Source organism: Aestuariibacter sp. GS-14 (assembly GCF_006494365.1).
Lineage (GTDB): Bacteria > Pseudomonadota > Gammaproteobacteria > Enterobacterales > Alteromonadaceae > Alteromonas > Alteromonas mangrovi.
Window position 1 is genome coordinate 634,385 of sequence record NZ_VHIP01000001.1, and the last position, 56,641, is coordinate 691,025.

Annotated in this window: 60 protein-coding genes and 1 tRNA gene (2 of these 61 cut by a window edge); 26 read left to right on the forward strand and 35 right to left on the reverse strand. The window is 48.3% G+C overall.

Translation table 11 applies throughout. The annotated features are described in order from the left end of the window. On the forward strand, window positions 1-458 hold the 3' portion of the coding sequence (locus tag FJ444_RS02720; protein WP_140956366.1) for an A24 family peptidase. The gene continues 418 nt to the left of window position 1, outside the view; only the last 458 of its 876 coding nucleotides appear in the window; its start codon lies beyond the left edge, outside the window; the stop codon is at window positions 456-458. Then, window positions 459-1,079 (forward strand): dephospho-CoA kinase, encoded by a 621-nt coding sequence (coaE, locus tag FJ444_RS02725; RefSeq protein ID WP_140956367.1) that lies wholly within the window; start codon window positions 459-461, stop codon window positions 1,077-1,079. A 3-nt stretch (window positions 1,080-1,082) separates the two neighbouring features. Here coaE and FJ444_RS02730 read toward each other — a convergent pair whose 3' ends face one another. From FJ444_RS02730 to FJ444_RS02740, 3 genes are read right to left on the reverse strand one after another with little or no spacing between them, the layout of a single operon-like run. Next, on the reverse strand, window positions 1,083-1,355 hold the full coding sequence (locus FJ444_RS02730) for a hypothetical protein (protein WP_140956368.1): 273 nt from the start codon (window positions 1,353-1,355) through the stop codon (window positions 1,083-1,085). Continuing rightward, window positions 1,348-1,848, reverse strand: coding sequence for a hypothetical protein (locus FJ444_RS02735; protein ID WP_140956369.1), 501 nt, complete (start codon window positions 1,846-1,848; stop codon window positions 1,348-1,350). The genes FJ444_RS02730 and FJ444_RS02735 overlap by 8 nt, the downstream gene beginning before the upstream one ends. A 5-nt stretch (window positions 1,849-1,853) precedes the next feature. After that, the gene (locus FJ444_RS02740) at window positions 1,854-2,159 is read right to left on the reverse strand and encodes a DUF883 domain-containing protein (protein WP_140956370.1); all 306 of its coding nucleotides are present in this window, start codon (window positions 2,157-2,159) and stop codon (window positions 1,854-1,856) included. Between the two features lie 330 nt (window positions 2,160-2,489). On the opposite strand from FJ444_RS02740, the gene zapD reads away from it, so the two are divergent. The 4 genes from zapD (at window position 2,490) to FJ444_RS02760 (ending at window position 6,101) form a co-directional block, all read left to right on the forward strand. Beyond that, complete coding sequence (gene zapD / locus FJ444_RS02745; RefSeq protein WP_140956371.1) at window positions 2,490-3,245, forward strand: cell division protein ZapD; 756 nt, start codon at window positions 2,490-2,492, stop codon at window positions 3,243-3,245. 2 nt (window positions 3,246-3,247) lie between these two features. Further along, entirely contained in the window at window positions 3,248-3,472 is a 225-nt protein-coding gene (yacG, locus tag FJ444_RS02750) for a DNA gyrase inhibitor YacG (RefSeq protein WP_140956372.1), read from the forward strand. A gap of 7 nt (window positions 3,473-3,479) precedes the next feature. Further along, the gene (locus FJ444_RS02755) at window positions 3,480-4,343 is read left to right on the forward strand and encodes an aspartoacylase (protein ID WP_140956373.1); all 864 of its coding nucleotides are present in this window, start codon (window positions 3,480-3,482) and stop codon (window positions 4,341-4,343) included. A 450-nt stretch (window positions 4,344-4,793) separates the two neighbouring features. Further along, window positions 4,794-6,101: a PAS domain-containing methyl-accepting chemotaxis protein gene (locus tag FJ444_RS02760; RefSeq protein ID WP_140956374.1), complete on the forward strand. Its 1,308-nt coding sequence runs from the start codon at window positions 4,794-4,796 to the stop codon at window positions 6,099-6,101. A gap of 88 nt (window positions 6,102-6,189) precedes the next feature. On the opposite strand, the gene FJ444_RS02765 is transcribed toward FJ444_RS02760, so the two are convergent. From FJ444_RS02765 to FJ444_RS02795, 7 genes are all read right to left on the reverse strand, one after another. Further along, entirely contained in the window at window positions 6,190-7,005 is an 816-nt protein-coding gene (locus tag FJ444_RS02765; protein WP_181405038.1) for a DUF2884 family protein, read from the reverse strand. 183 nt (window positions 7,006-7,188) lie between these two features. Then, on the reverse strand, window positions 7,189-7,668 hold the full coding sequence (locus FJ444_RS02770; RefSeq protein ID WP_140956463.1) for a hypothetical protein: 480 nt from the start codon (window positions 7,666-7,668) through the stop codon (window positions 7,189-7,191). A gap of 23 nt (window positions 7,669-7,691) precedes the next feature. Beyond that, on the reverse strand, window positions 7,692-8,687 hold the full coding sequence (locus FJ444_RS02775; protein ID WP_140956376.1) for a response regulator: 996 nt from the start codon (window positions 8,685-8,687) through the stop codon (window positions 7,692-7,694). A gap of 140 nt (window positions 8,688-8,827) precedes the next feature. Further along, window positions 8,828-9,562 carry an LrgB family protein gene (locus FJ444_RS02780; protein ID WP_140956377.1) on the reverse strand — a complete coding sequence of 245 codons (735 nt, stop codon included), beginning with the start codon at window positions 9,560-9,562 and terminating at the stop codon, window positions 8,828-8,830. After that, window positions 9,559-9,933, reverse strand: a complete 375-nt coding sequence (locus FJ444_RS02785) for a CidA/LrgA family protein (protein ID WP_140956378.1) — start codon at window positions 9,931-9,933, stop codon at window positions 9,559-9,561. Before FJ444_RS02785 ends, FJ444_RS02780 begins: the two co-directional genes overlap by 4 nt. Window positions 9,934-10,029: 96 nt before the next feature. Then, window positions 10,030-10,899, reverse strand: coding sequence for a LytTR family DNA-binding domain-containing protein (locus FJ444_RS02790; RefSeq protein WP_219993861.1), 870 nt, complete (start codon window positions 10,897-10,899; stop codon window positions 10,030-10,032). 63 nt (window positions 10,900-10,962) lie between these two features. Continuing rightward, window positions 10,963-11,301: a DUF3718 domain-containing protein gene (locus FJ444_RS02795; RefSeq protein ID WP_140956379.1), complete on the reverse strand. Its 339-nt coding sequence runs from the start codon at window positions 11,299-11,301 to the stop codon at window positions 10,963-10,965. A gap of 332 nt (window positions 11,302-11,633) precedes the next feature. Between FJ444_RS02795 and FJ444_RS02800 the strand changes: the two genes are divergently transcribed. After that, window positions 11,634-12,302, forward strand: a complete 669-nt coding sequence (locus FJ444_RS02800) for a hypothetical protein (RefSeq protein ID WP_181405039.1) — start codon at window positions 11,634-11,636, stop codon at window positions 12,300-12,302. 35 nt (window positions 12,303-12,337) lie between these two features. Here the strand turns inward: FJ444_RS02800 and FJ444_RS02805 are convergent, their stop codons facing one another. Further along, window positions 12,338-12,667, reverse strand: a complete 330-nt coding sequence (locus FJ444_RS02805) for a hypothetical protein (protein ID WP_140956380.1) — start codon at window positions 12,665-12,667, stop codon at window positions 12,338-12,340. A gap of 269 nt (window positions 12,668-12,936) precedes the next feature. Between FJ444_RS02805 and FJ444_RS02810 the strand changes: the two genes are divergently transcribed. Together FJ444_RS02810 and FJ444_RS02815 are read left to right on the forward strand one after the other, a co-directional pair. After that, a tRNA-Ile gene (locus FJ444_RS02810) sits at window positions 12,937-13,013 on the forward strand. A gap of 201 nt (window positions 13,014-13,214) precedes the next feature. Next, window positions 13,215-13,682, forward strand: coding sequence for a PEP-CTERM sorting domain-containing protein (locus tag FJ444_RS02815; RefSeq protein WP_140956381.1), 468 nt, complete (start codon window positions 13,215-13,217; stop codon window positions 13,680-13,682). Between the two features lie 228 nt (window positions 13,683-13,910). Here the strand turns inward: FJ444_RS02815 and FJ444_RS02820 are convergent, their stop codons facing one another. After that, window positions 13,911-14,636: a hypothetical protein gene (locus FJ444_RS02820; RefSeq protein ID WP_140956382.1), complete on the reverse strand. Its 726-nt coding sequence runs from the start codon at window positions 14,634-14,636 to the stop codon at window positions 13,911-13,913. 462 nt (window positions 14,637-15,098) lie between these two features. On the opposite strand from FJ444_RS02820, the gene FJ444_RS02825 reads away from it, so the two are divergent. Continuing rightward, the gene (locus FJ444_RS02825) at window positions 15,099-15,779 is read left to right on the forward strand and encodes a cupin domain-containing protein (protein WP_140956383.1); all 681 of its coding nucleotides are present in this window, start codon (window positions 15,099-15,101) and stop codon (window positions 15,777-15,779) included. Between the two features lie 77 nt (window positions 15,780-15,856). On the opposite strand, the gene FJ444_RS02830 is transcribed toward FJ444_RS02825, so the two are convergent. From FJ444_RS02830 to FJ444_RS02845, 4 genes are all read right to left on the reverse strand, one after another. After that, window positions 15,857-16,360: a CreA family protein gene (locus tag FJ444_RS02830; RefSeq protein ID WP_140956384.1), complete on the reverse strand. Its 504-nt coding sequence runs from the start codon at window positions 16,358-16,360 to the stop codon at window positions 15,857-15,859. Between the two features lie 84 nt (window positions 16,361-16,444). Further along, window positions 16,445-17,974 (reverse strand): histidine ammonia-lyase, encoded by a 1,530-nt coding sequence (hutH, locus tag FJ444_RS02835; protein WP_140956385.1) that lies wholly within the window; start codon window positions 17,972-17,974, stop codon window positions 16,445-16,447. Continuing rightward, window positions 17,974-19,662 (reverse strand): urocanate hydratase, encoded by a 1,689-nt coding sequence (gene hutU / locus FJ444_RS02840; protein WP_140956466.1) that lies wholly within the window; start codon window positions 19,660-19,662, stop codon window positions 17,974-17,976. The genes hutH and hutU overlap by 1 nt, the downstream gene beginning before the upstream one ends. After that, window positions 19,662-20,456 carry a UTRA domain-containing protein gene (locus FJ444_RS02845; protein ID WP_140956386.1) on the reverse strand — a complete coding sequence of 265 codons (795 nt, stop codon included), beginning with the start codon at window positions 20,454-20,456 and terminating at the stop codon, window positions 19,662-19,664. Before FJ444_RS02845 ends, hutU begins: the two co-directional genes overlap by 1 nt. A 108-nt stretch (window positions 20,457-20,564) precedes the next feature. Between FJ444_RS02845 and hutI the strand changes: the two genes are divergently transcribed. The 3 genes from hutI to FJ444_RS02860 all read left to right on the forward strand — a co-directional run bounded on the left by hutI (window position 20,565) and on the right by FJ444_RS02860 (window position 24,196). Then, window positions 20,565-21,779: an imidazolonepropionase gene (hutI, locus tag FJ444_RS02850; protein WP_140956387.1), complete on the forward strand. Its 1,215-nt coding sequence runs from the start codon at window positions 20,565-20,567 to the stop codon at window positions 21,777-21,779. After that, window positions 21,772-22,716: a formimidoylglutamase gene (gene hutG / locus FJ444_RS02855; protein ID WP_140956388.1), complete on the forward strand. Its 945-nt coding sequence runs from the start codon at window positions 21,772-21,774 to the stop codon at window positions 22,714-22,716. Before hutI ends, hutG begins: the two co-directional genes overlap by 8 nt. Window positions 22,717-22,852: 136 nt before the next feature. Continuing rightward, a complete protein-coding gene (locus FJ444_RS02860) occupies window positions 22,853-24,196 on the forward strand; it encodes an SUMF1/EgtB/PvdO family nonheme iron enzyme (protein ID WP_140956389.1) in 1,344 nt (447 codons plus the stop codon). A 55-nt stretch (window positions 24,197-24,251) separates the two neighbouring features. On the opposite strand, the gene FJ444_RS02865 is transcribed toward FJ444_RS02860, so the two are convergent. From FJ444_RS02865 to FJ444_RS02875, 3 genes are all read right to left on the reverse strand, one after another. Further along, the gene (locus FJ444_RS02865; protein ID WP_140956390.1) at window positions 24,252-25,535 is read right to left on the reverse strand and encodes a serine hydrolase; all 1,284 of its coding nucleotides are present in this window, start codon (window positions 25,533-25,535) and stop codon (window positions 24,252-24,254) included. Between the two features lie 172 nt (window positions 25,536-25,707). Then, window positions 25,708-26,508: an alpha/beta fold hydrolase gene (locus FJ444_RS02870; protein ID WP_140956391.1), complete on the reverse strand. Its 801-nt coding sequence runs from the start codon at window positions 26,506-26,508 to the stop codon at window positions 25,708-25,710. Window positions 26,509-26,645: 137 nt separating this feature from the next. After that, complete coding sequence (locus tag FJ444_RS02875) at window positions 26,646-27,572, reverse strand: LysR family transcriptional regulator (RefSeq protein WP_140956392.1); 927 nt, start codon at window positions 27,570-27,572, stop codon at window positions 26,646-26,648. 113 nt (window positions 27,573-27,685) lie between these two features. On the opposite strand from FJ444_RS02875, the gene FJ444_RS02880 reads away from it, so the two are divergent. The 6 genes from FJ444_RS02880 to FJ444_RS02905 all read left to right on the forward strand — a co-directional run bounded on the left by FJ444_RS02880 (window position 27,686) and on the right by FJ444_RS02905 (window position 32,234). Beyond that, window positions 27,686-28,228 carry a carboxymuconolactone decarboxylase family protein gene (locus tag FJ444_RS02880; protein WP_140956393.1) on the forward strand — a complete coding sequence of 181 codons (543 nt, stop codon included), beginning with the start codon at window positions 27,686-27,688 and terminating at the stop codon, window positions 28,226-28,228. Window positions 28,229-28,254: 26 nt separating this feature from the next. After that, window positions 28,255-28,734: a nuclear transport factor 2 family protein gene (locus FJ444_RS02885; RefSeq protein WP_140956394.1), complete on the forward strand. Its 480-nt coding sequence runs from the start codon at window positions 28,255-28,257 to the stop codon at window positions 28,732-28,734. A gap of 198 nt (window positions 28,735-28,932) precedes the next feature. After that, the gene (locus tag FJ444_RS02890; protein WP_140956395.1) at window positions 28,933-29,775 is read left to right on the forward strand and encodes an AraC family transcriptional regulator; all 843 of its coding nucleotides are present in this window, start codon (window positions 28,933-28,935) and stop codon (window positions 29,773-29,775) included. Between the two features lie 11 nt (window positions 29,776-29,786). Continuing rightward, a complete protein-coding gene (locus tag FJ444_RS02895; protein ID WP_140956396.1) occupies window positions 29,787-30,611 on the forward strand; it encodes an AraC family transcriptional regulator in 825 nt (274 codons plus the stop codon). A gap of 130 nt (window positions 30,612-30,741) precedes the next feature. After that, complete coding sequence (locus FJ444_RS02900) at window positions 30,742-31,218, forward strand: DoxX family protein (RefSeq protein WP_140956397.1); 477 nt, start codon at window positions 30,742-30,744, stop codon at window positions 31,216-31,218. Between the two features lie 11 nt (window positions 31,219-31,229). Beyond that, window positions 31,230-32,234 carry a hypothetical protein gene (locus tag FJ444_RS02905; RefSeq protein ID WP_140956398.1) on the forward strand — a complete coding sequence of 335 codons (1,005 nt, stop codon included), beginning with the start codon at window positions 31,230-31,232 and terminating at the stop codon, window positions 32,232-32,234. A 129-nt stretch (window positions 32,235-32,363) separates the two neighbouring features. Here FJ444_RS02905 and FJ444_RS02910 read toward each other — a convergent pair whose 3' ends face one another. From FJ444_RS02910 to FJ444_RS02930, 5 genes are all read right to left on the reverse strand, one after another. After that, entirely contained in the window at window positions 32,364-33,071 is a 708-nt protein-coding gene (locus tag FJ444_RS02910) for a hypothetical protein (RefSeq protein ID WP_140956399.1), read from the reverse strand. A gap of 180 nt (window positions 33,072-33,251) precedes the next feature. After that, window positions 33,252-33,503 (reverse strand): type II toxin-antitoxin system Phd/YefM family antitoxin, encoded by a 252-nt coding sequence (locus FJ444_RS02915; protein ID WP_140956400.1) that lies wholly within the window; start codon window positions 33,501-33,503, stop codon window positions 33,252-33,254. A gap of 324 nt (window positions 33,504-33,827) precedes the next feature. Next, window positions 33,828-34,130: a nitrate/nitrite transporter NrtS gene (gene nrtS / locus FJ444_RS02920; RefSeq protein ID WP_255438933.1), complete on the reverse strand. Its 303-nt coding sequence runs from the start codon at window positions 34,128-34,130 to the stop codon at window positions 33,828-33,830. Beyond that, complete coding sequence (locus FJ444_RS02925) at window positions 34,130-34,651, reverse strand: TlpA disulfide reductase family protein (RefSeq protein WP_140956401.1); 522 nt, start codon at window positions 34,649-34,651, stop codon at window positions 34,130-34,132. Before FJ444_RS02925 ends, nrtS begins: the two co-directional genes overlap by 1 nt. A gap of 134 nt (window positions 34,652-34,785) precedes the next feature. Next, complete coding sequence (locus tag FJ444_RS02930) at window positions 34,786-35,334, reverse strand: acyloxyacyl hydrolase (RefSeq protein WP_140956402.1); 549 nt, start codon at window positions 35,332-35,334, stop codon at window positions 34,786-34,788. Between the two features lie 232 nt (window positions 35,335-35,566). On the opposite strand from FJ444_RS02930, the gene FJ444_RS02935 reads away from it, so the two are divergent. Beyond that, complete coding sequence (locus FJ444_RS02935; RefSeq protein WP_140956403.1) at window positions 35,567-37,165, forward strand: HD family phosphohydrolase; 1,599 nt, start codon at window positions 35,567-35,569, stop codon at window positions 37,163-37,165. Between the two features lie 40 nt (window positions 37,166-37,205). On the opposite strand, the gene FJ444_RS02940 is transcribed toward FJ444_RS02935, so the two are convergent. Genes FJ444_RS02940 through FJ444_RS02955 form a run of 4 tightly spaced genes read right to left on the reverse strand, consistent with a single transcriptional unit; the run spans window position 37,206 to window position 45,102 of the window. Then, window positions 37,206-39,428 carry a CHASE2 domain-containing protein gene (locus FJ444_RS02940; RefSeq protein WP_140956404.1) on the reverse strand — a complete coding sequence of 741 codons (2,223 nt, stop codon included), beginning with the start codon at window positions 39,426-39,428 and terminating at the stop codon, window positions 37,206-37,208. Then, entirely contained in the window at window positions 39,428-42,586 is a 3,159-nt protein-coding gene (locus FJ444_RS02945; protein WP_140956405.1) for an Ig-like domain-containing protein, read from the reverse strand. Before FJ444_RS02945 ends, FJ444_RS02940 begins: the two co-directional genes overlap by 1 nt. Before the next feature lie 15 nt (window positions 42,587-42,601). Then, window positions 42,602-43,777 (reverse strand): FecR domain-containing protein, encoded by a 1,176-nt coding sequence (locus FJ444_RS02950; RefSeq protein ID WP_140956406.1) that lies wholly within the window; start codon window positions 43,775-43,777, stop codon window positions 42,602-42,604. Beyond that, window positions 43,750-45,102 carry a porin family protein gene (locus FJ444_RS02955; RefSeq protein ID WP_181405040.1) on the reverse strand — a complete coding sequence of 451 codons (1,353 nt, stop codon included), beginning with the start codon at window positions 45,100-45,102 and terminating at the stop codon, window positions 43,750-43,752. The genes FJ444_RS02950 and FJ444_RS02955 overlap by 28 nt, the downstream gene beginning before the upstream one ends. 281 nt (window positions 45,103-45,383) lie before the next feature. On the opposite strand from FJ444_RS02955, the gene earP reads away from it, so the two are divergent. Both earP and efp read left to right on the forward strand, forming a co-directional pair. Next, window positions 45,384-46,502 carry an elongation factor P maturation arginine rhamnosyltransferase EarP gene (earP, locus tag FJ444_RS02960; protein WP_140956408.1) on the forward strand — a complete coding sequence of 373 codons (1,119 nt, stop codon included), beginning with the start codon at window positions 45,384-45,386 and terminating at the stop codon, window positions 46,500-46,502. 45 nt (window positions 46,503-46,547) lie between these two features. Then, window positions 46,548-47,120, forward strand: a complete 573-nt coding sequence (gene efp, locus FJ444_RS02965) for an elongation factor P (protein WP_140956409.1) — start codon at window positions 46,548-46,550, stop codon at window positions 47,118-47,120. Between the two features lie 448 nt (window positions 47,121-47,568). On the opposite strand, the gene FJ444_RS02970 is transcribed toward efp, so the two are convergent. From FJ444_RS02970 to FJ444_RS02990, 5 genes are read right to left on the reverse strand one after another with little or no spacing between them, the layout of a single operon-like run. Next, on the reverse strand, window positions 47,569-48,378 hold the full coding sequence (locus FJ444_RS02970) for a putative DNA-binding domain-containing protein (RefSeq protein WP_140956410.1): 810 nt from the start codon (window positions 48,376-48,378) through the stop codon (window positions 47,569-47,571). After that, window positions 48,375-49,268, reverse strand: coding sequence for a DUF692 family multinuclear iron-containing protein (locus FJ444_RS02975; RefSeq protein WP_140956411.1), 894 nt, complete (start codon window positions 49,266-49,268; stop codon window positions 48,375-48,377). The genes FJ444_RS02970 and FJ444_RS02975 overlap by 4 nt, the downstream gene beginning before the upstream one ends. Before the next feature lie 30 nt (window positions 49,269-49,298). Next, the gene (locus FJ444_RS02980; protein WP_140956412.1) at window positions 49,299-49,583 is read right to left on the reverse strand and encodes a DUF2282 domain-containing protein; all 285 of its coding nucleotides are present in this window, start codon (window positions 49,581-49,583) and stop codon (window positions 49,299-49,301) included. Window positions 49,584-49,602: 19 nt separating this feature from the next. Continuing rightward, a complete protein-coding gene (locus FJ444_RS02985) occupies window positions 49,603-49,920 on the reverse strand; it encodes a co-chaperone YbbN (RefSeq protein ID WP_140956413.1) in 318 nt (105 codons plus the stop codon). Window positions 49,921-49,926: 6 nt separating this feature from the next. Next, window positions 49,927-50,403, reverse strand: a complete 477-nt coding sequence (locus tag FJ444_RS02990) for a YHS domain-containing (seleno)protein (RefSeq protein WP_140956414.1) — start codon at window positions 50,401-50,403, stop codon at window positions 49,927-49,929. Window positions 50,404-50,642: 239 nt separating this feature from the next. On the opposite strand from FJ444_RS02990, the gene FJ444_RS02995 reads away from it, so the two are divergent. Then, the gene (locus FJ444_RS02995; RefSeq protein ID WP_140956415.1) at window positions 50,643-51,080 is read left to right on the forward strand and encodes a DUF1772 domain-containing protein; all 438 of its coding nucleotides are present in this window, start codon (window positions 50,643-50,645) and stop codon (window positions 51,078-51,080) included. A gap of 18 nt (window positions 51,081-51,098) precedes the next feature. After that, complete coding sequence (locus tag FJ444_RS03000; RefSeq protein ID WP_255438937.1) at window positions 51,099-52,133, forward strand: AraC family transcriptional regulator; 1,035 nt, start codon at window positions 51,099-51,101, stop codon at window positions 52,131-52,133. A gap of 5 nt (window positions 52,134-52,138) precedes the next feature. Here the strand turns inward: FJ444_RS03000 and FJ444_RS03005 are convergent, their stop codons facing one another. After that, a complete protein-coding gene (locus FJ444_RS03005; protein WP_140956416.1) occupies window positions 52,139-52,438 on the reverse strand; it encodes a hypothetical protein in 300 nt (99 codons plus the stop codon). Between the two features lie 147 nt (window positions 52,439-52,585). On the opposite strand from FJ444_RS03005, the gene FJ444_RS03010 reads away from it, so the two are divergent. Together FJ444_RS03010 and FJ444_RS03015 are read left to right on the forward strand one after the other, a co-directional pair. Beyond that, the gene (locus tag FJ444_RS03010) at window positions 52,586-53,113 is read left to right on the forward strand and encodes a DUF1569 domain-containing protein (protein ID WP_181405041.1); all 528 of its coding nucleotides are present in this window, start codon (window positions 52,586-52,588) and stop codon (window positions 53,111-53,113) included. Window positions 53,114-53,520: 407 nt separating this feature from the next. Next, on the forward strand, window positions 53,521-56,187 hold the full coding sequence (locus FJ444_RS03015; protein WP_140956418.1) for a TonB-dependent receptor: 2,667 nt from the start codon (window positions 53,521-53,523) through the stop codon (window positions 56,185-56,187). Between the two features lie 71 nt (window positions 56,188-56,258). Here FJ444_RS03015 and FJ444_RS03020 read toward each other — a convergent pair whose 3' ends face one another. Then, a protein-coding gene (locus tag FJ444_RS03020) for an SDR family oxidoreductase (protein ID WP_140956419.1) crosses the window boundary here: on the reverse strand, window positions 56,259-56,641 show its 3' portion. The gene runs 364 nt beyond the window's last position; the window shows 383 of its 747 coding nt (coding positions 365-747); its start codon lies beyond the right edge, outside the window — the gene reads right to left on this strand; its stop codon occupies window positions 56,259-56,261.

The window sequence follows — 56,641 nt, forward strand, 5'->3', positions numbered from 1 at the left end:
TAACCTGGATGCTGGTTGCCATGACATTTATCGATTTGGATAAAATGCTGCTACCCGACCAAATCACGTTACCTGCGCTATGGTTCGGTTTGTTGTTAAGTCTGGATCACGTGTTTGTTTCACCGCAGGATGCCATTTTAGGGGCAGCCTTTGGCTATTTGATCCTGTGGAGTATTTACTGGGCATTTAAGCTATTAACCGGCAAAGAAGGCATGGGCTTTGGCGACTTTAAACTGCTCGCGGCGCTAGGTGCATTTACCGGCTGGCAGGGGTTGCTGATCATTGTATTGCTATCGTCTTTTGTAGGCGCACTGTTTGGCTTAGTGATTATGATTAAACAACGCCAGGGTAAAAATCTGGCGATTCCGTACGGCCCTTATCTAGCGATTGCAGGCTGGATAGCCCTGCTCTACCAGGAAGATATAAAAACCGCCTATTTTAACTGGGTATTCAGCTAAATGACGCAGGCACCACAACGTCCCTTTTTAGTTGGCCTAACCGGTGGAATAGGCTCAGGTAAAACGTTAGTCAGCGATACGTTTGCCGATTTGGGTATTGAGATTGTTGATGCCGATATCATTGCACGGGATGTGGTTGCACCGGGAAGTGCAGGATTGGCCGCGCTTGTCGCCCACTTTGGCGCAGGTATTATTGCCGATAACGGCGAATTAAACCGGGCAGCATTACGCGAACGGGTATTCAGCGATGAGCAGGAGAAACAATGGCTGAATGCCTGTCTTCATCCTCGCATTAGGCAGGCCATGCAACAAGCCGCAGCGAACGTTTCCTCACCTTATGGCATATTGGCGGTGCCGCTATTAATAGAGAATAATCTTATTGCGATGGTAGATCGCGTTGCAGTGGTAGATTGCCCAGAGGCAATGCAGTTATCGCGAGCCATGCAGCGCGATGGTAGCAGTGAAGCCATTATCAAAAATATCATGGCGTCTCAGGCTACGCGTGAGCAACGTTTAGCTGTGGCTGACGATGTAATAGACAACAGCAATTCGCCCGAGTCTACCCGACAGCAGATACAAACATTACACTTGCGCTACCTTAAGCTCGCTCAGGCACGTTAACCATTACACCATCTGATAGCGCGCCAGCGTTTGCGCAAATCGCCATAGTGCCCGTCGTTTTCTGCCACTTTTTGAACCATTAGAATCCGTTGAATACTGCGCTTTCGCCACGCCAAGTGCAAAGCTACTCAGCAATCCCCATGGCGTAGCAAGCCATTGTCTTGCAGCAGAAATAGTCTCCTGCCTGCAATAATCACTGACTTCTGAGGCCTCTACAGCCTGACGTCGCCACTTATCGCAGTTGCCTTGCTCTTTTCGCAGTACATAGTTAATCATGGCGATTATCCTTTGTTTTCTGTTGCGGCTGCGGCTTTGCAAATGCCGCTTCAATCATGCCACTGAGCGACACCTTTTCCAGTGCGCCCTTTGCCGTTTGCCAGGCAAGCCAGCAAAGGCTGGCATTCAACACCAGTAACACGCCTACAATGCCTGCTATCGGCATTGTCAGTGAATGTAGACCTGCCGCTAGCCCTGCGTTAATTAACAACCAACAACAACATGCCAGCGTGAAGGCAGCCAGTGTTGCCAGTGCGGTAACCAGAATGGATTTTCTGACAAGCCTGGCTTCAGCCTTCACCCACTGCCATTTCACAAACCATTCGTACTGTTTAGCCTGAAATGCATCGGTGGCTAGTTCAACAATGGTGTCCAGCGTTGGATCCGTTGTATCTTCAGCGCCTGATACTTCCGATTTTTCAGTCCCATCGTGTTCGTCAAAATGATTGTCTGAATCTGAATCAACTGACATGTTGTTGCTTGCTGACTGCATAGCGTTTACTTCGCCTTTTTCAGCAACGACGTAACCAACACGCCTGCAGCAAAAGCGATACCGGCCGCGGCAAGTGGATTTTCTGTGGCATAGTTACGTACACTGGATTGCTGCCACTTTTGCTTTGCTAAACGCTTGCGGGCAGCCAGCTTATCGGCCGTTGCGGAAGACGTATCGCGCACTGATGCTTCGGCAGCAGCGGCCTTTTCAGCGAGGGAATTTACCGACTCGTGCAACGACGATTGCAATTTGTCAGTCATTGGATGCATTGATGTATCGGCACCATTACTTACGCGTTTTGAGGTAGCCATAAAATACTCCTTGTAGATAAATTAAGCTTTGAAGGGTTATCGCTGTTTTGCGTAACCACAATTTGTCTGCTGCAAATGGTATTCCAGCTAAAAATTAAAAACTTAATCCATTGAAATACTTAAACTATTTTCAATTTAGATTTATACTTGCCGTTTAATGACTTAACTAATTCGAATTCGATTGCGAAAATGATGCCGGTTAGCCTGTAAAAGCTTCACAGTATCTGTGTTGGCCTTACACCTTGTATAACGGAGTAAACGTCCGGATATATTGGTAAATTAGCGGCTTGACTGGTAGTCTGTTGAGATAAACAGGTTCCGAGGATTTAAATGGCAAACTTCACAGTGTACGAATTTCCGCTGAAAGAAAAAGTTCGCAATTACCTGCGGATTGAGCAGCTCATGGGTCAGCTGAAGGCGGGGGCTGCCGGTTTAGACAACGGTATGCAACTGTATTTCTTTGAGCAACTTTTTACGCTGCTGGATTTGTTCGAGCGTATTGATATTCGCACCGACATTGTGAAAGACCTGGATATACACGAGAAAAACCTGGTGTACTGGTCACAGTTACCCAATATCGATAACGATGCCTTGCAGCAGACCCTGCGCACTATTATTTCTATTCGCGATAACCTGAAACAAAGTAAGAAAGTGAGTCCTGCGTTAAAAGACGACAAGTTTCTTGCCAGCATCCGTCAACGATTTGCCATTCCCGGTGCTACCTGCAGTTTTGATTTACCCAACCTGCATTTTTGGATGCATTTGCCATTGGCCCAGCGACAGGATGACGTAAAACAATGGATTCAGTACTTTGCCCTCACTGAAGAGGCCATTAGCATTACTTTGTCCTTTTTGAGAGAACGCACCATGTACTCAAAGGAAACCGCCACCAACGGTTTCTATCAAGGCGTTGCCGATGACAAGAATGAACTCATTCGCATCCGCTGTGCCAGCGGTACGGACTTCTATCCCACCCTCAGTGGCAACAAGTACCGCTATGCACTCAGATTCATGTATTTTAATCCGCCTGAAGGACGTTCAGGTGCCGTAGAACAAAATGTTCAATTCGATATAGCAGCGTGTTAACCGTGAAAGTAAAATGTCCAACCTGTAAGACCGATGTTGTTTGGTCAGCTGAGAGTGAATTCCGTCCGTTTTGCAGTAAAAAATGCCAGTTGATTGATTTAGGGGAATGGGCGTCGGAAGAAAAAGTCATTTCAACTCCGTCGCAGGAACCGCTTGCAGAAGAAATCGATATCGAAGAAATCGAAGCCATGCTTGCTCAGCAGCAAGATGACTTTTTTAAACACTAGAGGTGATATGTTGCAAAAAATTGCGATTGTTGGCGGAACCCACGGCAACGAAATGAGCGGCATTCAGTTGGTAAGCAACTGGTTGCGACACGGCGTTCCTTCTTCATTTAATGATCTGGACATTACCTGCTTATTTGCCAATACCAAGGCCATGGAAGCGAATGTTCGGTTTTTGGAAGAAGATCTGAACCGACAGTTCACTCCGCAAAAACTTGCAGCTACCCCATCCTGCCTGGAAGCGCGTCTGGCTCATGAATTAAATGAAAAGCTGGGGCCAAAGGGTAACTCAGACTTTGATTTGGTGATTGATATTCACAATACCACCAGCAGTATGGGCGCAACGCTGATTATTCTGGAAGCCGATGAATTCCACGTGCAACTGGCCCGCTATGTAAAACACCACATGCCCGAAGCCAATGTGCTGGTAGAGGACGAAAAGCCGACTCAGGAACATCCGTATCTGTGTACCCTGGGCAATCGCGGTCTGATGATTGAAGTTGGCGCACAACCTCAGGGTTTGCTGCGTGCAGATGTGTATGCGTTAACCGAAAAAATGGCCGTTGTGATCCTGGCGTTTATTCAGCAATACAATCAAAACAATGTGCCAGCGCTACCACCGTGTGACGCATTTCGTTTTATAGAAAACATATTGTATCCACGGGATGAGGCAGGACATCGTTTGGCAATGATCCACCCTAACCTGCAGGATCAGGATTTTAGCGAACTCAAATCAGGCATGCCGGTATTCACGCATTTCGATGGTTCCCAAGAAAACTGGCAAGGCGACACTGTGTTTCCGCATTTTATTAACGAAGCGGCCTACCATAAATTACACGTAGCATTTGCCACGGCCACCAAAACACAGTTATAACATTTTGGCAGCGGCATTGCCGCTGCCATCTTATATTCCCCTTTCCAGTCTTCTGATTTCACTCGCCTGTTTCTGCTGCATTAAAACAGTCAATAGAATATTGCTTAATATAATCAAAAATCTATATACAAAAATAGATAAATGCAAATTCAAAAATAGACCATTTATTTGATTTATATACCTAAATACCGCATTTACCAATATAAAAGTAACCTTTAGGCGAATTGCTGTTTCACAAAGGACTGCTACAATCAATTGAGTTAAATAAATGTAAATTCCGGCACTAAGACTGATTCAAAGCCGAGAATTAACAACGAATAGTGTTTAATTAATCAAACACAAAACCAATAGCGACAGCCTTGGAACAAAGCAAATTTGCAGCAGGGGCAAGAACTAGCAAATAGTGCTTTCATGGATGAACTTCCGGGGTATAACACTGAGGAATTATTCATGTTTATATCTTTAGCCAAGCATAAGGCTGAAGTTGCTAAGCTGTCAGCCATTGCTGATACTCAGCTTCAAATAATCGATTCAATCAAGCATTGTGTTGCCACCATCCTATTTACCCCCAATGGCGATATTCTGGAAACCAGTTCTCTGTTTCGCCAGGCGATGGGCTTCAGTGAAGCAGATCTTAAAGGCAAACATCACAGTATGTTTTGTGTAGGAAACTACGCGAAGACTCCTGAATATTCTGCATTGTGGCAAAAATTACGCGATGGAAGATGTCAGGCTGGTACATTTAACCGTCGCAAAGCGGATGGTGACATAATCTGGTTGGAGGCTATTTACATACCGATTAAGGATGCTCAAAACCGGGTAGTATCGGTAATGAAGATCGCTTTTGATGTAACAGATCAAGTTAAAGAAGCGAGCACACTAAAGGCGGTTAACAAAGCACTGGATACCTCGATGGCGGTGATCGAATTTGAACCCGACGGCACCATTATTACAGCCAACAAAAACTTCACTGCCACTGTAGGCTATTCTCTTGACCAAATAAGAGGTAAGAATCACGCTATATTTTGTACCCGGGATTTTAAGGAACAATTCCCCAATTTTTGGGCTTCGCTTGCCAATGGCGTACATCAGTCTGGTTTATTTGAACGCAAAGATGCCCGAGGCAACTCGGTTTGGCTGGAAGCGACTTATAATCCCATTAAGGGCCCTGATGGTAACGTATTTAAGGTCATTAAATTTGCTTCAAATGTAACTAAACAGGTTGAATCAAAGAATCTGATTGCCCAGGCAGCTGAGCTTGCGTTTGCCACCGCAGAAGAAACCGCACAAATTGCCAAACAAGGCAGCGAGTTGCTGGATAGCTCGGTGAATGTGTCTGATGCTACGCAACACGAAGTAGACACAACTAATGCGCTCATGAGCAAGCTTCACGAGCAATCTGGCAGTATAGAACAGATAGTGTCTACCATCCGTTCGATTGCCGATCAAACCAATTTGCTAGCGCTAAACGCCGCAATTGAGGCAGCACGCGCGGGCGATCAGGGCCGCGGCTTTGCAGTGGTTGCAGATGAAGTTCGTCAACTTGCCAGTCGCACCAGCGAATCTACCGTAGAAATCGAATCGGTAGTAAGCGAAAACAAGCAACTTTCATCGAAGGCAACGGAGCAAATGATGAAAGTAAAAGCCAATGTTGAACAGAACAATCAGCAAATTGCACAGGTGCAGGAAGTGATGAACGAGATCCTGAAAGGGGCCGAAAACGTGTCACAATCGGTGTCATCGATTATTCGTAAATAGACGCTACGTCCTTCGTAATGAAAAGCGCTACGCGGTCTCTTCAATCTGCATAGCGCTTTTTTACTCAGTGTTATTCGCAAAGAAACAGCTACTTAACGCCGTCCTGCTCTTTATGAGACTGCACATCAATTAAATTCAATTGCGCCATTTCGGGAATAGTTAGTTGAATTTTCGATTCAATAGCATCCAGCCTGGCAAAGTAGTCGCAATACCAACGCGCTTTTTCCGCTAGCGTACTTTGCAATGGTGGGCCGTCTACACCGGTTTTCAAAGCGTAACGGGCAAGTTGCTGATTAATGTTGTCCATTGCTTGCTGGTCAATAACCAGCTTGTCTGAATCCATCGTGCCTAACGATGTAAGGATAGCCCCCGCAGACGTGGTTAACGTGGTTGAGATTGGCAAACCTAAATCGTCGTCTTCGAACTCTTCCACTAAGTTGGCCGAACTGGGGCCAATATAATAGTTAGATCTGGCATAGCGGAATTTTTTGCGTACCCGGTCTTTTATTTTATCAATGGCAAGGTTAAGCCGTTCATAGCTGTCGTGATCGCTGCCAACCAGACTTTCATACATTTGCTGCACTGTGTCGGTTGCCAAATCTATACCGATGGTTGCCAGTAACGTAACCTGTGGCACCAGAGCATGTAGTCCCTCCGCATACTCCTGAACCAGTTCTGCCTGCGCAGGGGACAACTTCAACCACTGGCCGCCCACAAACAACTGCTGCTGATGGTTTATCTGGTACATCGTTTGGTACTTTTTCAGCACGCGCAACTGATTGTCGCTAACCACCACGCCATACTGCAGGTCGACGTCACAGGCATAATGCGCATAAGCAGGTTGGAATACACTGCTCAGCACACTGAGCATCAGGAGCCAAAAGGAAATGAAGAAAAATTTCATACCCCTATTGTGAAACCTGGCAATAAAATGAAAAGGCGCTTTAGACCAGAACACTAAAAATTCAGGTGAACTCTCAAGCCGATTTGTAGCGCAATTGATGAGGAAATTATAGCTGGCGATGAACCGCATACCAGCAAGCCTAACAACGTTTTACCTGATGGTTTGTAATGGTTGTTTAGCGAGCTACAAATTATTTCGCAGCATGTGCTGGCGTTCAAACGCTTCGCTTTGCGCCACCTGCAGTGCTTCAAGTTGCTTTTTACCCGACGCAATATCGGTCATGTCGTAAATCATCATACTGATATTGTCTACCTTGCCTGTGGACGACACTAACGGTGATAAAATGATGTTCTGGTACATAAACTCTTCGCTACCGGTAATGGGCCGATAGTTAGAAAATTTGAATAAATACGGGCGCTGCTCCCAAATCATAAACGCGCGGGTTTTTAAGCCAAACACCGGTTTGGCCTTTTGCTTAAACCAGTCTTTGTCAATGTCGGGAAATAAATCAAACAGGCACTTGTCACGTACATCCGACGGCAGACGCCCGCTGTGGCTTTCCATAAAGCCATTCCACATTTTCACGTTAAACTGCTTATCGAGCACCACTATCCCAACGTCGACCGTTTGCAGCATATCGATGATCCAGTGAAACTCCTGCATTTCGCTAACAGCCAGTTCGCTCACTAAAAATCCTCCAACAAATGCGCCAACTTGTAGTTCATCACTTCCATTGATGACTCGGTAAACAACAAAATCAATTCACACACCACGTTATATCCTTCCAGGCCATATGAAATCTCAATGGCCAGTGTGCGTCGCCATTTGAGTTTGCCGGTATGAATAATGTCGGAGATATTTCTGTGTTGCCCCAACACCACGGGTTGCCCTTGCGCAAAGGAAATATCCAGTTGTTCGGCAATCCCACTTAAACAAGTTCCAATAAGAATACTGGCCGCATCCATGAGTAACTCCAGCTGTTTCTGGTCGTCTACCTCACCGGATATATTCAGGATTCTGGCCACATCCCCCAGGCTGGAATCACTTAAAATACACAGCGCTTCACCCTGCACTCCTGGACCAACAAAGCCCTGGCAGACTGCACTTACCCGCTCATGCGTTTCAATATCACTTAGCAGCATGTGCAGTTCAGTGACTTCGATAAGGTTAACGTTGGGGATAGGTAAATGCACAAACACATTTAGCGTTCTGGCCAAGTGATCGCCAGCGCGTCCCATGGCAATATTGGTGATTTCCTGATAACAGTCGCGAATATCCGGATCCAGCGGTGCGACCTCTGCTAACTCTTCGGGCTCAGCCGCCAGTAAACGATTGCTTGTTAGTACATCATGTAGTTCAGCAGCACTCACCGGCTTACGAATAAACGCTACTGCGCCTAACGCTTTTACTCTGTCGTGAGCTTCTGGTTGAACATCGCCCGAAATTACCACAACCTTCGTTTTTAGCCCTTGTTTTTGAATAGCCTGGAGAGTTTGGTAGCCGTCCATCACTGGCATATTCAAATCGAGCAGGAGTAACTGACCTTTGCCTTCTTTCAGCGCATCAATGGCTTCCTGGCCGTCTTTTGCGAAGTGGATTGCTACATCCCAATCCTGGGGTAAACACTTGGCTACCTGTTTGCGGGCTACCAGCGAGTCGTCACAGATCAATACAGAATACATAGCCATCCAGAAGATAAAGAAGCGATAAAATCAATTACATTTAGTCTCTTTAACGAATAGCAGTAGTCTGGTAAAAATCAATGTTTGTAGCCGAATTTATACGTGTTACGGCGACACTAAGTCAGTGCTGCTTTTCGCTCCTACAACAGCAACGGTAAAACCACGGCAGTCATCACGCCATTCAGACACAGTCCCACAGTGGCCAGTGCGCCCTGCACTTCCCCCATATGAAGCGCTTTGGCAGTGCCCACCGCATGGCATACTGAACCCAGCGCCACACCTTGCGCTTCGGGCTGAGTTACGTTGAGCAGTTTATAGGTAAGCGGCGCTGCCAGTGCGCCAACTATTCCGGTAATGATCACAAACACAGCAGCCAAAGCGGGAATTCCCCCAATCATTGCACCGGTTTCCATCGCCAGCGGGCTGGTGATGGATTTTACTAACATGGTTAGCTGGATGGCCATGGGCGCATCAAAGGCATATACCATCCACCAGGCAAGGACTGGCGCAATGATTCCGCCCGCAGCAACACTTATCACCAGCGGCCAGCCAAGTTGGCGAATTCGCTGCCAGTGGTTAAACAAGGGTACGGCAAGCGCCACGGTGGCGGGCCCAAGCAACCAATGCAATAAACTGGTATCCAAACGATATTGCTCTACCGGCGTACTGGTAACCGTTAAAAGCAACGCTATTCCAACTGCGGTAATGGTTAACGGATGAATAAGCGGATGATTATTCAAGCGTCGAAATAACCACACTGCGCCAGCATATATCAGTAAGGTAATTGCCAGCCAAATAACACTGTGCAGACTCAGCGTGTTTTGAACGACTTCCAGCAATTCATTCAGGGTAAGTTGAAGTGCATCGTGATTCATTTACGCGAACCCCGATAATTGTTGCTCAGGATACGCTGCGCCACCCACGCAGTAAGGCCCATGCTGATTACCGTAGTTGCAACCAAGGCCAGTACAATGCCAATTAAATTTTGTTTCACCTCTGGCCAGAACAACATTACGCCTACCACCGCAGGCACAAATAACAGCGACATATGCCCGAGCAAAGGCTGAGAAGCATGCCCCATGCTTCCTGGCGATCGTCCTCGAAGCAGCAGGATCCCAAGTAGCAGTAACATGCCCAACAGCGCCCCCGGTAGTGGCACACCTGTTAACTTAACCAGACAGTCTCCAATCAGATAACAGCAAACAATACCAACAAATCCCAATCCGTTGGCGACAACCTTTGGCATACACAACCCTGCAGAATTTAAACGCGTTTCATCATAACCGCCTGGCGCGCACACCACCAGCCGACTTGGGTCGTAGATAAAGGATATAAGCAGTTATTATGTAGGCCAGACTTTGCCATCGAGATAACGTAGGCATTGTGGCAGTAATCTGCGACTGATTTTCAATCGGCTGCCATCCTTCAGCTCAACATAGTTTACCGCCGGACTTAGCTTGGTAAGCCCTTTAACGTGATGCAGATTGATGATCACTGAGCGATTAACCCGTAAAAACCAGGATTGGGGTAAGCGCTGCGCTAATTCTGTTAGGGTGGATCGCACAATAAGGGTTTCTTCCTGGGTGTACACGCACATGTAATCTCCCGCAGCCTCAACATAGCGAATACGTTGCCAGTCGACGCAGTGCCATCCACAACTGCTGCGCAGTGATATTTGATGATGCGGTGCGGTACTTCGCGTTTTCAACGCTGACAACTCCTGCAGTAAACGCGCCGGTGAGCACGCTCGCTGCCAGCTCAACCGCTTTATTATCCATTGCCACTTCAGGGCATTAATTCGCGCATAATACGCGTCAATCAAATCCGTTATTTGCCGCTGTCTCAGTTCCGTTGGTGCATCAGGCTGATAAAAGCGACTGATCCCTTTGGCAAAACCATCGATGGCCTGCTGGTTGTTGTAACCGCACAGCACACTGAGTTCGCAACGCGGCGCATCAAGCGATAGCAACGACAAATCGTGACTACCTACCACCAGAATTTTCAGACTGCCATGTTCGGCAACGCTCTCCTGCGTGCTGAGCCCGGGATGTTGCAAACGGGCCTGAAAACAAAACTGCGTGTGCAGATCCGTGGTAAATTCAAACTGACATTCAGGCAAAGTGAGTTCTTGCAAGCTAAGTGAAAAAGCCTGCGCCAGTTTACCCTGCGTCATAACGAACGTGATTGGCTCAGTTCGCGCTGCTGTTAACACAGTGCTTCCTTATGAAAAAAGAGGCAGCCAACTGGCAGCCTCAAGCCCAGGGAAAGGAAAAACTTAGCGCTTTGCAGTGAGGCTGCGCTCAGCCAGATTGGTTCGCTTGGCAATGATTGCGCCGGTTTGATTAGCGTTATTTAACATGGCAAAGCTATACATATCCTGGCCATTACACACCAATCCGTTGGCCAGTACGCGATAGCTAACACCGCTGCTTTTCACGGCTTTATGCAGTGCAATTCTACTGTCGTCTTTAATGGCCTCACACACCGCTACCAACTTTTGTTCCATCGCAGCAGACATAGTGGCAGCCTGAGCTGAGCTCATTGCAGCCATAACGCTTACAGACATCAATGCGGCAATAGCCAGTGGGGCAGAAATACGGTTACTTACTTTCATGATCTTATCCTCTGATTAACTCGATGCTGCGCAGGGAAACACAGCAAGACTTTCCGGTACGCCCCTATACAGTAGAGACAGAACGTAAAAAGGTTGTCTCAGAAACGTTAAATTGCTGCTATTTGAGATTTTGCGATAAACGGGATATAACTGCAGTTAAACGGTCGGATTAACCTTCAGGTTAGTCGTGCAGACCACACAATTTGTAACATTCGAAGAAAGGAGCAGATTGATTCATTACTGCGTTTTGCGCATTGCTATGCTGCGTTCGGACACGCAACAGTGGATTAATCCGCGGATTGTCGCTTCGCAATCTGTATAAAGGAATAACCGTGTTAACCCATAAACAATATGAGGAAGTAAAACACCTTATCGCACCGGGCGACATCATTGCCTTTGGTGGTACCAGTCTATTTTCTCGCTGGGCAAAATTCACTACCCGTTCAGTGGTTACCCACACCGCTCTGGTTGTAGATACGCCCGACACGCCAACTAACCAGCACCTCAACGACCTCACTATGATTGAAGCAACGTCAATCAAAGGCAAAAAAGGGGTGATGTATAACTACGTGGGAGAACGCATTCGCACCTACAAGGGCGATATCTGGTGGTTGCCCCTTCACAACGATGCCAAAGCCTCACTGGAAGACAACTGGATTACCTTTCATGAATTCCTGGCTGACCAACTAAACAAATCCTACGATATATGGCAATTGTTTGGGGCAGCAATCGACACCTTCGACGACCACAAATGGTTCAAATGGCTAACCTACAACAGGCGTAAATTTAATCGCTGGTTTTGTTCTGAACTGGTGGCAGAAGGACTGCGACATGGCGGCATCCTGAATGAACTCAATGCGTCTGAAACAACGCCCAAGGATTTGTGTCAGTTTAATATTTACGATCGCCGATACGTGCAGCTAAAAGGCAAACCCAAAGCTATTCATGGATTTAACACACTCAATCCTGACGGATGGGGAAATATCGAAGATGCTGGATGACAGGCCATTCAAGGAATGGCCGAGGTAACACCGCGTTAAAAAATGCTGTCCTGGTGAACACGGATGAACATATCTGTACCCGCTTTCGAATAGTCCACTTTGTATTCTTTACCACTTAAGGTTTGAATAAAAATCAGCGTTTTTTCGTCGCCGAACACATCGCTGGTAGTAACGTCTACCAGTTCCATGTCCATCATTTTTGCCTCACGTTTATTCTCAGGCACCTTTCCGGTGTACTCTTTAATGCCGCGGAACGTTACCACGATAGGTGGAGCGTCACTGCCATTAAGAACTAGCAAATCAAACTTGCGTACTTTGTGAATAAGCGTGTTTCGGCCACTAACCAGGTATGGTTTTTCAGTCATTATTATTCTCCAGATGAATTGCCGATTCGAAGAAAATCCTACTAAGTAGCTGAAAGATAGCAGACAAACTCCGCTTTTGCACTAATCTATGGCCGCCATTGACGGCAAATATAGCCCTCAAGTAAATAACCGCTGAGGCACAAAGACTTAAGTGATGAAAATTCGCGCAATTGAGCAATTTTGAGTATTGAGATGGGGTGACAAGCACACAAAAACTGCTTATACTTGCGCCCGCTAATCGATAGATAGCACCTCGCAACAATTCAAATGGCCCTATAGCTCAGTTGGTTAGAGCACACGACTCATAATCGTTAGGTCCCTGGTTCAAGTCCAGGTGGGGCCACCATTTTCTCCTGATATTCATACTCTGAAGTTCAAAGTTACCACCTAATTACTATATGCTAAAGAAAGTTAGCACCAAGGTAAAAAGCGTCCATTTATTTTACAACTATTATTCAAAATAAAATTAAATAATTGATTTTAATAAAAATAAATCCTGGCATGGAAAATGAATAGCATTTAGTAATTACAATGCGAGGATTTAATTATGAAGTACTTTTTTGCAATTATAATGTTGTCTTTTATGGCTTTTAATACAAATGCCACCCTGATTAGCACCACTGCTGGTGAATACGACGTAAATACCTATTTGTGTACTTTCAACGACGCAGCTTGTCTGGATGTTCTGGACGACCAGGTTTGGTGGCAAAATCAATCGCTTGCGCAGGAATTTTCAACTGTTCTCGGATCGTTTTTTGGTAGTATCAATCCCTTTCCATCAACAAATTACACAGTTTACTTTGCTTTTGATTTTGGTGTTGCTTCGAGTGTAGTTGCCGGTTGCGAACTCGCCCTTGGATGTCATTTGAATTTAACTTCATCAGAAAATCCAAGATACTGGGCGGTCGCTACAGCATCGTCTACATCAACTCCTGCAGTTCCGGCACCTGGTTCATTACTACTTATTTTACTTGGTGCGTTGGGAATTTGCCTGAATCGCGTCAAATCAAAATAGTTTGGTTCGAGCAAAGCCGACGCTACACCATATTTAGCGTCACAAAAGAACAGTCAGTGGGCCACAGATTGTGGCTCACTTAAGTAACTCAGCATATACCCTCATCAAGCCCTTAATAAGTAAGCTTTGAGCATAGCAAGTAATGTAACTTTCTTTGATAGCCACATTTTATAACGCCCGCATTCTTATAAAACACTCTTATAGCCCAGCTAAATAACCCACCTTTAATCAATTATCAGACGTCGATTTCAATATGTGCATTGTCTCTGTAATGATCACACTATGTCCGTTCGGGCATTCAATACGTTCAAAATTCCACCCAATCTTTAACGCTTCTTGCTTTATAACTAAGCTATTGTTTTCATATATTTTATTGCACTGCTTGCAAAAACACTGGCCAATTCCCTTTGCAATCAGGTCTCGTTCGATATCCCGAAAATCATCCCATTCCTCAGGAACACAACTGCAAACATCCTGCGAGGAGTCGGCCTGGGCAACCCACTTTTTAATTGCCGCAGCGTGATCATAAATGCTCACTTCATCTTTCACGTAGTGAGCAAAGTGCGCGAACACCTGCTCGCTTTCAAAAACAAACATTGCTTCCGTATTGTCGCAAAACCGGCTGTTTCTTGACGTTGTATAAATATATTTGCCACAGGGAGGCGGGCTGTTCCATAGCTCAAGAACTCTTTTTCTTCGTTTTTCGAGTTCAGCATTTGATGGCAGCGAAAGTACATCGTAAGACTTATATTCAAGAACTGATTTCAGTGACCTTTCTTGAAAAAGGACAAATAAATACATCGGCCACAAGATGATATTCAGCGGTAGCGTCGCGATAAGTAATTTTAGTGGGAATGGCTTCTCTAAACTGGCTCGAAAAAATAGATGCGCGGCAAAAAATAAAGCCGATACAACCGTTCCGATCAACAAATAGACAATCAATATTTCTATCAAATTCGCACCAGTTTAAAATTAGCTGTGCATTAATTATCAGCACGATATTGGCTGGAATGCTACTAAATGAATAGGAAGCTTCAAAAACTCATGACTACCATTACGTAAAATTGCTATTTAATCTGCAGCCCCCTTTTTCTTTCTAATCACTAATGATCTGCCCCCGGACCGCATCAGCCAATCTTGTAGATACTGTGGTTAGCTCGGTGATTTAAATTCGCCATTAGCAGTTTATTCCTGAAATCACTGACAGAATTGACAAAACACAACCATACAGAAACGCACTCCAGGCTCTTTACGAATTCAAAAGTCTATCGCTTACTGCGGATAACGCAGGCTCCCCTAATTGCTGTATCCATTTCTTTAATATCAGGCAAAACACATCAACATCAAATACATCCTCGGATAAACCAATTTCGGCAAATTCAAGTACAATCTCAGGTATTCCTTTTCGAGGTAAACATGAAAATAAACGGCGATTTTTCTCAGCGTGTTGTAATTAAACCTGAAGATTATGCCTATGTGCCTTCGCCATTACCTGGTGTTACGCGCATGATGCTGGATCGGGTGGGTGGCGAGGTGGCACGGGCAACCAGTATTGTGCGTTACGCGCCTGGAGCCGGGTATACGTCTCATGTTCATAATGGCGGCGAGGAAATCCTGGTGCTATCAGGTACGTTCAGTGACGAACATGGCGATTATCCGGCTGGCACCTATCTACGCAATCCACCGGGCAGCGCACATACGCCTTATTCTGCAAACGGCTGCACCTTGTTAGTAAAGCTCTGGCAGTTCGCCCGTACAGACACCCAACCGGTAATGTTGAATACACGCGAAGCACACTTTTTACCGGGCCTTGTAAATGGGCTGTCGGTATTGCCTTTACATGAAAACGATGGCGTGAGTACAGCACTGGTGCGCTGGGCCCCAAACACGCAGTTTAGCCCGCATACCCATCCGGGCGGCGAAGAAATTCTGGTTCTGGATGGCTGCTTTTACGATGAGCATGGCACGTATCCACAAGGCAGTTGGATCCGCAGTCCCCGCTATTCAACACATACCCCGTTTACCCGCGATGAAGGCGCGCTGATTTATGTGAAGGTTGGCTTTATCGGGGCAAATTTACTGGGCGACAGCTTATAACCGCTTTAGGCGCGCGCAGCCAGCAGTGTTGTCTGCGCGCAATATGCCATATGCCTTAACGCTCGTTTGCGTAAGTATTAATCCTGCACTGGCACAGTAACGAACGCGTCGGTATCCCATAGCGGTACGGTGGAAATGCTGTGCTTGTAGCTACCTGACGTTTCTTTAGTGCTGTAAGAAAGGTAAATCAGGGTTTGCGATTTTGCGTCGTAAATACGGCGTAGCTTCATGTTTTTGAAGAACACACTCTTGGATTTTTTGAAAATCACTTCGCCTGAGTCTGATTTATCGATGGCGGCTATCATCGCGGCATTGATTGGCCCGGTTTGACGGCAGGCTATAGAGCTATCAGAGGGATCAGACAAATCCAAATCCGCTTCAATACTGGAAATATGGCAGGTAACGCCGGTTACTACCGGATCCTGCAGGGCGTCAATTTTAATGTCTTTGGTAGTGAACACACCCAGCGACACATCGCCCACTTCACTGTCGCTACAGCCTGATAACCCGAGTGCGCAAGCCAGCGCCACTATTGGGAACACCGAAGAAACCACTGATTTGGCACACCGTTGAATACGCATTTTCGCTTCCTTTTGAACCAACACCATTAACTATTACAAGAGCGGGGCGGCATCTACATAACGCCGCCCACCCACTTTATTCTGCTATTCACTATCCAGCAGTTGTAATTGTGTAGTGTCCATCAAATGATGGCGTTTAATCAACTGTTTCGCTGCTTCAATATCAGGGGCGAAATAGCGATCCTTGTCGTAAAACGGCACCTCGTTGCGCAGCAGCTGCATTAGCGCTTGCAACCGGTTGCTGGTTTTCAACGGCCTTCTGAAATCCAGTCCCTGACACGCTGCCAACCATTCAATAGCCAGAATGCCTGCCACGTTGTCGAAGATGTCACGTAAACGGCGCGCCGCAAAAGTCGCCATAGATACGTGATCTTCCTGGTTGGCCGAGGTTGGCAACGAGTCAATCGACGCCGGGTGTGCGAGCGTTTTGTTTTCACTCGCCAGAGCTGCACACGTTACCTGAGCAATCATAAAGCCAGAGTTCACGCCACCGTTTTCCACCAGAAATGGCGGCAAGCCACTTAAATGGGTATCGATCATCAGCGACATTCTGCGCTCCGACAACGCGCCGATTTCCGACAACGCAATCGCCAGCATATCAGCTGCCATGGCAACGGTTTCGGCGTGGAAGTTACCGCCCGAGAGAATATCGCCGGTGTCAGCAAATACCAGCGGATTGTCGCTTACGCCATTGGCTTCGGTTACCAGGATCTGCTGCGCAAAGCGCAACTGCTGTAAACAAGCGCCCATTACCTGAGGCTGACAACGCAGTGAATAGGGATCCTGCACTTTGGTGCAGCCTTGATGTGAGTGTCCAATTTCGCTGGTAGCCAGCAGTTCACGGAACGCCGCGGCTACGTCGCTTTGGGTTTGGTGGCCGCGCACAGCGTGAATGCGGTCGTCAAACGGCACACGGGAACCCAGCGCGGCATCTACGGTTAACGCGCCAATGCCAATGGCGCTATACAGCGCGTTTTCTGTGTAGAACAAGCCTTGCAGTGCAAAGGCTGTTGATGCCTGCGTGCCGTTTAGCAGCGCTAACCCTTCTTTTGGCGCAAGCGCGATGGGTTCAAGCCCGGCTATGCTGAGTGCGCGCTTTGCATCAATGCGCTCACCGCGATAAAACGCTTCGCCTTCGCCCAGCAGCACCACGCTCATATGGGCCAGCGGCGCTAAGTCGCCACTGGCACCCACCGAGCCTTTTTCAGGTATGGCGGGATACACTTCAGCGTTGTATAGCTTGATCAGGGCTTCCACTACACCTAAACGAATCCCTGAGTAGCCGCGAGCCAACGAGTTAATTTTCAGTAGCATTAGTAAACGCACTGTGTCTTCGCTCATGAAATCACCGGTGCCTGCCGCGTGCGACAACACAATACTGCGCTGTAACAGCTCCAGTTCGTTTACGTCGATGCGGGTGTTGGCAAGCAAACCAAATCCGGTGTTAATGCCATACACTGTGCGGTTTTCTTTAATCACATCCAGTACCGTTTGTTCAGCCGCCTGAATGCCGGCTTTGGCGCTGTCATCCAGTGCAAGTTCAACGTGTTCGCGAAATACCGTGCGCAGTTGTTCCAGTGTCAGCGTGCCGGGAATAAGGGTTAACGACTTCATTATTTATCTCCCTGTTGGCGGGCAACATCCAGCATCGGCAAATCCAAATTGTGCTTACGTGCGCAATCTTTCGCTATGTCGTAACCCGCATCGGCATGGCGCATTACGCCGGTGGCAGGATCGTTGTGCAGAACCCGGCCAATACGTGCGTCGGCCTCTTTGCTGCCATCACATAAAATCACTACGCCGGAGTGCTGGCTAAAGCCCATGCCTACACCGCCACCGTGGTGTAAGCTCACCCAGGTGGCACCACCTGCCGTGTTGAGCAGTGCGTTAAGCAATGGCCAGTCTGACACGGCATCAGAGCCGTCCATCATGGCTTCGGTTTCGCGGTTTGGCGATGCAACCGATCCAGAATCCAGGTGATCACGGCCTATCACAACCGGCGCGCTCAGTTCGCCATTGCGTACCATTTCGTTGAATGCCAGGCCCAGCTTCTGACGCTCGCCTAACCCAACCCAGCAAATGCGTGCTGGTAAGCCCTGGAACTGAATGCGCTCACGCGCCATGTCCAGCCAATTGTGTAAATGCGGGTTGTCTGGGATAAGCTCTTTTACTTTGGCATCGGTTTTATAAATATCTTCCGGATCACCCGATAGCGCCGCCCAGCGGAACGGGCCTATGCCCTCGCAGAATAACGGGCGAATATAAGCCGGTACAAAGCCCGGAAAATCAAATGCATTGGCAACGCCTTCTTCCAGCGCCATTTGGCGAATGTTATTGCCGTAGTCCAGGGTTGCCGCGCCAGCGGTTTGAAACCCCAGCATAGCCTGAACCTGTTTTGCCATAGATTGCTTAGCGGCTTTCACTACACTGGCTTCATCGGTGAGTCGCTGCGCTTTTGCCTGCTCCAGTGTCCATCCACTGGGCACATAGCCGTTAAGCGGATCATGCGCACTGGTTTGGTCGGTTACCACGTCCGGAATTATGTTTCGGGCCAGCATTTGCGGGAACACTTCCGCAGCGTTGCCCAACAAGCCAACAGAAATAGCCTCACCAGCCTGTTTGGCCGCTTCAAGCATGGCCAGTGCCTCATCTAAACTGGTTGCCTTTTTATCCACATAACCCGTTTTTAAACGAAAATCGATACGGCTTTCATCTACTTCCACGGCCAGCATGGAAAACCCCGCCATGGTAGCGGCCAGCGGCTGCGCGCCGCCCATTCCTCCTAACCCACCGGTTAAGATCCAGCGGCCTTTGCTGTCGCCATTAAAGTGGGTTTTCGCTACGCTTACGAAGGTTTCGTAGGTCCCCTGCACAATGCCCTGCGAACCAATGTAGATCCACGACCCGGCGGTCATTTGGCCGTACATCATCAGCCCTTGCTTATCCAGCGCGTTAAAGTGCTCCCAGTTTGCCCAGTGAGGCACCAGATTCGAGTTGGCAATAAGCACCCGCGGCGCGTTTTCATGGGTAGGAAACACCCCTACTGGTTTACCCGATTGGACTAGCAGGGTTTCATTGTTATTTAGCCGCTTCAGTACCTCACAAATTTTGTCGAAGGATTCCCAGTCGCGGGCTGCACGGCCAATACCACCATATACCACCAGGCTTTGCGGATGCTCGGCCACTTCCGGATCCAGGTTGTTCATTAGCATGCGCAGCGGCGCTTCGGTTTGCCAGCTTTTAGCGTTTAACGTGGTGCCGCGTGGCGCGCGGATCTCACGGGTAGGGTCGAAACGTGTCATCATTTCTCCGGGGTAATTGTTGTTTTAGTTTGAAAATCCAGATGGCCGCCAAGTCGGTATCGACTACCAGGATGGTAGAGCACAGCATGGCTCACCACGCCCTGTTTTCTTCGCTTCTCGGCTGACTTACCGGGTGTGTGTCCTGACGCGGTAACCAGCGGAGAATGAATAGAAGAATAGGTACGGCGGCTCACCTTCAGGCAAGGCTCTGTGGGTTGAATATGTAATTCGTGGGCAATATCAGCGGCCGCCAGTACGGCTTCCACACTGTGGTCGGCCATGGTTAATGGCGCCACCTGATTAAGGTAGTAGTTAGCGGTTTGTGCGTGAAAATCGCTGCGCAGATAGTCTGGTGCCCAGGCGGGATTTACCCATCTGTCTTCATATTGAACCGGCAAGCAGTTCTCGCTATGCACAATCACACTGTGAAATACCTCATCCCCTTCATTAACCGCAAGTTGCGCGGCTATGCTGTGATCAGCGCGACGGGTTTCAAGCAACACAATGTGGTTGGAATAACGATGCCCACGTTGTTCAATTTCATCGCGAATGCTTTTAATTTCGAGCATTGAACTCATGGGGCGATGGTCAGACACAAACGTGCCCAGCCCCTGACTGCGCATCAGAATGCCCTCGTCCACCATGTCACTCAACGCACGTCTGGCAGTCATGCGACTCACGCCGTGCTCCTGTGCCAGTTGATTCTCAGACGGTACCTGATCACCTGGCTTCATGTGCCCGGCTTCTATGGCATCCAGAATAAGGGATTTAATGGCAATGTATCTTGGTTGCATACGCGCGTTCAGGTTAACTATTTGTAACAAGCATACTTGTATATACAAGTATGTACAAGTATGCTTATCTCATCTTTTATGCAGCCGGAATGCTTTTACGGAACGCTTATGTCTGTGCAGTTCGATACTCTTATTTACAATGTGCGTATTGCGTCTATGCAGCCCAATGGCCTGCCCTATGGCGAATTATCTGAATCCGTAGTGGCTTTACACAACGGCTTAATTGCTGGGCTATATCACGCTGACGCCCTTAGTGAATTATCAGCAAACACCCGTATTAACGGCCACCAGCAATGGTTATTGCCCGGCTTTATCGACTGTCATACGCATCTGGTGTTTGGCGGCGATCGCGCCAACGAATTTGAACTGCGCTTGCAAGGCGTAAGCTACAAAGACATTGCCCTGCAAGGCGGAGGCATTAAGAGCACCGTAGCAAAAACGCGCGCCGCCAGCGAAGCGGAACTGCTTAACAGTGCGTTAAAGCGCGCCAAACGTCTTACCGAGGAAGGCGTTACCACGGTTGAAGTGAAATCCGGATATGGCCTCGACAACGACACGGAATTGCGCATGTTGCGGGTGGCTAAATCCCTCGAAAGCCAGCTTCCGGTCAGAATTTCAACCACCTACTTAGGCGCACATGCCTTACCCCCGGAGTTTGCCGATAACGCCGACAACTATATCGACTTTGTGTGCCAAACGGTGTTGCCCAATGTTGCGTCACAACAGTTAGCAAACGCCGTAGACGTGTTTTGTGAGTCCATTGGTTTTACCACCGCGCAAACCGAACGCGTGTTCCAGGCTGCCCAACAATGTGGTATTCCGGTAAAAGCCCATGTTGAACAACTCACCGACAGCAAAGGGGCGGTACTGGCAGCAAAATACAACGCTTTATCGGTTGATCATATTGAGTACCTGGCCGAGTCTGACATTCCGCACCTGGCAAACAGTGGCACTGTAGCCGTATTATTACCGGGCGCATTTTATTATTTAAATGAAGTGCAAAAGCCCCCCGTAACGGCGCTTCGCCAGCACAATATTCCTATGGCAGTCGCTACCGATTTAAACCCCGGCAGTTCGCCAATCGCGTCGCTGCTCACCGCCATGAACATGGCCTGTGTGCTGTTTGGATTAACCCCGGAAGAATCGCTAAGAGGCGCTACGCTAAATGCGGCACTCGCATTGGGTCTCAGTGACAGAGGCGAAATTAAACCCGGCAAACTGGCCGATTTAACCTTGTGGGACATCAACACGCCTGCCGAACTGGTGTATACCTTAAACGGGCATCGCCCAACACACGTGTTTTTTGGAGGCCAACATGTTTAACTGGCAGGGTCGCACCGATACCGAAGACGGCGCAAAAGGGCTGCGCTGGCATCAGGTAGTCAATCAATCTGGGGATACTCCGTTGCCAATGCTGTCACTGGTGGGGCTTGCCTGTGATTTGGGTGTACAAGCCAACAAAGGACGGCCAGGAGCCTGTAATGGGCCAAATGCCATCCGCGAAGCGCTTGCCAATCTGCCCTGGCACTGGAATGCGCGGTTACAGGATGGTGGCGATATTCAGGCCGAACAGGATTTAGCAGCAGCACAGTTGCACTATGCCAACGCAGTCACCGAAGCCCTCAGGCAACAACACGTTGTGTTGGGCTTAGGCGGCGGACATGAAATTGCCTGGGGTAGTTATCAAGGATTATTGAATGCGTTACAGCACACGTCTGATGAACCACAAACCATTGGCATTATTAACTTTGACGCCCACTTCGACCTGCGCCGCCCGGCGCCGCACACCAGTTCAGGTACGCCATTTCGGCAAATATACAACCATTGCCAGCAGCATGGGCACGCTTTTCACTATGCCTGTTTAGGTGTCTCAAAAGCAGCCAACACCCAGGCGCTATTTGACTTTGCCAACGTCACCCAAACCCGTTATTTACTGGACACCCACTGTACGCTGGAGGCCGCAACCGCCCTGCTTACCCCCATGTTGCAACAAATCGACCAGCTCTACGTAACGATTTGTCTGGATGCCTTCCCGGCTTCCGCGGCACCGGGCGTAAGCGCACCCAGTGCGCTGGGTATCGACGTGCGGTTTGCTATTAACATGCTTCATTATCTGGCAAAGCAGCAACAGCCACTCAACTACAAGTGGACATTGTGTGATATCGCCGAAATGAATCCCGGCTTCGACATAGACAAACGCACCGCCAGGCTGGCAGCGCGTTTGGGATTTGAAGTAGCGGATGCAATTTTCGAGGGCTAAGAAAAACTTATTGGATAAGTGGTAATACCAACCCATGAAATGTGATTGATATTTGCACAGCAGCAGGCAACCTTATATCTTATAAACCTCAGTGCGTTATGTGTTTTCACTCCATATTGGTTAAAGGACTGCCAAGATGTTTTCTTCTCGCTTATCTAAACTGATTTGTTTTTCTATATTTTTGCTTCTTGATTCATTAAGTACCGCGTCAGCGGCGAAATCCGCGCAGCAGGATGTCGCCGAACTCAGATCACAGAATAATCAACTCAATGAGCAGTTGTTCAATACCAGAAGTACTTTAATTGCCCTACAGGCTGAGGTAATTAAGGTGCGAATTGAACTTAAAAACCTTGATAGTGAGTATGATCTGGCGAGGGAACTAGTAGAAGTAGATAGTGATTACATCGACATCGTTAACGATTTAAAAAATCAAAAAGACAAACTTGAAACACTGCTCTCTGTCAAAAGTCGTTTACTCGTAAAAAAGGAAACTGAACTCAACACAATTGCCACACAAATTGGTCAAAATGAAAAGCAGTTGGAGGTATATGCAGTTCGTTATGGCACAGATATTGGTGCTGATATAAATGCTACACCGATGCTAGCACAAGAATCATCCCATGAGTTAGCTCCCCCTCAGAGTCTTGCCCCAGAGCCCAGAATAAAGCAAAACATTCAGCAGCATAGCCGTTCTGAAGTCGTGGTTACGAAAGAAACAGACAACATACTGGCTAATAGTCGCTTTTCTGCCACAAAATACTCCTTTGGCGAACAGTTTCCTACCTTTATTGAAATAACTTCTATAGACCAGCAATTTAGACTTGGAGTGAGTGATACTGAAATCACAGTTGAACAATTTCAGTTGTTTCAGAGTGAAACCCGCTACCGAAGTGAGTCTCAGCGCTCAGGTGGATGTAATATATTTAACTATGAAACCAAAAGATCCAAACAAGCCAATTCTGAATCACCTGGATATCGCCAAACCAATACTCATCCCATTGTGTGTGTTTCGTTGTTTGATGCAATAAAGTACACACAATGGTTGTCTAAAAAGCTTAATCGTAACGTGCGATTACCAACCCGAAGTGAGTGGTTCACCTTTGCTACCCCCCACGAAATGATTGCTTTGGAAAAACAAAATGGTATGACAGACAATTGTCTTCACGCTAATATTCGTGACCAGGCTTTTGCTAACAAATTTAGCGACGATTCGACAGAAATTTGCAACGATAGATCAATCTACCCTGAACCGGTAAAAATGAAACTGCCAAGCAGTCTAGGGCTCTACAACCTTTACGGCAACGCAAGGGAATGGACGATGTCCTGTTGGGACGATGCCATCAAAAACCTATGGGTTTGTCCAGCCGTGCACATTGCCGGTGGATCTGCCTACTTTAAACTCAACCCCGCCAAAGAAACCCGGGGAGGCCCCGATGGCGTAAGTAATGACGTGAGTTTTCGGGTAGTCTACGAGCTATAGTCAGAAAAAAATAGCCGACTGTGCCCGCTTATATGCGGGCAATTAGAATAATTACTTAACGGTTTGCCCGTTTACGGCGTAAGCCGGTGAAAATACCTAATGCAATGGCAGTAACCAGTATAACAACGGCTCCTGTTAACACTCGCATGATCATAGCCGGAAAGGTGTTACCCAGCACGTAGATATCGGGTTTGCCGGTTTTCCACGTGGTCCAGTGCGTTGCCAGGTTCGACGCCAGCGCTTCTTTATTGCCCGACTGAATGGCAATAAAACCATCGCCCGAGGCCGGATCGATTCTCACGGTACTGTTTAAATACGGCGACTGTCCGCCATGCCCTACCACATTGTCGCCTTTGCCATTTGGCGCGAACAACATAATACCGGTGCCCCAGATATCCAGTCCGTCAATGTTGGCTATTGGTGTGCGCATGTCTGCCAGGCTACTGTCGCTCAGTAGTCTTGGCATGGCAGGATCAGCCACCGTTGAAGGTAATTGCGCATTGGCAAAGCGAACTAAATCACTCAACGTAGTGTACAACCCCGTGGCAGCCAGCGACGTATAATTGGGGTATACCTGTTCAACACCGTTTTCACCGAAATACTGCGCCACAGTTGGGTCGGCGCGATCCAATATAAAACTTGAGTGGGTCATGCCCAGCGGCTCGAATACCGCCTTTTGCATGTATTGTGCAAACGACTCGCCGGTAACTTCCTCTACAATCAATTGCGTTAAATTGTAGCTGCCACCGGAATACATCCACGTTGTGCCAGGCTCTATACCCACCTGCACTTTGCCGCTTTTGCCCGGGTCTGCATCCATGGCCTGGGTAAGATGAGACTCCAGCGCCTGAACCGGTTCGCCAGGCGCAAACCCACTGTGGCCCAACCCATCGGTGATACCAGCGGTATGACTCAGCAATAAACGCAAGGTTACTTTGTTGTTGTCGAATTCGCTGGGCGGTAATTGCCAGCGGGTTAAATAGGTGGATACCGGCACATCCAGATCGAGTTTACCCTGCTGCGCCAGCTGCATTACCCCAACGGCCGTTACCCATTTGCTGAGCGATGCCACACCAAATACCGATTTGTCGGATACGGGTTTGCCCGTCGACATAGCATCACTGTGTACTACCTTGCCGCTGTTCAGCACAGCAAGTACCAGATTGCCTTTTGCTTCGGTGCGCGCTTCATTGCTGATGGCTCTGGTAAAACCTATGGTGTCTCCAGGCTCCGCAAGTGGCGTCAGCCCCCAACCTTCGGTGGTTGCCACAAAATTAACAGTCACCCAGGCCACCAGAATTACCAGTGTGCCAAGTGTCCAAAAAATAAACCGCTTCATGCTCGTTTCTGTCCTTTTGTTATAGTTACGCCTGAGGCATTTACCTGTTATTAAGGCGTAATTTTATTGTGCTGTAGTAAACATGCTGCACAGAAATACCGAAAAAACAGGCAATTCGTCCAGTATTGAGTGGTAACAAAATGTGAAAAGTGTTGCAAATAAGACGCAACAATTACCTAATAAAATCAATAATTTCGTTTATAACCGCGTCGTTTTGCAGAATGCGCCGGTGGCCAAATCCTTCTGTGGAGTACAATCTGGCATCGGGATGTTTCATCACATACTGTTCAGCATCCTTGAAGGGGACTTCGCGATCGTCCTTGTCGTGAATAACCAGTGCGCGCTGGGCCGTTTTCATTAAATGGGTGGCGGCATCCATTGCCTCATGCGACACACCAACTGTACTATCGGCTAACGCATACAGCGCGTTCTGCGCGCGTTGGTTAAACCCAAGAAAATGGCCAAACCGGTTAAGTACACCAGTTAAACCCGCTGGGGCACCAATGAGTACCACTCTGGCAATTTGCAGGTGAGAAACCCCGTGCAACGCCAGTGCACTGCCGCCCATGGAGTGTCCGATTGCAGCGTGAACGCGCAACGACTGGTAGGTAAGTACTTCATTCACGGCTTTGATAAAATAGCCCGGATGGGAGCGCCCTTCCCCCTGATAACGATGCCCTTTTGGCACGGGTGCCACTACCCGGCAACCCAGATGTAATAGCCTGGGCAACAGGTGGGTAAATTGTTCAACCGCCCCTGACCAACCGTGCATCAGCAGTACCGTTTTTCCCTGCCCCCGCCAAATCATGACGCAGGTATCGTCACTTACACACACCACTTCATCGGGTGAAGGCATATCCGGTAAGCTGGCAGGAAGTTGTGGAGTAAACAGCAGCCTACCAGCATGTTTTGCCGCCAGTGCGGGCCATATTCTGCTGAGCAGGTAGAAATACAATTTAACCAAAGTGCGCATAAATTACGAAGTATGTGATTGTAAACATGGCCACATACATACGCTGCATCGGGATACTCAACAACCGCGCAGGTGCATAAACGGACGCTTGGAACAGAAATACGGACGGGTTGTTCCAGTTACACCGCAATAAGGCTCTAATTGGTTAAGGCTTGCCAGTCTTCACTGATCCGTTGAAAGGTTGCCTGTAAACGCGGAGTCATAAAATCAATAAAACTGCGCTGTTTTAACGGCAGCACATCCTGGCGTATATACAACATACTTACCGGATAGGGTTCGGGCGCGAACGGCTGTAACACGCGATTGAGTTCGCCACTTTTTAGCCAGGGCAACGCCTGATACGACAGCACACGGGCAATGCCCAATCCCTGACGGGCAGAATGCACTGCTATGTCGGTAGAATTTGCCCTAACCCGTGAATTCACCGGCACGTTTTGCTCTTCGTTGTTAACGGTAAAACGCCAGTGGTTAGGCGAATCCAGTCCTTCAAACGTAATGCAGTCGTGGCTGGCAAGTGCCTCTAAATTTTGGGGTATGCCGCGCTGGGCCAGATACCCTGGGCTGGCACACAGGATTTTTTGAACTTCACCCACCCGTTTAGCCACCAACTCGCTGTCGGGTAACCTGCCAACCCGAATAGCAACATCAACCACATCCTCGTACAAGTGCATATTTTGGTCGGTTAGGATCAGCTTTACACTTACGTCGCTGTACAATTTGAGGTATTCGGCCAGTAGCGGAAAAACGTGCATTCGGCCCATAATGATCGGGGCGGTTACGGTTAAGCAGCCTTTCGGCTCCTGATACTCGCCTTTGGCGTCGCGTTCCATTTCAGCCACCATCGACAGCACTTCGCGGCTGGATGCCAGGTATTTCTCCCCTGCATCGGTAAGCACCAGATTGCGCGTGGAGCGCAACACCAACTGTACACCCAAATGATCTTCAAGCTCCTTTACCTGCCGACTCACCGTAGTTTGGGGCTTATTCAGTTTGCGGGCTGCAGCGGAAAAACTGCCGCACTCCATTACCGTACTGAAAATCTGCATTGCACTGAGTCGATCCATTTATCTCTCCAAAAAATGGGTAGGTGCTACACACAATTACCCACTACCCGCATCAATCAGGTCGCTTTACATTAACCAACAAGACGAATATTTAACCAACCAAGGAATACATAATGTCTCGTTTAACTATCCCTGAGTCAATTAATGATGCCCCTGAAGCATCGCAACCGTTACTTAATGCCGTAAAAGCCAAGCTGGGTATGGTGCCAAACTTATTCCGTCTGGTTGCTAATAATCCGGCGGCACTAAAAGGCTACCTGGCGTTATCTGAATCATTAACAGAAGGGGTATTACCCATTCAGTTACAAGAAGCCATTGCCCTGGCAATTGCCGAAGTGAACCGCTGTACCTACTGCTTGTCTGCGCACAGCTTTATTGCTGCTAATTTAGCCAAAATGGCCGACAGCGAAATTAAATCCAACCGCAGTGGTTTATCGCAGGATCCAAAAATCCAGGCCGCATTGCAATTTGCTGTGGCGGTATCTGAGCTTAATGGCCGGGTAAACGATCAGTTGCTGGATGCGGTAAAGCAAGCAGGATACAGCGATGCAGAAATCATTGAAATTATCCTTCACGTTGCCCTGAACACCTGGACGAACAGCGTGAATAACGTAGCCGATACCGACGTGGATTTTCCACTGGTGATCCCGTTTTAAGCATCACTTACACAAGGAGCAACCTCATGCACGCTATTGATGAATACCGTCCACCCGTTCCACCGTTTACCCGCGAAACAGCAATCAAAAAAGTGCGTTTGGCTGAAGACGGCTGGAACTCAAGGGATGCCCAGCGCGTTGCACTGGCTTACAGCCTGGGTACTAAGTGGCGTAATCGTGCCGAATTCATTGAAGGTCGCGATCAGGCCCGGGAATTTTTGTCGCGCAAATGGGCAAAAGAACTGGAATACCGACTGATCAAGGAACTGTGGGCCTTTACCGACAACCGCATTGCGGTGCGCTATGCCTATGAATGGCGTGACGACTCCGGTAACTGGTTCCGTTCTTATGGCAACGAAAACTGGGAATTCAATGAGCAAGGCCTGATGGTTAATCGTTACGCATCGCTTAACGATCTGCCCATTACCGAGGAAGAGCGCCTGTTTCGCTGGCCTGAAGGACGACGTCCTGATGATCATCCCGGGCTATCTGAATTGGGCTTGTAACCTGGCGGGCTGACGTGATGTCACGTCAGCTTTCATACACCTTATTCGCACAGTCACCACGTTGATACGCAGTAGTGACAAACCAGGCTGCTTCGTTAACAAGCAGGCTTTGGCATCGTATTGCTCGAATTTAGCGGTTTTAAGCCGGGCAACAGAAGGTTCAACATCGACTGTTATCGTAAAAGAGAGACAACCGACATGGAAAATTTAAGTGCATTACTTAATCAACATACGTTTACCAGTGAAGTAAATCACTGCGGCACATTATCGGCAGCCAAACACTTCGGTACAACCGGACAGCTGCATTTACTGGAGTCTGGCAAAGTGCGTATTACACGCAAGGGTCAGCGCGAGCTACTGATGGACCGCCCCTCTATGGTGTTCTTCCCTACGGGTGTTGCTCACCGAATTGAACCGGTACAAACCAACGCAGACGCCAGATTAATCAGTGCCAGTGTCACGTTTTCGGCCAATCAGTCGTCGTTATTGGTGAATTCCCTGCCAGAAGTCATGTATTTACAACTTACCCCTGACTGCGCGGTATCGGGCACTGCCCGCTGGTTGCTCAACGAAATTCAAACCCAGCGCTTTGGTAAGCAAGCCATGCTGAACCGGCTGGGCGAAATGTTCATTTTACAAATTCTGCGCCACGCCACCGAACACGGCAATTTGCAGGAAGGGACAGTCAGTGCCATTAACCATCCGCAAATGTCCAGGGTTATCAATCAGATTCACCAGGATCCGGCCTATCACTGGACCTTAGACAACCTTGCAAGTATTGCGGCGATGTCCCGGTCTAAATTTGCAGAGCAGTTTAAACACCTGGTAGGGCAAACACCCAACGAATACATCACCGGCCTGCGACTCACACTGGCGCAAAAACTACTGAAGAACAACAAACCAGTGAATTACGTGGCTGGTGAAGTGGGCTACGAGCACGGCTCCGCCCTAGCACGCATTTTTAAGAAAAAGCTGGGCTTATCGCCGCGTCAGTGGTTGCAACAAGCAAAGCGCAACAGTACGGCACAAGCCGCTATTTAAAAGGAAATACCGTGAATAATATTGCAGACATTCTGCGCAAAACGGCCGTTAAAGCAGATGTATTTTTTAGCGGCCGACTGTGTGGCATTCAATCGTTTGAAGGCAACAACAAAGGGCATTTGCACTTACTTCGTTCCGGCAGACTTACGCTGCTGATGCGCGAGAAACAAAAAATCGTGATCGACGAACCCAGTGTGATTTTTATTCCCGGCCCGGTAGAGCACAGGATCCTGGCAAATCAGTCTGAAAACGCCCAGTTAGTGTGTGCCACCGTGAGTCTGGAATCGCATAACCGCGCGTTGTTGCTCGACGCCCTGCCGGAGTTACTGTGTTTGCCGTTGAGCATTGAAAAACACATAGGACAAACCGCCGCCTGGTTGTTTGAAGAGGCGTTCAGCGAGTCAGTTACCCGCTCGGTGATGATAGACAAGCTCAGCGAAATGTTTCTGCTTCAGGTAATGCGTTACGTGCTGGACAACAATCTTAGCCAGGGCGGCATGCTGGCGGCGCTTTCGCATCCGGCGATTGCCAAGGCCATGAGCGCCATGCATCGCAATCCTGCGCATAACTGGTCGGTAGAATCGCTCGCTGGCGAAGCGGCTATGTCGCGCTCTAAGTTTGCCGCGACGTTTCGTGAAGTGGTAGGTACAACACCCAATGAGTATCTCACCGACATTCGCATTAATCAGGCCCAGGAACTGTTACTGAATCAAAAACCTGTGAATCTGGTGGCCAATGAAGTGGGCTACGAACACGGCTCAGCCCTGGCACGCATTTTTCGCAAAAAACTGGGCGTTTCTCCGAAGGCCTGGTTGAAATTACGTGGCAACGCATAAGTTTTAATTGGTATGAAACGCAGGACGCCCGGTTTCAACAAGCATCCCGCAAAGTCGTACATTACGTTTGTGACGAGGCCCAAACCGGTTCACAAGCCAATTTAACAACGTTTGCACAAGGAATACTTTTATGAAATCCATTGTTTTACAGACAGGCCGTGTCATCAGCGGCATGTCAGCTGCTTTCAATGCGGCTCAGCCCCTGCTTACCATGGCCGGTCGCGTATACGTATCCTGGGTATTTTTTGCCTCCGGACTCACTAAAATCGCCGACTGGGAAACCACGTTGTTTCTGTTTGAATACGAATATCACGTGCCTTTTTTACCGGTTGTGTTAGCGGCCTATTTAGCCACGCTTGCAGAGTTGGTGGTACCGGTTTTACTCACCACCGGATTAGCCAGTCGCCTGAGTGCCATTGTGCTGAGTATTGTCAATGTGGTGGCGGTGATCAGCCTGGAAGAAATTGCACCTGCGGCCCTCTACGGACACGTGATCTGGGGCTTAATCCTTGCGCACATTGTGTTTTGGGGTGCAGGACAACTATCAGCCGATCACTTTATAAAATGGCTGTATAACAAGCGCTTGCCCCAGGCAAACGCTGCATAAGGGAGACAGCAATGAGCAATCTGGCACTGTCTGCCGAGCGCCCGTTACCCGATGCACCGCGAGTTCTGCTGAACAGTGGTGCATCCTGTGTGCCTCAGCATTATCTGCAATACGCCCAAACCCAGTGCAGTATTGAACAAGTCGCGCTCGATTGCGCGTTTAACGACACTACCCTGATATTCTCAGGCCAGGACACCCATGGTTTATATATCCAGATTGGATTAATTGGGTTCGACACCTATCTGCCGGTAGCTGCTCAGCCAAATCGTAAAATTGTGTACGGCCGAAAATGGCGAATCGACAGCAATGTACCAACCTCTGAACTGGTGCAAACCATCTTTTTGGCGATTAAAAAAGCCCGCGAGCACGAAGTGCGAGAGCTGCTGAAAATTCGCTTTGAACACCACATCAGTGCGCCGTTCAGCACCCATCAGGATGCACGGCTTATCGCTGAGCAAGCCGGCAGTTTATTAGACAACGATGAACCTGTGTCACTGATGCAATTTCGCCGTCAGGTAACGGCACTGATGCGAAATACCACTTACGACAGCTCGCCAGTTCATGTACTGAACATCGAACAGCGTTTGTCGCAACAAATCCTGGTAGACATCTCCATACCCGGTGGCACTACCCCCATGTTGGGTGATACAACAGGTACTTTACTCACCTTGTTGTTACCCGAGCCGTCGGTTAATGCCCTGCTATTTGCACTAATGGACGCGCTCATCGCAAAAAGCGATAGCTACGTGCGCGAAGCTTTCACTTACCTGGGCGTACACAGGTTCAGCCAGCGCTTATCAGTTGAAAAGCTGTCGGCGTTATCGGTACATACCCGTTTGGCCGACAAGCAGGCACCGGGCAGTTTTCAGCACCAGCTTAAACAGTACAATTTTGTTACCGATGCCGCGCGGGTACCCAATGTGGTTACCCCTGAAATGGCGGGTACTATTCAAGCGCGTTTGTCTGAGTTTGGCGAACTGGCGGGCCACTACCCCAGGTTTAGTGTGCACCCATGAGGCAGGTTATTCATACTGGCAGATAGCGCAGTCACGCGCTATCCATTTAGCCTTGTTAAATAATACCGGAACAGAGCACTGCGTTGCGCTCCTCTTTGAAGGGACTCAGTGTAGCCTTGCAAAACCTGCTCACTGCAACGTGCCAATTGTCATAAAAAACGCATTGAGCTGAGATGCTGCCTCTTTCAATGACTTAGCCACAGCGGCCATCTCTGCCTTTTTAATGGTTTCATTAAAATTGATATCCCCTTCTTGCTTTCGAGCGGCAAATTCGTTGGTGGATACAACCGTAAATGGCACTATGCCAGAACGCACATCCAGCAACACGGCTTCAACCGTGCAGTAAGCCTTTGTTTCATTTGGATCAATGAATTTGTACTTTTCAAAGGTACGGCAGGTAGACCGGTAGGCCAACAGTAAATCAGCCTGATAACGTGCCGCCGCTTCCCGAAGAAACGGCACTGTTCGTTGCTCAGGCACCAACAAGCTGGGCAAGAATGACGCATCATACACTCTGGGCGATTGTTTTAGCTGCCCAACAAAATCAGCCGCAATGGAATGGTTAAGCTGCGTGAAATCGTTTGAGTAATAGCGCCAATAGCTGTCGTCCGACAATCTGAGAATAGCAATTCTGTTCTGGGCGGGCAGCGCAAGGCGATAATTAAGCATTCGCTCTATGTCTTTATCTGCAAGGGCGGCCCCCGCAGACCCAAACAAGGGTTCATCACTTACTTCGTTACTCGCCGGGCTGTAGTAATCATTTGGACGCTGTGTGGTAGCAACACTGGTACAACCCGAAACGAGTATTGCGATAATAATAATGAAATACTTTGTCATACTTGCTCCTTGCTGCGCGACATTGGCTATTAACGTTAAACTACGGTGTATGAACAAATGAGGCTGCTATTCAGAGGGTTTCGCTAATAAACAACACAATTGCAATGATTGGAATAATTTTAAACGGCATTCATTCATAGCGAGCCCACATACCCAGGACTTTTACAGTGTGTTGTTCAATTACTTGATACACCAATCCAGCTCTCTAGAGCAATCGTCAATGGCTTCTGCCATACCGTCGCGAATACTTTCTCGCAACCCTGTTACAGGCAGCAAGTAAAGGGTTTCCTGAATTGATTGCCAGTCTTCATATGAAACCAATACCGCACTATTTCGTTTGCCAGTAATGGTAATTAGTTGATGTGGCTCACTCGTTTGATCGAGCAATCTGTAAAGATTTGCCTTTGCTTCGCTTGCCGTAAATGTATTCATGATTTATCTCCACTAACACAAGAAAACATAAGCGTGGACTTACGTTAATACAATATATTTTTCAGCAAACAATTAATTACAGAAACGTCATAGTAGCACCCGATTCCACAGAATAACCATTATCGGTGCTTCCACAGGCGGGTTGTGACATGCACACTGAAGTATGTTCGGCTTTCTCATTCTAACTGACTCAGCTCGAAATCGAGTATTAACGCCTCAACCTTTTTTGGCTCAGTACTTATAAGCCAAAAGCCCCGGCGTCACTTCACACTTTCGGGGCTTGGGTGTTGCTGTTGCATTGAGGGCGGAGTAAATACGACGCTGTTAATCTCGTACTTTAAGACTACCGTACAGGTATACGCAAAACGGTACACAATAACTCAGCGCCGCTTTGGTAATATCAATGGTCATCGTTCCCTCAAAGGCTTCAAACTGGTTGATCAACATTATAATGGTGCCCACTACCAATGCGGTTTTAAGGGCTTCTGCCAACAATGCCGGGGTAATTTTTCGCTCGGCTTTACTGCACTGTTTTACTTCATAGCCGCAGTTCGTGTTGGGATCTTTTGCGGGATCCGATGCCAGTTGTGACATGTTTTCTGTGATGTGGCTACTTATTCTGTTCATCAGAAATTTCTCACCAATACGGATTCAATCCCAGCCGGATAGCGGTGGCTGCGATATAAAATCTCGCCGCGTTGCGACAACACCACAAACACCGGCGTACCGGTTACCATAAACTCACTGGTAAGTTCTGCCTGCGCATCAAACATCACCGGAAAGTCCACACCATAGTCGTGTAAGTAAGCATGCATTTTTTCCTGAGTGTCGTTAATGGCCACGTTAATGCCCAGTACGTCTATGCTGTCACCAAAATCGTGATGCAGGGCGGTAACATTTGGCGTCGCCTTTTTGCAATATGGGCACCAGGTAGCCCAGAAATACAGCAGCACTGGCTTTTTTTCCCAGCGTTGTTGCAAAGAGAAGGTTTCACCATCAGCGGCATGAAAGGTTAAATCCGGTGCTAACACTTCACCCGCCAAATTGGCTTGTTGCGCGCTGCTGGCAAAAGGTAACCATGCGGCAAGTGTAGCAGTAATGGTAAGTGTCGCCGCCACAACCAGGCGGCGCAAAGTAATTCCAGTCATAATCTAAATCCAGGTTGGGTTTGGGATAGTAAAATGCTACCCCTAAGTGATGGCCAAAAAGCCACCGATTCACTCAAAATGCGACCCAATCCTCTTGTGATTTCCGTAAGCACAAAGAACCGGGGTCGTTGACACTACAATGTTGTTGAGAACGACAGGCTGATGAAATCGTAGCCGGGATTCGGGCTTTTCAGACCGCCGTTGGAATAATGAAAATAGCGCAGGGTAACAGCATGCTCGCGCTCACTACCAAACCGATAGCCAATCCCCAATCTGTCTTCAAACTGAAAATGCGTGCTGATGTCTTTGCCAGCAAACTGAGTATCATCCAACAGCGACACACCTATGCCAAATTCACCGTACACGGCGCCATTGTAATTTTCGTAAAAGGTGTGTCGGAATACCGGAGAAAACGCCACTACAAAGTTGCTGTCGTAACGGCTGGGATCGCCGTATTCCCATAGGTTGATACTGGCTTCAAAACTCAAGTCCAGCGAGGGAAAATACTCGTGTAAATAATCGCTGTTGCGACGAAACGCCAGTTTTACCCCCTGCACATCGCCTTCGCCGCGAATATAATCAACCGATATCTCATCTGCCATGCCCACAGAGGGCACCGATAAAACAACCATTCCAGCGGTAAATACCGCCCTAAGCCATTGCTTAATTTTGCTCACTTTCATAATAACGTTCACCCTAGGTAATTCAGATGACGCTATTTTCGGGGAAAGCCGGTTAACAAAATTAGCCGTTCGTCTGCAATGTTGAACCTGCCCTGTTAAGCCAACCTGGCATTTGACTTTTTCTACATAGCAAACAAAGTTGCTAGTTTTTTATACAAAGTTTCACTGTGGATGTTGAATGTTAGTCTGGGATAGGTCTAAATAGACAAAACAGGACTACAAGGAGCCTGCCGTGCCCGTCAGTCAGATTCTCGATGAATTGTTACGCGTAAGTGTGGCATTGTCAGTAGACAAAAATACCAAGCGATTACTGGAAACCATCTTGCTTGCTGCAAAAAAACTGGCAAACGCAGATGGTGGTACTATTTATTCGGTAAAAGACGGCACGGAACTGGTGTTTGATACCCTGTTTAACGACAGCATGAATATGCATTTGGGAGGGTCATCTGACAGTGTGGTTACACTGAATTCCATTCCAATATACATAAATGGAAAAGTAAATACAGATGCCGTTGTAGCCCAAGCTGCCGCTACCGGAGAAGTGATCAATATTGCCAACGTTAGTGAGGTTCAGGGTAGTCAGTCTGATCGATTTAAAAGTATTGATAAGCAATTCAGTTATCAAACAATTTCCATGCTAACGATCCCGATGCAAAATCACGAAGGTGATTTAAGCGGCGTGTTACAGTTGGTGAATGCTCAGGATCCGCATGGCAATATTATTCCCTTCGATAACGACACTGAGCGGACAGTGGTAGCACTGGCATCGCTAGCGTCAGTTGCACTAACCAATCGTCAGCTTATAGACAACATGGAAGAGTTGTTTCAGGCATTTACCCGACTGATTGCAAAAGCAATCGACGAGAAATCGCCTTATACAGGCGGACATTGCCGTCGGGTCCCGGAGCTCACCATGATGATTGCAGAAGCCGTACATCGGCATGATGAAGGCCCCTTGGCGTCGTTTACCATGACTGACGCGGATCGACACGAACTGGAATTGGCAGGCTGGATCCATGATTGCGGAAAAGTCGCTACGCCAGAATACGTAATGGACAAATCCAAAAAGCTGGAAACGGTATTTGATCGCATTGAACTGGTAAAAACCCGTTTTGCACTAGCCCATCAGCAAATCGAATTACGTTTTACCAAGGCCATGATGGACACTCAGGATACGTCTGTCAGAGCCGATCTTCAAACGCAAATGACAAAGGAACAAGCCCAGCTTGAGCGAGATTTACAGTTTGTGATCACGGCGAACACCGGCGGTGAGTTTATGCGAGCTGAAGATCAGGCGTATCTGGAGGACATAGCACGCTCCCAGCAAGTCAGTGTTGGAAATGAAACTGTGCCCTTGCTAACAGACAATGAAATTTACAACCTGAGAACTGCCCGTGGCACCTTAAACAGTGAAGAGCGCGCCATTATTAATCGTCATATGGATATTACAGTAGAGATGCTCGACACCTTGCCATTTCCCAAACATCTCGCAAGAGTACCTGAGTTTGCCGGAGGGCATCACGAAAAAATGGACGGCACCGGTTACCCCAAACGACTCACCCGGGAACAATTGTCGATCCCTGCCCGAATCATGGCCATCGCCGATATTTTCGAAGCGCTGACCGCGGCAGATCGGCCTTACAAAGATGCAAAAAAAATCAGCGAGTGCCTGCGTATCATGGGCTACATGAAAATGGATAACCACATTGACCCGGATCTGTTCGATGTGTTTATTAAACAGCGGGTGTACGAGCAGTATGCGGCTGAATTTTTGAAGCCCGAACAAATGGATGACATTGATTTGTCAAAAATACCCGGCTTCACCGCATAACCGAATAACGGTATTGCTGTTGGTTGCAAAATAAGAACGACTATTTGTGTGTGTGAGTATAAGCACCGTCCCAGTTTTCCGGAGGAGGCGACTGGATAAAATTCTGGAGCCGTTCACCAAGCATTGTTACCAGTACTGGGTTGAATGTGTTGTTTTCTAAACGTGTTAAATGCTGGTATGCAACAAGAAATTCGCGCGCAAAGTACCACTCCATAATTTGATTGTATGCTTTTACAAACCCGAGATATTCTACGCTGGCTAAGGAAGATACAGGTGAATACAGCGTCACCGGCGCAGCTTTCCCTTTTACTCTCACCCGGTCTACCGTGAGAAATGCCTGCTCAGGGCATTGAGCCTGGGTAAATTCACTCACCAGCATGCTGACACCATAAAACTTGGTCAAACCTTCCAGGCGCGAACCTAAATTCACGGCGTCTCCAATTACGGTATAACTACGCCGGAAGTCTGAACCCATGTCGCCTACGTTCATCTCACCGGTATTAATACCAATGCCTATTTCAACGGTAGGCCTCCCCGCTGCTCTGAATTTGTCATTTAATGGTTTTAGTGCTTCCAGCATAGCGAATCCGGCTTTTACGGCCTGACTGGCATGCATGGAGTGAGTAAGGGGCGCTCCCCAAAAAGCCATTACCATATCGCCAACATATTTATCAATGGTACCTTCATGTTCAAGAATGGCTCGGGTTATTGGCGAAAAAAACTCGTTTAGCCATTGCTTGAGCTCAGATGCGGTCATGGTTTCAGAAATACTGGTGAAGCCGCGAATATCACTAAAAAGTACAGTAAGTTCCTTTTTTTCGCCTTCCAGATTCCAGGCATCAGGCTGCGCCAATATCTGATCGATGTGCGCCGGTGGAACATAGGTATCAAAGATGGCTTTAACCTGCCTGCGTTGACGGTTTTCATGAAAGAAGCCACGGCTGATATACCAAAACGCCATCATTACAGACAACAGTATCGGACTGAACAAAGGCAGTGAAATTTGCCACACTATCCATACCAGTATATTGCCCCCTATTGCGGTAAGAATAATCAGCAACGCCAGCAAACTTGTCATTATCGGCGTTTTACCCCGTAATAATAGACTGGTAAGAATACCTAAAATCAACAATTGCAGCAGTATTGCTTCACGCCACCAATCCGGGAAAACCGGGATCACACTGGGATTAGCCAACGCGTCAAATAGCGTCGCTTGAATTTCCACACCAGGAAAGCCCAGTTCTACTGGCGTAGAGCGCAAATCTGCCAGGCCGGTTGCAGACGTTCCAACAAATACCACGGCCTGGTCAAACCGGTTGTCCTGAACAGTATTAGTGAGTAAATGAACCGCCGACGTGTACTGATAAGTACGGGCTTTACCTCGGTACGGGATCAGGATCCGCCCCTGCTCGTCGGTACTTATTGTTTGATTACCAATTAGCAGTTTAGTGAGATAGGCGTTGGAGTCAGACACTTCCCATAATGGTTGAACGGTATCAGCAAGGCTGTATACCCTGAACGCATCCAGTGCCAAAGACGGTACTAACACACCATCAACACTGGCCACCAACGCGCCCCGACGAACAAATCCATCTGGATCCTCAAAGGCATTCATAAAGCCTTGTCCCAAAGCTACGTCGTTAAATAGCGGCCAAACCCCTGCATATCCGCTAAAGTTAACCATATTTACAGGTAAATCAGGTGTATTCTGAAGTAAACCATCGGGTTGCAGGATGCCGGTTTTTAATCCTCGTTGATAGCCCGGATCAGCGTCCCGGTGCAACAGCACGGGCAACACAACCTCGCTGCCTCCCAGTGACTGTGCAAAAACAGAATCGAAATCATAGTCATCAATTAACGATTGCTTTTCGGCCTCAGAAAGTGTCTGTAATTGAGGGGCGCCCAGTAAGTGCGTAATACCGTTAGGCTGGGGCTCTGCAAACAGAATATCCATGACTATCAGAACTGCACCCTGCGCTGTTAGTGCGTCAACCAACTGCGCAAACCGCTCTCTGGACCAAGGCATTCGGCCGACCTGACTCAAACTCAGTTCGTCTATGTCTACTATCTGTACATTCGTGACGGTATCTGGCCAGGGAGGTAAAAAGCGGATTTTTAAATCGTATAGCAAGCCATCAACGCGTTCACGAGGGGCAGCTATAGGAGACCATTGAATAATGGCAAACAAAATAATGCCAATTACCATTGCAACCGGTGTTATCCATTTCACATACTGACGGGGCGACCTACGACTAACAGGCATTACAACTGTGCTACATCGGTGGTCAGAAACACTCTGGCTCTTGCTTTATATCCCGTTTGATCGCTTACCTCATAAAGAAAGCTGTCGTCGCCGCTATACCCCGAATCGGGCACATAAATAAATGTTCCATCCGGATTCAGTGTTAACGCACCGTGCTCTGGCGGAGTGATCAGTGATGCAATAAAGCCATTCAATTTTCCGCCGTTAATAAAAGACAGCTCCATTACTGGGGTGTTTCGGTTATTCACTACGTATAAGCGGTCGCGTTCCTGATTAATCGACAGTCCCGACACACTGCTGGCTGCAGACGGCAAATCGTAATACCGCACAAGCGTACCCGTTCGGGTAAACTCAGCTATTCGGCCTTCCAGGCTGCTAACCAGATACAGATTTCCGGTTACGTTATTGATATCAATGTCACCAAAACTGACATTAAACAACTGATTATCCTGGTTAATCGCAAACTGATTAATAATTAAACCGGTTTGCGGATCAATTTCTGCAATCGTATTGCCATTGTTGGTGCCTGGCACATTATCCTGCAGCAAGAAAAGGGATTCTGATACCGGATTATACGCTCCCCCCACCACATGACTGTTACCAAAACCGGTATTCAGCGAGACCAGCTCGGAACCTGTGTCCGGATCTAACGCATACACCTCAGCCTCAGCAGTTTCGCCGTTAAACACCAATAGGGTTCCCTGCGGGACCAGCGTATTCCCCAGGGTGAAAGCTATCGGGGCAATATCCATGTCGGCATCATTAGCGGGCTCTCCCGGCCAGGAAAAAGAGCCCACCGACGATCCGTCTCGTTTGGTGATGGTAATAGTAGTACCCATCGCCGTGTACGTGAATATGTGTTGGGTAAGTTCATTTACCGCCAATGCAACAGGTTGCGACAACGAATTAGCAAACGTATTGCGCACCATCAAACTGTCGCCTGCAACCGGAATATCGCGGTCTGTATCATTATCCAACACAGATTCAGACGTCACCAGCGTGGTATCCTGGGCATACACAAAGGTATCTTCTATGGCAATTGCCCTGCCACTCACGTCGGTCATGGCAAAGCCATTAACTTCTACCTGGAGGAAATCCATTGGGGCATTTAACGTGGCGTTATTATACAAACCTACCCTGCCTATCCGGCAGGTTTCATTGCTGGGTATCCCGGTACAAGTTTGTTGCGGCACGATGAAGGCACTAAAGTTTACCAGCGTCCCAAAATTATTATCTGGCCAGGAAGACACGATCATGTCTCCATCATCAGTAAATAAATACAGGGTGAAAGTGGCGCCATTTAACGCTGAGAGGAAAACACTGTCACTGCCTGCAGTACTGGACTGGGCCATCACAGTGGAATCGCCGGTCCCCGGATAGGCCATAATGAACGAGTAAGTACCCTGTTGAAACGGCTGTCTGCCAGAACTGGCCGTTTCGGAATACCGGCCAGACATAGTGCAGGTAGTATTGGTTAATGACACACAATCGCCAATGCGGTACAAGCCGGTACCTACGCCACTTCCCGTTGAAGTTTCGCCCCGCCCGATGTAATCAAACTCGCCGGTCATGGAGGAGGAATCGGCAAACAGATTATTGGTTAAATCGTCTACGGTGAGTGTTACCGTTGCGTTGGCGGTTAAACCGCTGGTGTTGATGACTTCATATACAAAGCTATCCGTACCGGTGAAGCCGGAATTTGCTGCATAAACAAACCCGCCTTCTGCGTCCAAAGTAACAGTACCTGATGCAGGAGGCGTAACAGGCGTGGTAGAAACCTGCAATCCCAGATTGCCAGGGTCGGTATCGTTTATCAGCACCCCGCTGCTCTTGTGAATAGAGACCGTCGCATTCTTCACTAAGCGGTAAAAATCCGCAGCCGGTGCAGGTGACAATGGTGCTGAGCTTACCGTAACGGTAACCGTTGCCTGTGCCGACTCGCCATCCGGGTCAACTGCGATATAGGAAATGGTATCAGTGCCATTGAAGCCTGACGTTGGCGTATAGGTCAGAGTTTGATCGTTATTAATAATAACAGCGCCATTTACAGCAGTAGCGCTGCTGACAGCGAGCGCGTCACCATCAACATCAAAGTCATTTGCCAGCACATCTATGGTTATCGCTGCCCCCGATGACACGCCGCTGTCGTTATTCGCTGTTGGCGGATCGTTAATGGGCAGTACCGTTATGTTTACTGAAGCACTGGCACTGTTGCCCGCACTGTCTAACACAGAATAAATAACGGTATCGGTTCCAACATAGTTTGCGAGAGGCTGATAGGTAATGTGTGACGGGGTAACCGATACCATGCCGGTTGTCGCACTGGCATCGTCTATTGTAATCGCGTCGCCGTCCGGATCGGTGTCGTTATCCAGAACCGAAATGACTACAGAGGTATCTTCGTCTAACGTAACATCATCATCCTGTAAAACAGGTGGTAAATTGGTATTGCTGCCACCGACAATTTCAAATTCCCCGGAAAATGCCGCTTCGCCACTGCCATCTACGCCAGTGATCAGCACATAATAAGTAAGTTGGGGTTGCAAGCCTGTTATCGTGATTTGGGTATCTTCAAGTGCTAATCTGGCATCACCATTGTCAAGGTTGGTAAAAGTAAGTTGGTTTACGCCGGGTTCAGTTGCCAGGTAAACGTTGTAACGCAATAAACGAGAATCTGCGCTCCAGGTTGCCGTAATACTGCTTCCATCGGTACTGCGCTCAATCACAATGTCCTGGAGTAAGATAGGCTCCCAGTCTACTGAATCTGTGTGAAAATCTGTAGTTGTGCCCAGTGTGTCTGTTACGGTTAATGTCAGCGTGAGTTGTCCAGCCGCAGCACCATATAAGTACGGACTAATCCCGCCGATGATGTCTGAAAACACGGTACCGCAATTCGCTGCGCCTTCACATATCAGGGCGCTTTCAGTTCCATCCCCAAAGCTCAGTGTAATGCGGCTGATTCCATCCGCATCTGATGCGAATACGGTTAATTGCAACGCACCGGTAATGGTTGCAGAATCAGAGTTCAGCACAAAGTAACCTTCACTGCTCTGACCAACCTCAGGTAGTTCAGGTGCTTGCGTCTTGTACTTGCCACGGCTATCACAACCACAGAGGATAACGCTGGCGATAATCAGAAATAAACAACTAGTACGCATCCGCTTGCTCCCGCCCTAAGGCTTGTCCCTGATCAGAAAAGTACCACCTGCCTGAATATCTGGCTGCTCTTGCTCCGATAATGCAAAATTCCCGAGGATAGCGCTTTCATTATCAATGAATATGCCGTCAAGTACACCTCGCGCAATCTGATTATTGTGTGATGCAAAGTTAATCGAAACATCCAGCCCCTGAGTATCTATGTTGCCATTAAAGGCAGCAAACCATGCCCCCCCCTCATCGTTGAATGACAAATTTCCGGTTGTAATTCTAGACGCACTAAAATCAACAGACATCGACATCGCAAAGTCACTCGCCAGTCCCTGGGTACTGGTCAAAGAAGCAAAAATAACATCATCAAAAACAACCTGTCCCGACCGATTGAAGGTCTCGCCTTCCGACAATATCCAATCACCAGTAATGAAATCATTATTTACATGCGCATCATTGTGATCTACCAACTCAGACAACGACAACATTGCGAATTCAAACGGGTAAGCCGTCAGCGTTTCAAACTCCCTGGTTCGGCTATGACCTTTGGCAAACGCAGTAGGGGGCGCTAACAAAAATTCAACGGTGCCGTCGGCATGCACAACCGCAAACTGAAATTGCTGAGTTGGTCCCAAAGAAAACGCCGGTTGGACTGTACCCGTTGACACCCTGACATCTATGATCCCATTCCATGCAGCCAGAAACAGGTCGCTATTGCGCATTTCTGCTTCATAATGCGTGCCTCTCACACCAATAGAGGCAACAGGGGTAGTTAGTTGGTAATTGTCACTGGATTGTTGTATTAATCCCGTCACCGTTCTCAGCCCCCCCTTCAGCAACGACATTCGCACCTTGCCTTCCCGGGAACTGGGATTAAATTCATAGTCCAGAATATTCAGTTCGCTGTCTTCCTGTAAGGACAGCATACCGCCATCCGCCATTCGCAGTTGAGCGGCACTGTTGATACCTGTAGCCACAAGATCCTGCATAAACACGGGATCACGACGCGACAACTCGCGACGTTGTTGCGGATCAGTCGCAATCACATCTCCGCGCGCCATGATAGTTTTTCCTGCCTGCTGAGACTCTTCAGTTTGTGCCTGTACCGATGTCACTGCAAAAGCGACGCTGACCCAAACAGCGGTCAGTACTCCACACATCATTACCCGGGAGGTTAAAACTGGTATGTTGCGCGCAGCCATAACTTGCTCCTTGAATAGTCGTAAAATGCCACATTGCTGCTGTTGTTCAGCCAACTGAATTCCGCACTCACTTGCCAGTTTTGAGAATAACGGTAGCGGAGTTGCGCCGATAATATAACCAGATTATCTTCGCGTGTGACGCCGAAAACAGGGTGATATCCAGCATGGCGGGCCTGCTGTGCAAATAGTGATGTGATGATGTCCCAGTCAGATGCCAATTGCTGGCTAAACTGTAAGGACGCTGATAGCAGATCACGTGAATTAAACTCATAATCACTATCGGCGTTTTCCGACGCTGCGCTTACCGTGACCTTCCCGCTTCCATTGCCCACGTCATGTTGCAGCCAGGCGCTGGCAGCCAACTGATTGCGCGACAGTGGCGAAAACGCATCATACTCGAGTTGTGCGAATGTAAGCTCGCCGCCAGCAAGTAGTGACTTAGCCACAGGAACACTTAATTGCTGGCGAATGCCGAAGTAACTGAGATACCCTTCGCCATCTACCCATAAGGGCTGATAAAAGGCACTGGTTAACGACATCAGACTATCGAAACGCCTCTGATAACCGCCAGCCAATCGAACGTCGGCGCGCGATAACGCATTGTCATCTGTATACTGCGTTGCAACCAAACCTGCAGAAACGTACCAGTCAGCAAGCTGATTCACCGCTTGGGTGTAGCGGCTTTGGCCACTAACACTATATCCTGCACTGCCGGTAGCCAGGCTTTCATCAAATACCAGCACCTGACCAAGTGTCGGCAAATCAATAACCGCATCCTCGATACCGTTATTCGGATTATTGTCGTAACCGGCGCCAACACTCAACGAATGTTCCCATCCGCCTTCTGCTTCTGATTCTTTGCTCTGAATACGGGCTATAGCTTTGTCTAACTGCAGTTTATCCGCCGGATTCAGCGGCAGTGTTTTTGCTGCACGCAATTCCTGCTGAGCAGCTTTAGTATTGCCAAGAGAAAAATAGCAACTAGCAAGAGCCAGACGAACGGCCAGGTCTTCCGGGCTTTCCTGGATACTCCGCTCGAGTGCATAAACACCCTTCTCGCACTGCTCCGCTGCTTGCGCCAGCAAACCGAATATTCGATCAAAAGCAGGATCACCTTCCTGCTCAATAAGCAGCTTCTCAGCTTGTTGATAGGCACTGGTAAACTGCTGGTTCTGGTAAGCCTGTTCCAAATATTCAACAGTTACAGAAGATGTTGCTCGCGCATACGCAGACGTCACCAGCAGGCAAGCACAATACACTACGGCCTTTGAAAAACGCCGTTGTAGCTGATGTTGTGGGTTGGTATTCATAATAGTGAAGCGCACCGCGTTCCTTGCTTTAGCGCAGTATACCGCCAAAAACTGTTTAAAAAATAGCCCGCCGTGTGTTTTATTTAAGAAAAAATGTCCGGGAATTACCCCGGCTTTCACACGGAATTGGTATCACATGCTCGTCCGGACTAACAAGATGAAACAAGCCCAACCGCGTTCAGACAATACAATAAATTCATAGTGGCACATGGGTATATCCAGCCCTAACAACAATGTGTTCCTACATCGCCGGGATCATTTATACTCACGGCTTTATCACTGTGCAGGTTTGTTGGATGAAGAGCTGGGATATTTTTTGTCATGTCGTTGATAACTATGGCGACATAGGTGTGACATGGCGTCTGGCCAGGCAGCTCAGTGCAGAGTACAAACAGTCTGTGCGTTTACTGGTGGATGATCTGGGAGCATTCCGCCATTTGTGCCCGCAGGTTAACCCGTTATGCCAAACCCAACAAGTTGAGGGGGTTGAGATAGTTCATTGGCAACCGCAATTGCATGTTGAACCAGCGGATATAGTCATTGAAGCCTTTGCCTGCGAACTGCCGCAACACATAAAAATAGCAATGGCCGAGCGTTCGCCTGCCTCGTTGTGGATCAACCTTGAATATTTAAGTGCCGAAGCGTGGGTAGAGGGGTGCCATTTACTGCCCTCTCCGCAGCTTTGCGGTCCAAGCAAATACTTTTACTTTCCGGGTTTTACTAACAACACCGGCGGTTTGCTGCGCGAACAGACACTGCTGCAACAACGCCAGCAATTTGATACTGAGCAGCAGCGGCTTTTTCTGTTGAGTCTGGGAGTAAGCCGCGCGCCTAGCAGCATGTTGGTTTCACTGTTTACCTACGAGAATCCGCATATCGACAGTTGGCTAAATACACTTGCAAAAGGTGAGCAACACTATCAGTTGTTAGTACCGCCCGGTCGCATTGTGGCAGATATTGCGCGCTGGCTGAGTATCGACACACTGCAACCCGGCAATAGTTACTCACGTGGGCAGGTTACCATTCAGGCCATTCCATTTGTTACCCAACAAGCGTACGACTCACTGTTGTGGAGTTGTGACCTGAATCTGGTGCGCGGTGAAGACTCATTTGTTCGGGCGCAATGGGCCGGTAAACCTTTTTTGTGGCACATATACCAGCAGCAGGATGATATTCATCTCGACAAGCTCAACGCGTTCCTCGATCGTTACCTGCACAGCGCAAACCCAGCTACCGCAGAGGCTGTAAGGCAGTGGTGGCTGAGCTGGAACACACAAAAAAGCCTCTCCACCAGTTGGTTAGCCTGGCAACAACACAGTAAAAATCTGCAATGCCATGCAGAAAATTGGTGTGCTGCGCTATCAGAACAACAAAGTCTAGCGGAAAAGCTATGTACATTTGTGCGGAACTGCTAGAATCGCGCGAAAATCTCCCCCTTAACTTTTACACTGGGTAGCTTCGTGAAAACAGCACAAGATATTAAAGTAAACAACGTGATCCTTATTGACGGCGCGCCTTGGATTGTTCAGAAAGCTGAATACACCAAATCTGGCCGCAACAGTGCGATCATGAAAATGAAATTGAAGAACCTGATCAGCGGCTCAACCAGCGAGACCGTATACAAGTTCGACGACAAAGTTGAGCAAGTGATCCTGGATCAAATCGACGTAACCTACTCTTACAAAGCCGACGACATGTATGTGTTCGTGGATGAAGAGTACAACCAGTACGAACTCAACGAAGAAGACATCGAAAGCGTATTGCCTTATATCGTTGATGGCATGAGCGACGTATGTAGCGCGGTATTCTTCAACGGCAAAGTTATTTCTGTTGATCTGCCAACCACTATCGTTCGTCAGTTAACTTACACTGAAGCTTCTGCTCGTGGCGACACCAGTGGCAAGGTAATGAAGCCTGCTAATCTGGCCAATGGCACCACAATTAAGGTACCGGATTTCTGTCAGGTTGATGACTGGATTGAAATCGATACCCGTAACGGCGAATACAAATCACGCGCTAAAGCGCCAGTTTGATAGCCGACCTGATATCTGATTAGCTATCTGTTCAGCTAGTCTATCTATATTGTTGCGACCACCCTGGTGGTCGCAACAATGTTCACACTACATCACGCCCCTCTTTTTTTTAAGCACTTCCCGCAGTCTTTGATAATGCGGCATCACCTGAGCCTGAACTAGGGCGTGTTGATCTTTGCTGTATTAATTTTGTTCGTTCTAGGTGTTCAGCGATCGCGGCGCATGTTCGCAGGTGCAGTGGTTCTGCATCAAGAGCATGCAACAAAGATCAACACGCCCTAATTTTCCCCGATGATTTGGAGCCCATGTTTGCTCAAACGCGATCATTTTTCTTTTTATATCCAACCATAAAACCGACATAAAAAAAGCGGCGCATTGACGCTGACTTACCGGGCAGGAGTGTAGTGCCGGAGTCCATCAGCGTTGCGCCGCAAGCAGGAGGGTGGGATCACCTCTGAGACAAAATCGTATTTATCCACTCATGTTCAATGGCGTAAGCAAGCCATTGCGCAAAATCAATGCCCGGATACGCATCCAGTAGCGCCGACAAGGACATACCCTGCTGCACGCCCTGCAGCCAGGCAAACGCTTGTTCATCAATGGCCTCAGCGTTGGGTTTATTGCGATGCTGATACACTACGGCATAGTTTGCCGATTGACGGTTCTGCATAATGCTCTCCAAAGCCTCAGTAGACAGGCTGTCTGGGTTAGCGGTTTGGCGGTGCAGTTGCCACAATGGCTGCACCGGATACGCACTTTCAAGTACCACTAATGAAGGTTGCAGGCTAAGTACAATCTGGTTGGGATCGTCATCAGTTAGCAGCGACAAACTGGCTCGGTTAAACGCATCAACGCGACGTCGACCAGCCTCGTGCACGGCCCATTCCAGCTGTGCGACGCCGGCTAAATAAGGATGATCTGCCGCCAGTTCACTACTGGCAATCAGAGAAGGTAATTGCCCGCCCCACTCTGCCCAGTCACCCGTTGTTGGTTTAGCCCAGGCCAGTAATCGTTGCGCAAGAATAAACATGGCCTGTTCGCCCACCATTTGCTGCAACACCGGATAAGTAATAGTTAAACTGCGAGCCGCGGTCATTTGCAGGTTGCGTTGGTATATTTGCAACGCGCGGGGCGGCACGCCACTCAACGACGATTGGGTAAAAATATCGGTTACCAGTGCATGCTGGCGCTTTCCGGTAAGCTGATGTCCGGACCAGTCCTGCTTACCGGCTACGTGGTTTTGTGCGGGCTCATTCATGACATAGCCTCCATCAGGGTTTGCGCTAATATAAACCGGGCTGTACCGGCTTCTTCCTGCAGACGCTCCCAGGTGGGCAACTGATTATCCCACTCAATCAAGGTAGCGGCACCGGGAAACATATGGATTGCCTGTTGATACAGTGCCCAACACGCATGGGACACGGGCTGACTGTGATCATCTACAATCAGTTCGCCAGGCTGCACTTCACTGCTACCGGCAAGATGAATTTCTTTAACGGCCCCGGTAGGCAGGGTTTTGAGCCAGGTAGTGGCGTACTGCGCCAGATTATGGGCGTGGAAGTTACGGCCATTTACCAGCACATTATTTAAGTCCACCAGCAGCCCACACCCGGTTAACGTAGCTGCGGCGGCCAAAAACTCGGCTTCATGCATGGGATCGCTGCGCTGATCCACATAGCTAACAATATTTTCTATTAACAACTGCCGGCCCAGCGCCTGCTGTACAAGGTCGATGTTGTCTACCAGAATATCCAGCGACGCCCGGTTATACGTAATGGGTAGCAGATCCCCGGCATGCAGCCGCTGATTGCCAACTTGCCCCCAGGTAAAACACGCGTGATCAGACACCAGAATAGGATTGACTCGGTTTACCAGTTCGCAAAACCGTTTCAGGTACCGGCTGTCCACGCCAGAGGCCGATCCAAGTCCCATCGCGGTGCCATGGATGCTCAGCGGATAGTATTCGGCTATTGCCTCTAAAAATGGTGGGATCATGCCCCCTTCTGCAAAGAAGTTTTCGGCATGAATCTCCAGAAAATCAACGGAGTGAGATGTCTGCGTCAGCGCCTCGTTATAGTGCTCGTGACGCAGGCCCACACCCACCCTGGTGCTCTCTACACGCTCATAGTGTTGTGACATAGCAGACATCAGCATCTCCTTATTGACTCATCAGGCTAATTAGCCTTTTTTAGCCGCGTCGTAACGCTTCTTGGCTTCGTCTTTCAACATACCGCCCAGTGATTCACAGGTACCTTTGGCTACCAGTTTCCACTCACCGGGATCGTTATCTACGGTAGATTGCCCTGCGCAGGAATGGGTACCCGCCAGGTTACCGCAATCATTCTGACCCGCTGCAGAAATGCCGTAACACTTCTCTTTGCCTGCCGCATGCGCCGGTGCTGAGGCAGCGGCCGCTAATGCCATGGCCAGCGCGGCCGCAGCGATTTTTTGCTTCTGATTCATAGTGACATCCTTACAATCATTAATTCAGATGATGTGACACCCACTTGTTCAGTTCGCCGTAATTCGACAATCCAACGTGTGTGTCTAAACGTTTGGTGCGATCCATCAGGATCAGTGTCGGCACTGCCCGTACACCCAGCATCTGGGCTAAACCATGCTCTTCGTCAGCATCCACTTTCACTACCCGCAGCGAGCCTTTATGGGCCTGCTCCAGCAGGTTGATAATGGGAGTTAACTGTTTACAAGGTCCGCACCAGGAGGCGGTGAACCACAACATCACCACCTGCTCAGGATACTCATGGCCGTTCGACAATATGCCTTTCAGCTCGGATTCCATCTTTGCTTAGTCCTCGGCGTTAGTCGCTTCAACCGACAGACCTTCGATGCCATCCCATACGCGATAAGCGGTTTTCAGGTGTCCGGGTACGTCTTCCATCCATTTTTTCTGAACGGTTTTGTTCAGGTTTAAAAACAGCTTGTCGTCTTTGATGTAGAACGCATCAGGATCCACATCCAGCTTTTTGTTCAGCGCAACACCCATGGCACAGTAGCCGCCGAATTGTGGGGCGTAATGCTCAGCATCCGCTTTAAACATGTCGCGGTTCTTCGCGCTTGAAAAACGGTAAATTGCACCTTCATAAGTAGCAGTGTACTTTGCAGAGCCCTCTACGGCTTTGTGCTGAACAAAGTAGGCAACGGGATCGTAACCGTGAATAGCCACATCGTTCTCGCCCAGGTTAACCGCTGATGCAAACGACAGACTGCTGAATAACAGTGAGCCAGCCAGGCCCGCCAGTTTTAACGCGTTTAATACTTTCATTGCTCTTTCCTCATAATATCGCCGAATGTCGGCTGGGTAGTTGTGGGCAAGGCTGTTTGCCTTCCCTGAGATATAAGGTATGAAATTCGCGATGGCTAAAGGCAACTGAAACACTTCAAAAGCAGCCTGAACGTCCAAACCGTATTTTGGACGTTTGGTAAGTGTATGTGTACGTAATGTCACGTGCGCGCAGGCGCGTATGCACATAATACCGGTATCACTCAACCGGAGGCATAACCATGCTTGTATTAAACGTACTCACTACACTGGGGCAACTCAGCATGCTCATTATGATGGGCATTTACTTTATCTTTTCCTGCACGGTAATGCGGGCATTAAGGCAATCTGAACAGGGGGCAGAGATCATGGTACTGATCAACCGGGAAATACTTAACCCGCTATTTTATCTGTGCTTTTTTGGCTCGGCAGTGGCGTCACTCACTTTCGTGTTATCCCGTTCTAACCATTATCTTGCCGGGCTGATATTTTTTATTGGTACCTTTATGGTGACGCTTATAAAGAATGTCCCCCTTAACAACGCCTTATTAGAAGCAAGCGGGGATGCGTCGTTACAACATACTTGGCAAACCTACCTTACCAAGTGGTTATTCTGGAATCACGTTCGCTCAGTAACAGCCATAGTAAGTGGCGCGCTGCTGCTGTGGCCCGCCGCGTAATAGCGGGGGAATCGTGTTATGTGCTCTGCAATTCGCGTATATTGGAGTGAAACATATCAACACAGCACAGGCAGACCCAACGCAATGGCATTCAACCACAAGCAGCGCGCCGACACGCCTATAGACGACAGTCCGTTAGGTAAACTGCTGAATAACCTGCATATTGCTACTGCTTTTTGTACCGATTCTGTGTTGAGTGAGCCTTGGGCCATCAGTATGCCAACTATCCCGCATTGCCTGATGTTTCACTTGGTATTAGAAGGCAATGCAGAATTTCAGTTCGACAAGACCGCCTGTAAATTGGGAATCCATGACTTCATTTTGTTTCCACGCGGTGAAGGCCATCATTTAAAAGGCAAATCTAATGCCCTTTTTAGCCCGCTGGCATCATTACCTATAACCTGTGTGTCAGAGCGTTATGAAACCCTTATGTATGGCGGCAAAGGTGAGTCAAGCCGCTTGTTGTGTGGCGCGCTTTTCTTTACTCATCCGTTAGCGCAAAAACTGCTGTCTGGGCTGCCAACGGCACTGGTCATTCGCCAATCCAACCGTCACACACACACCATGGTGAAGCAGATCAGTACACTGATTCGAACCGAAACCCAGCATGTGGGTATGGGTACCGAAGCGGTATTATCCAGACTGGCCGAAATTCTGATTATTGCCGTACTACGTGAACATCTGAACTCCCTGGAACCAGGCACGTTGGGCTGGCTTAGTGTGTTGTCGGATAACCGCATAGCAAAAGCCTTGCATCTGATTCATCAGTCACCGGAACAGCACTGGCGGTTAGGCACACTGGCAAAAGAAGTGGGCATGTCACGCACCAATTTTGCTCAGCAATTCAAGCAACTGGTTGGCAATACGCCGATGGACTATTTAACCGAATGGCGAATGTCTCTGGCTTATTCAAGGCTACAATTCGGCAATGATTCGCTGCTCGCCATTGCGCTGGATTTGGGATATCAGTCTGAGTCGGCTTTGTCCCGGGCATTTAAGAAAGTAATAGGAAAAAGCCCACGTGAAGTAAGACGCGGGGAAACGACCCGTTGAGCAGATTACGGCTCAAGAGGCTCGTATAAAGATGCGGTTGCCGCTTTCAGCCCCGCGTGGGGTAAAAACTGATCAGAGATAGTCAGAATAGCGTGCACGTTGTTGGTCAGCTTTTGCAAATCAATATCGCCGGGTTTTACCGACGTTTGCAGTAAATGCAGTGCCATATCGGCCAGCAACAAACGCTGCTTTTCCTGCCAATCCGGGCTGCCTTTGGATGCCGGGTGAGTAAAGTATGCCGACTCAACCAAATCGTGTAGTTTCCAGCTGGCTTTAATAATACTTGCGCGATCGGCGTCTTTCATAAGCAGCCTCCAGATAAGGGCAATCGTCTATGCGAGTGGATATAACTGAATTTAACGAAAAGTTTATCCATCCGACATCATCAGTACTATACAGATCGTCCCAATTGTCATACTGTTTCGCTCTACTTTATGCAAAACACACATCTTATGAACCGACGTACTTTTCTTATTTCTGCGCTGTCCTGCGGTGCCATTGGAATAGCAGGTGGAAGTTTCTGGCTGAGCCAACCCGCTAATCAGGAAGATCTGAGTATTCAGGCATTACTGGATTTTCTGGCCTCGCTGGACGCCAGCAAGCTCCGTTCAGACACCCGTTGGTCAGTTGCCCAAACGTTTTATCACATGGCGCAAAGTGTGGATTATTCCATCAGTGGCTACCCTCAGCATAAACCCGATTGGTTTAAATCAACGTTGGGCGCTGCTGCTTTTTCAGTTTTTGCCGCCAAACGAGAAATGACCCACAACCTGGAAGAAGCGATTCCTGGTGCACCCGATGCGCCCATAACGCTGTCTCCCGATGAGGCCATTGCGCAGTTGATGACTTCGCTAAAACGCTTTCAGCACTATGAAGGCCCGCTGGCCGATCATTTTGCGTATGGTTCGTTGAACAAACACGAATATGCCCTTGCCCACGTCATGCACGTTCGAAACCACTTTGAACAAATAGACAGTTAGCAATTGGCTGTGGAATTATCAGCCGAGCAGATTGCTACATACCAGTCTAAACACCCCCTATTGGTTATACAAATAATTAACGAATCAAGTATAAGAAATCGTTAATCTTTAAATTTTCGTAATATTCACTTTAACACTCATCAAAAACAAAAATATCAAGCCATTGATTAATATCAACAAAAAATTAAATTAACTAAATTTCGCTTATTTAAAAGCAGAAATCGTTAATGAAATGTTGACTGTATTATTATCATACAATAATATCCTTCCCCCATAATAATAACAAAACCATGTGCGGCACCCGACATCGGGACGTCGTAAACCTTACTCAGCGCAGCCCTACGCTCATCACCAGCAGTGGTTTACCGTGAGTGTTGCGCAACTACAAACAATCTTGGAGAAGATACATGTTTAAACGTGCACAGGTAGCAAGTGCCATTCTTGCGGCATTAGCCTCTCAGTCATTGTATGCTCAGGACACCAATCAAGCTTCCGAAGACACTATTGAAATCATCGACGTACGTGGGGTTAAAGCCAGCTTAAACTCCGCGCAAAATATGAAAATGAATGCGTCGACTATCTCTGATCTTATTGTTGCCGAGGACATCGGTAAATTACCTGACAACAGCGTAGCGGCTGCACTTCAGCGCGTAACGGGTATTCAGGTTTCGCGCACGAACGGAGAAGTGGCTCAGGTATTAATTCGCGGCTTACCAGACATCGTTACCACAATGAACGGTCGCAATATCTTCACTACAACCGGCCGCTCTTTGTCTCTGACCGATGTGCCAGCCGATCTGGTTTACTCGGTTGACGTAAAAAAATCGATCAGTGCTTCTGATATCGAAGGTGGTATCGCAGGTAGCATCGATATCCAACTGCGTAAACCATTTGATTTTGACGATGGTTTCTCTGCGGCAGGCGGTTTGCGTTATGTCTACAGTGATGAAGCTGAGTCATGGAACCCGATTGGCAGTGTTACCCTGAATAACAACTGGGATAACAGCAATGGCCGCTTTGGCGCCATGTTAAGCGTGTCTCATCAGAGCAGTGACTTCCAGGACCAGGTAAACTTTGTTACTGCGCCCTTTACACTGCCAGATTCAGTTGTAAACAACCCGAATTCAGCACCACTCAATGTGGCTGGTGAGCCAGCGCTGGCACCGAATGTGATTGGTGGCTATTTCCGTTACGGTGATCGCACTCGTGATTCCTTTAACGCCACCTTCCAGTTTGCACCTGACAGCAACAGCACCTATTACTTTGACGTGTTTGGTGTGAAATACGAGCAAAACAGCCAACTGAACTTCTGGGTACCTATTCCTAGCTGGGGTGGTTGGGGCAATGGCTATGTTGAGTCATATAAAGAAGGCTCTAACGTGGCGCAATCTGTGGTTCGCCCTGATGCGCCGGGTACCATTACCAGTAACCAGTCGTTCTTTAATGAATCAGAAACCTACCAGTTTGCACTGGGCGGCGAATGGCTGTTCGACAATGTGACGATTAAATCAGACCTGGCTTACACCGATACAGAAGCAAACAATAAAGGCTTTATTCTTGATTTAGCGTTCTTTGCCGACACCATCATCTACGATTTCGACAAAAACGGCGCAGGCATCTCTGACGTACAAATCCTTGATGCAAGTGGTCAGCCTTATGACATGACTGATCTTAGCCAGTACTACCTGTGGACTAACTTTGACAGTCTGGGGCATCAGGAAGGTGACGCTATTGACTGGACACTGGATGCGAACATTGCATTGGATTCCTGGATCCACTCTGTTGAAGTTGGCTTACGCGTTAATGAGCGCTCAGCCTTTAATCAGGAAGCCGATACCGGTGGCCGTGGCAATATCTCTGGTCGCGACGTGCTGCTTACTGAATTCCCGGGACTGGAAGATTACTCACCGGCTGGCTACATGAGCGACGTTACATCACTAAACAACACCCAGTGGTTAACGCCTAACGCGTCGTACTTATTAGCCAACCGCGGTGACATCCGTGAGGCAATGGGTTATTCACGTGCCGATCCAGACTTCCTGCCAGCGCGCTATTACGACAACACTGAAAACAACTATGCGATTTACGCTCAGGCTAATTTCTCGACAGACATTGGCGGCATGCTGTTAGACGGTGAAGCGGGTGTGCGCGTAGTGAAGCTGGAATCAGAACTCAACGGCAACAGCATCACTGATGGTGTAGTAACGCCAATTACGGTAAACACCAGTTCAACACAAGTATTGCCAGCCGTGAACATGCGTCTTCAGGTTACCGACGAGCTTTATGTTCGTGCCGCTTATGGCAAGACCATCAACCGTCCGAACTTTGCAGACCTCAACCCAAGTGCAACTTACTTCCTGCCCTCAGAAACGGGTACACTGGGCTACGGTAATGGCGGTAACCCTGAACTGGATTCCGTGGAGTCGCAAAACTACGATCTGGCAGCAGAATGGTACTTTGGCGAAGCCAGTTCATTAACCGCAACCGTGTTCTACCGCGATATCGACGGTTACGTGAAATACGTTGCGATACCTGAAACTATCAATGGTAACGAGTTCTCTATTACCCGCCCGGTAAACAGTGGTGCGGGCTCCCTTGAAGGGGTTGAGCTGGCCTACACTCAGTTCTTCGAAAACCTGCCTGAAATGCTGGACGGCCTGGGTATCCAACTAAACACCACGTTAATGGATCACGAAGCGGAAAACGCAGCCGGCGTTATGGAGCCGCTGCCTAACGTATCAGACAAGTCTTACAACGCTATCCTGATGTATGAGCGCGATGGTCTGAACGTGCGTCTGGCATACAACTGGCGTAGCGAGTGGTACGGCAGCTTCAATGAAGCGGGTGACCAGCCTGGTAGCTCAGTGATTCACGAAGCAATCAGCTCTTTGGACTTCTCAGTGAACTACGATGTAAATGAGAACCTGACAATCAGCTTCGACGGCACTAACCTGGCCGATGACGTAGCCAACGATTATTTCGGCGGCGACTCTGCAGCCGATGCCCGTTTGTATCCGCGTGATACTTATATTCGTGACCGCACCTTCTCCCTGGGTGTGCGTTACAGAATGTAATCTCTACTTTATTTTAAGCATTAAGAAACCCGCCTGTTGGCGGGTTTCTTTTTTGTTTCAATTGAACCTAGCTAGCTCATTTTGGCAATCCAGCTTTGCGGCGCAATACGCAAAATCCAGTGCAACCAGGCCCAGGGCCAGGTGGGTACATAGCTGTTTGCCTTTTCTTTGTTGATGGCTTTTACCATTGCTTTACAACCCGTTTCAGTATCTACAATAAAGGGCACCTTTTTTACCTTTTCGTTTATTTCACTGCGGATGAATCCTGGGTGAATGCAGGTTACCTTTATGGGCGTGTTACGCACATCTATGCGAATGCCCTCCGACAACGACGTGATAGCCGCTTTGGTGGCAGCATACACGGTCATGGCCCTGCGGAAGCCCCGCACCGCACTTATAGAAGAAATCGTCACCAGATGACCGGCGTTTTGCTCGCGAAAAATCTCCATTGCCG

Coding starts and splice junctions, on each gene's coding strand:
- zapD (WP_140956371.1), top strand. CDS start 2,490: ATGGCAAACTTCACAGTGTACGAATTTCCGCTGAAAGAAAAAGTTCGC.
- FJ444_RS02730 (WP_140956368.1), bottom strand. CDS start 1,355: ATGATTAACTATGTACTGCGAAAAGAGCAAGGCAACTGCGATAAGTGG.
- FJ444_RS02975 (WP_140956411.1), bottom strand. CDS start 49,268: ATGTCTGCTATGTCACAACACTATGAGCGTGTAGAGAGCACCAGGGTG.
- FJ444_RS02940 (WP_140956404.1), bottom strand. CDS start 39,428: ATGCCTGTTAGTCGTAGGTCGCCCCGTCAGTATGTGAAATGGATAACA.
- hutH (WP_140956385.1), bottom strand. CDS start 17,974: ATGAAGTCGTTAACCCTTATTCCCGGCACGCTGACACTGGAACAACTG.
- FJ444_RS02805 (WP_140956380.1), bottom strand. CDS start 12,667: ATGACTGAAAAACCATACCTGGTTAGTGGCCGAAACACGCTTATTCAC.
- FJ444_RS02860 (WP_140956389.1), top strand. CDS start 22,853: ATGTTTTCTTCTCGCTTATCTAAACTGATTTGTTTTTCTATATTTTTG.
- FJ444_RS02905 (WP_140956398.1), top strand. CDS start 31,230: ATGAGCAATCTGGCACTGTCTGCCGAGCGCCCGTTACCCGATGCACCG.
- FJ444_RS03005 (WP_140956416.1), bottom strand. CDS start 52,438: ATGAAAGACGCCGATCGCGCAAGTATTATTAAAGCCAGCTGGAAACTA.
- FJ444_RS02900 (WP_140956397.1), top strand. CDS start 30,742: ATGAAATCCATTGTTTTACAGACAGGCCGTGTCATCAGCGGCATGTCA.
- FJ444_RS02890 (WP_140956395.1), top strand. CDS start 28,933: ATGGAAAATTTAAGTGCATTACTTAATCAACATACGTTTACCAGTGAA.
- FJ444_RS02945 (WP_140956405.1), bottom strand. CDS start 42,586: ATGCGTACTAGTTGTTTATTTCTGATTATCGCCAGCGTTATCCTCTGT.
- FJ444_RS02740 (WP_140956370.1), bottom strand. CDS start 2,159: ATGGCTACCTCAAAACGCGTAAGTAATGGTGCCGATACATCAATGCAT.
- FJ444_RS02870 (WP_140956391.1), bottom strand. CDS start 26,508: ATGCGCACTTTGGTTAAATTGTATTTCTACCTGCTCAGCAGAATATGG.
- FJ444_RS02760 (WP_140956374.1), top strand. CDS start 4,794: ATGTTTATATCTTTAGCCAAGCATAAGGCTGAAGTTGCTAAGCTGTCA.
- FJ444_RS02845 (WP_140956386.1), bottom strand. CDS start 20,456: ATGCAACCAAGATACATTGCCATTAAATCCCTTATTCTGGATGCCATA.
- FJ444_RS02830 (WP_140956384.1), bottom strand. CDS start 16,360: ATGCGTATTCAACGGTGTGCCAAATCAGTGGTTTCTTCGGTGTTCCCA.
- FJ444_RS03000 (WP_255438937.1), top strand. CDS start 51,099: ATGTGCTCTGCAATTCGCGTATATTGGAGTGAAACATATCAACACAGC.
- FJ444_RS02825 (WP_140956383.1), top strand. CDS start 15,099: ATGAAAATAAACGGCGATTTTTCTCAGCGTGTTGTAATTAAACCTGAA.
- FJ444_RS02765 (WP_181405038.1), bottom strand. CDS start 7,005: ATGAAATTTTTCTTCATTTCCTTTTGGCTCCTGATGCTCAGTGTGCTG.
- FJ444_RS02785 (WP_140956378.1), bottom strand. CDS start 9,933: ATGCCAAAGGTTGTCGCCAACGGATTGGGATTTGTTGGTATTGTTTGC.
- FJ444_RS02925 (WP_140956401.1), bottom strand. CDS start 34,651: ATGACTGGAATTACTTTGCGCCGCCTGGTTGTGGCGGCGACACTTACC.
- FJ444_RS02930 (WP_140956402.1), bottom strand. CDS start 35,334: ATGAAAGTGAGCAAAATTAAGCAATGGCTTAGGGCGGTATTTACCGCT.
- FJ444_RS02885 (WP_140956394.1), top strand. CDS start 28,255: ATGCACGCTATTGATGAATACCGTCCACCCGTTCCACCGTTTACCCGC.
- FJ444_RS02775 (WP_140956376.1), bottom strand. CDS start 8,687: ATGTATTCTGTATTGATCTGTGACGACTCGCTGGTAGCCCGCAAACAG.
- FJ444_RS02995 (WP_140956415.1), top strand. CDS start 50,643: ATGCTTGTATTAAACGTACTCACTACACTGGGGCAACTCAGCATGCTC.
- FJ444_RS02950 (WP_140956406.1), bottom strand. CDS start 43,777: ATGGCTGCGCGCAACATACCAGTTTTAACCTCCCGGGTAATGATGTGT.
- FJ444_RS02980 (WP_140956412.1), bottom strand. CDS start 49,583: ATGAATCAGAAGCAAAAAATCGCTGCGGCCGCGCTGGCCATGGCATTA.
- earP (WP_140956408.1), top strand. CDS start 45,384: ATGAAGAGCTGGGATATTTTTTGTCATGTCGTTGATAACTATGGCGAC.
- FJ444_RS02770 (WP_140956463.1), bottom strand. CDS start 7,668: ATGCAGGAGTTTCACTGGATCATCGATATGCTGCAAACGGTCGACGTT.
- FJ444_RS02990 (WP_140956414.1), bottom strand. CDS start 50,403: ATGAAAGTATTAAACGCGTTAAAACTGGCGGGCCTGGCTGGCTCACTG.
- FJ444_RS03010 (WP_181405041.1), top strand. CDS start 52,586: ATGAACCGACGTACTTTTCTTATTTCTGCGCTGTCCTGCGGTGCCATT.
- hutG (WP_140956388.1), top strand. CDS start 21,772: ATGTTTAACTGGCAGGGTCGCACCGATACCGAAGACGGCGCAAAAGGG.
- FJ444_RS02795 (WP_140956379.1), bottom strand. CDS start 11,301: ATGAAAGTAAGTAACCGTATTTCTGCCCCACTGGCTATTGCCGCATTG.
- FJ444_RS02865 (WP_140956390.1), bottom strand. CDS start 25,535: ATGAAGCGGTTTATTTTTTGGACACTTGGCACACTGGTAATTCTGGTG.
- FJ444_RS02985 (WP_140956413.1), bottom strand. CDS start 49,920: ATGGAATCCGAGCTGAAAGGCATATTGTCGAACGGCCATGAGTATCCT.
- FJ444_RS02910 (WP_140956399.1), bottom strand. CDS start 33,071: ATGACAAAGTATTTCATTATTATTATCGCAATACTCGTTTCGGGTTGT.
- FJ444_RS02755 (WP_140956373.1), top strand. CDS start 3,480: ATGTTGCAAAAAATTGCGATTGTTGGCGGAACCCACGGCAACGAAATG.
- hutI (WP_140956387.1), top strand. CDS start 20,565: ATGTCTGTGCAGTTCGATACTCTTATTTACAATGTGCGTATTGCGTCT.
- FJ444_RS02880 (WP_140956393.1), top strand. CDS start 27,686: ATGTCTCGTTTAACTATCCCTGAGTCAATTAATGATGCCCCTGAAGCA.
- hutU (WP_140956466.1), bottom strand. CDS start 19,662: ATGACACGTTTCGACCCTACCCGTGAGATCCGCGCGCCACGCGGCACC.
- FJ444_RS02915 (WP_140956400.1), bottom strand. CDS start 33,503: ATGAATACATTTACGGCAAGCGAAGCAAAGGCAAATCTTTACAGATTG.
- coaE (WP_140956367.1), top strand. CDS start 459: ATGACGCAGGCACCACAACGTCCCTTTTTAGTTGGCCTAACCGGTGGA.
- nrtS (WP_255438933.1), bottom strand. CDS start 34,130: ATGAACAGAATAAGTAGCCACATCACAGAAAACATGTCACAACTGGCA.
- FJ444_RS02735 (WP_140956369.1), bottom strand. CDS start 1,848: ATGCAGTCAGCAAGCAACAACATGTCAGTTGATTCAGATTCAGACAAT.
- FJ444_RS02970 (WP_140956410.1), bottom strand. CDS start 48,378: ATGAATGAGCCCGCACAAAACCACGTAGCCGGTAAGCAGGACTGGTCC.
- FJ444_RS02875 (WP_140956392.1), bottom strand. CDS start 27,572: ATGGATCGACTCAGTGCAATGCAGATTTTCAGTACGGTAATGGAGTGC.
- FJ444_RS02780 (WP_140956377.1), bottom strand. CDS start 9,562: ATGAATCACGATGCACTTCAACTTACCCTGAATGAATTGCTGGAAGTC.
- FJ444_RS03015 (WP_140956418.1), top strand. CDS start 53,521: ATGTTTAAACGTGCACAGGTAGCAAGTGCCATTCTTGCGGCATTAGCC.
- FJ444_RS02815 (WP_140956381.1), top strand. CDS start 13,215: ATGAAGTACTTTTTTGCAATTATAATGTTGTCTTTTATGGCTTTTAAT.